This window comes from Cupriavidus campinensis, from assembly GCF_905397395.1.
GTDB lineage: Bacteria > Pseudomonadota > Gammaproteobacteria > Burkholderiales > Burkholderiaceae > Cupriavidus > Cupriavidus campinensis.
The window spans coordinates 56929-99209 of sequence record NZ_CAJPVH010000018.1 but is presented as its reverse complement, the minus strand read 5'-3'; the positions used below and the strand labels follow the sequence as shown (position 1 = coordinate 99209).

Genomic DNA, 42281 nt, shown 5'->3' with positions numbered 1-42281 from the left:
ACGGCGGCGCTTCTGCTGCTCGGCAACGGCCTGCTGTGGCCCGCGCCCGCCGCCACCCCCGGCGCGCCTGCGGCGTCGCAGCCGTCGGCATCGGCACCGACATCGACATCGACATCGACATTGGCACCGGCATCGGCGTCCGCACCGGCCGCCATCCCGCCAGCGCCAAATCCGCCGGCATTGGCGTGCCCGGTGCAGCCGGGCAGGGCGGCGCCGGAGGCGTGCCTGGGCGACCCCGATCCGCTCGGCTTCGAGAAAACCGCCGTCACCGCGCTGCCGGCCGCCACCGTGGATGTGCCGTACCGCTACCGCTTCCAGGCTGTTGGCGGCGAGCCGCCCTATGCCTTCAGCGAGGTCGGCTCGGGGTTGCCCGCGGGCCTGGCGCTGGACGCTAACGGCAACGTGCAGGGCACGGCCACGGTGCGTGGACGGCGCACCTTCACTGTGGAACTGCGCGACCGCTGGGGGCAGGGCGTGCGCCAGCAGTTCGCGCTCAACGTGGCCGGGCCGCGCAGCGCGGCGCCGAAACCCGCATCCGCGCCGGCGATCCAGACCGTGCCGATCGACGCGACGCAGGCGCCGCTGCGCAGCCCAACATCGGTCGACGCCTGGCGGCTCACCGACGCCGTGCTCGAAAAGATTGCCCCACCCGCGCCGCCCGATGTGGCCGAGGGCGACGCCGAGGCCGTCGCACCCCCACCGGTGCCGGACGCCGACGGCCTTGACGAACTGAGCGAGGCCGGGGCGGCGCAACTCGCGCTGCTACTCCAGCCGCTGCGCAATGTCGAGTATCCGACCCGGGGCCTGTTCGCCGCCGCGCTAGACGCGCGGGTCTGCGCCCACGCGGCGGCCCTGACCGACCGTGTGGCGCTGGAAACCCGCCAGACCGCGCCAAGCGCCGACCAGTGGCGCCAGCGCTGCGCCACGGCGTGGCAGGGGCCGCCCCCCAAGGTGCCGCCGCAGTTGGTGGAAGCGCCCGTGAAGTGGCAGGACCTGCCGGCTACGCTGATGCCGCCGCGCGTACGCGCCTGGCTGATCGAGCAGGCCATGCAGCGCCATGACGCCGCAGTGTCCACGGCACCGGGCTGGTCGGGCACCGGATGCAACTGCCTGATCGCGGCCACGAGCGGCAAGGTCTATGGCGTGGTGCCGCACTGGAGCGACCCCGCGCACGGCCCGAAACTCGATTTCAGCCTTTACGAGCGGTTGCTCGCCTATGCGCAGCCGTTCGACGACGACGGCAACGTCACGCCGCTGCGGCCTGACGCCGGGCAACTGGCGTTCCTGCGCGCCGTGCACCGCTACGGCAGCAAGCTGGACGTCACCGTCTACCGCAAGGACTGGCAGTTCCTCGCGCGGCTGCCGGAGGACCAGCGCCGGCGCGTGGCCGAGCAGGTGGCCCGGCAGGCCATGCGCATGATCGACGTGCCGCTGAGCCATTACGCACGACGCTGGGAAGACCGCATCCCGGGGCTGGCCGCCGATCCCTATCTGGGCGACGGCATCACGCTGTTCCTCGACGCCGTGCCGCTGCCCGGCGACAGCCGCTATGCCGCGTTCGACGACTTCCGCCAGCGGCTGATCCAGACGCTGATCGCCGAGATGCGCAAGGGCCGCCGCCCGTACACGCTGAACCTGATGCTGCAGGCCGGCGACCTTGTGCCCGCCTTGCGCACGGCCGACGACGTGGCCGCCTCGGCGCCGGCTGCGGCAGCGCAGGCCGCACCGGTCCGTGCCAAGGCGGCGGCGGTGCCGCCAGCCACGCCACCGGCGGGTGCCACGTGGACCTTCGACCAACTGCTCGACACCCTGGTGCAGGCCGAGGACCCGCGCTTCGAGGATGGCCGCATCGTAACTGGGAACGAGGGCTACGTCAGCCGCACCAATGTGACCGTGCGCTACGTGGTGGCGCTGCCCGAGCCGACCGTGCAGAGCAAGAAGACGCTGCGCGAGGCGGTGGAGACCACGCCGGAGCTGGTTGGCACCAATCGCGCCATCGTGGTGCGGCGCATCGTGCCGATGGTTTCCGCCGGCGGTGCCGAACCCCGGCAGATGAACGATGACCTGGCCTACTTCAACGACAACTTCGGCGGCATCGCGCTGTGGCCCCAGCCGGTGGCAGATGCCGCCACCGGCGCGCTGCTCGCCAATGGCATCCGCGAGACCATCCTCGCTGGCGAGACGCGCGAGGGTGCGCTGTGCAACGTGGTATGCGACTGGCGCTGGGCCATGCGGGCCGCATTCTGGGTGGGGCTGACGGTGGCCCTGGTCTCGCTCGCGCTGTTCGTGGCGTCGTGCCGCGTGCGGGCGCTGGGGCGGCCATACCAGTTGTACCTCGTGGTGGCCGGCATCGTGCCGGCGGTGATTGGCGGGCTGCTGCTGCGCTGCGACCCGGACCTGTCCGCCTCGCAGATCAGTGGCCGCCTGTTGGCGGCGGTGCTGGTGGCGGTGTTCGCGGCGATGCTGTTGCCGCTGCTGAAGCCGCGCGTGCCCAAACCGTGACCGGAGAAACCCAAGCGTGAAAGTCCGACAACCGAGCCGTGACGGCCCCGACGCGCCGGCCCGCGACACGCGCCAGCCCGGCGGCGCCCTGCAGCGGCGCGTGGACGCCAGCGCCCGCATGGCTGCGCAGTCTTCGCGCGTGAGCCAGCTCCACGCCGCGCCAGGCACGCAGACGTTGAAGCCGCTGCCGTCGCCGGGCGCCGCCATGCCGCTGCAGGCCAAATGGGAATACGTCGACGTGGGCGGCAGGGAGCGGCGGTACAACCTGCGCGACAACGGCGACGGCACGCATACCCACGGCGCAACGGGAGAGGTCTACCACCATGTGGGCAACCGCATGCACTCCCAGCAGCCCGGGGTGCGGGTGCTGACGCCCGTGAACGCGCCCGTGCCGGCATCGGGCCCGGTGACGGCGGTGGCCCCGACCACAGCTCACGATCCCAAGAACGTACTGTTCGAGATCCTCGAGTCCGGCAAGGTTAATTACCTTGCCAACACGGCGGCGCATCGGCAGCAGTACGCGGGCAAGTACATCGAGATGAAGCCGGAGATGTTCTCGACCTTCAAGAACGCCGGCAAGCGCTACGGCAGCAGCAAGGTCATGGACCCGGTGACGCTGGCGCGCTACAGCTACGACGATGTGAAGAAGCTGTTCCATGAGTGGGACCCGGCCAAGGGCGACCGGCGTGGCCAGGCGGTCAGCACCGTGGCGCCAACACCGGGGGGCGTGAGCGCCAACCAGGCCCTGCTAGACCGGCTGGCCAAGGGCGAGCTGGTGGACCGTCGCCGCGCCGACCGCACCGGCGAGAACCTCTCGCCGTTCGACGTGGGCTCGTATGCGACCAACGTGGCGCTGAAGTCGGATTCCGGGCATTCGCGCAACTACCAGAACCTCAAGAACACGCCCGCCTGGCTTGCCGGGTCGGCGGTCAACCGAGACCACGCGCCGTCCGGCGAATCGCAAAACGTGCGCGGCGACCCCAGCGCGTACAACCAGGCCTTTGCCATCACCATCCCCAACCCCGAAATGCACCAGGTGCACAGCCCCACGTTTGGCACCGACAACTCGCACAAGAACGGGCTCGAGGACGACATGGAGGGCACCACGGACAAGCGCGTCGAGCTCGACGCGAAATACCCGGCGCTGGCCTTCTACCGCGATGCCCACTTCATGCTGACGCAGACCGAGGGGCAGGATTACTCGGCTTCGGCCAGCCATGCGTGGCTCGATCTTTCCAAGCCCAGAAATCGCGTGCGGCAAGTGGGCGGATACCGCAACCTGCATCGCCGCAACACCCAGATCCACAAGCGGCTCGGGGCCAAGCGCGGCTTCGACCCCGCCAGTCCGGCCTATGAATTCGCGGTGCAACCGCGCATCCACAAGAAGAAGTCCAAGAAGCAGACCCAGCGCCTGGGCATCTACAAGTACAGCAAGGTGCCGAAGAAGACGCAGGGTGCGCTGGCCGTGGAGCGCTACATCGAGCACCTGATCAAGACCGGCGAGGCCAATATGATCTAGGAACTGAGCCCTTCGCGCATGGCATAGCGCGTGAGTTCGGCAATGCTGCGGATGCCGAGCTTGCGGAATGTGTTCTCCCGGTGGCTGGCGATGGTCTTGTCGCTCAGGTAAAGCATCCGCGCGATCGACTTGGTGCTGTGCCCTTCGGCGAACAACTGCGCGACCTGGCGTTCGCGCGGCGTGAGCTGCGGCAGCCGCAGCGCAAGGGACGCGGCCCCATCCGTGTGCCGTGGCGTGCCCGGCGAACGGTAGGCGTGCAGCAGGCCGCCGATCAGCTCGCCGCTGAGGTAGACCTGGTTCGCCATGACGCGCCGTATGGCACGCGAAAGTTCCTCGAACGAGTTCTCCTTGAGCACATATCCCGAAGCACCGGCATCGAGCGCCGCCATGACTTCCTGGTGGCGATTGTTGATCGACAGGCACAGCATCTTGCAGGGCACCGCCTCCGCGGTGACGCGCCGGATGGCCTCCACGCCGTTCAGGATCGGCATACCGATGTCCAGCACCGCCACGTCCGGGCGCAGCGAACGCACGAGCTGCAGCAGCTCGACACCGTTGCGCGCCTGCGCCAGGACCTCGATATCATCCTCGCGCTGGAGCAGGGCGGCCAGCCCTTCGCGGATCATTGCATGGTCGTCCGCCACCACTACGCGGATCGTCATTGCCGCACCGCCTTGCCCGCCCAGCGCACTTCGGCGCGTACGCCGGCCCCGGGGCGCGTGTGCAGGTGCAGCGTGGCGCCTACGCCGCGCAAGGCGTCGGGCAGGGTGTGCAGGCCGTAGTGGCCTGGGGCCGGCGCTTGCAGGCACGCAGCGTCGAAGCCGGGGCCGTCGTCACGCACCGTCAGGAGCAGGCCGTCGCCTTCGCTGCCGTCCTGGCGTAAGGTGAGTTGCACGCGAGCGCCGGGTGCATGCTTGCAGGCGTTGCCGAGCAGCTCGCGCGCGGCGCGCAGCAGTTCGGCACAAACGCGCTGCGGCGGCGCGGGCGTGACCGGCGCGCAATCGGCCTCGATCGGCTGGCGCGCCAGCGCGCCGATCTCGGCGGCCAGCAGCAGGCATTGCGCATCGAGTGTGGGTTCCACCGGCGGGGCCGCGTCCACCAGGCCGCCAATCACGTCGCGTGTGGTACGCAGGGCGTCCTTGATCAGGTCACGGCCATGGCGCAGGGACAATTCGCGGAAGGCCGCGGCGTCGGGCGCCGATGCCTGCGCCATGTCGATCTGGATCAGCGCGTAGGAAAGCAGTTGGGCGAGGTCGTCGTGCAGTGCGCGGGCCAGCGCATGGCAATCGCCGCAGGCATGGCGCCGATGGCGCGCGGCTGGCGCGTTCCGTGCTGGCTGCGCGCGCGCGCTGTGACCTTGCGATGCTTTCGCCTGCGATGTCCTGCTCATGATGTCCCTGCCCCGAAAGTCCACGGCCAAGCGCCGGCGTAGCTCTGACATCGGCCATTTCGGTGGCCTGCAGCCGGTCGCTCTCATATGTCTGCCTCGCCGGCGTGGCGCCGCGGGGCGGTACGGTCCGTACTATAACCGTGGCAGCGGCGATGCCAATGGGAACAATTAGCGGTTTTACGAGCTATGTTATTTCTTTTAATTTAAGCGAGATGTTAGTGGAATTTAAGCTCGCCGACATGACAAGGCCCGCGCGGGGCGGGCCAATTCAAAGGTGGGACGGCTTGCGCCGGGGTGACAACACCCCGGCCCCGGCTCAGAACGGCGCGCCGGTCGAGCCGGTAGCGCGGCAGCAGCCGACCACCGCCGCGGGCAAGGAGGCCGACATCGATTTTCTGTTGAATTTTTCTCCGACATGCCGAACACTCACGCCATTCCCGTGTGGCGGCGGGCCCCAGTCGGAACAAGGTCAGAAACATAGACCAAATCGATGTCAAACGCACGCGTTCAGCGGAACAATGCCGGGCAGTCCCCCCCAATGGGTGGGGCGCGTTTGATTTAGACAACAACAAAAACGCCGACAAGCATAAAAATGTGACAGCGGCCGGCGTTCTTGCTTTCAGGGGAATTCTCAGTGGATCCATATCTGGGGGAGGTCAGGCTCTGCGCCTTTGCCTTTGCCATTGCCTTTGCGCCGAAGGACTGGGCTTTTTTCAATGGCGCCATCATGCCGAACCATCCGCCCCGGCCGTAGGCGGGCCGCACAAGGACGTTACCCATGCGCGAATCCCGGAAACTGGAACAAGCCGGTGCGGCCCCTCTCCGTGATGACAGGGACGCCGTCACGCCAGTTGGCGGCCTCAAGGACGCCGCCGTTCACGGCAGCCCACGTGCGGTACAACTGCGCGCCCGGCTTGGGGCCATTGGCGCCACCGGCCCTGACGGTGCGGATGGCGCATCGGCCGCCGCGCGGCGCAGCCGCACGGGGCTGCCCGACGCGCTGAAGGCCGGCATCGAACAGCTTTCCGGCATGTCGATGGACGCGGTGCGCGTGCACTACAATTCCGCGCAGCCGGCACAGCTCAACGCCCATGCCTATGCCCAGGGCCATGACATCCACCTCGGCCCGGGCCAGGAGCGCCACCTGCCGCACGAGGCGTGGCACATCGTGCAGCAGGCCCAGGGCCGCGTGCGCGCGACCATGCAGACGCACGGCGGCGTGCCGGTGAACAACGACGGTGTGCTCGAACGCGAGGCTGATGCGATGGGCCAGCGCGCCTTGTCCCACATGTACGCGCAGCGGCACGGACCAATGGTGCAGCTGGCCGCCCGGCCGGAGGCGGGGTTGCCGGTGCAGTGCGTGGGAGGACCGAAGTTCGGCCTGCAGCCACTTGGCAATGCAGATGACGCCATCGTCAAGGCTGGGATTGCGACGCTCAAGCACGTGCTCGACGCGTACAAGGCCGAAGTGCGCGGCGCCAAGCACCTGGCCGCCACCGAATTCAATGCCGGCGACAAGGCAGACGAAGGGCGCCAGACCGCCTACACCCAAGCGCTGCGCAACGCCGAAATCACGCCGCAAGGCTTGCGGGGGCGGCTACCCGGCGACTTCACGATGCAGGGCAACCTGATCGTCTTCCAGGGCCGGCAGGTTGCGCAGCTGCTGCACGGACAGGCGGCGTACGCGCAGACCGCGCCCGCGCTCAGCGCGCAGCATTCGGCGATCTACAAGCGCCATACGCTCGACGGCCCGGCTGGCAAGGACTACGTCATGCTCGGCGGCAATGCGGTCCGGCGTTTCGCGTATCGCGGCATCACGCCGCCGGAGCGCGAACAGTACAAGGCCGGCCAGGCACTGACGCCGCTGAACCGGGGTGCGGAGACCGAGGGCAAGACGGGGTTCAAGTTCAAGAGCCACGGCGAGGCAAAGCCCCGCAAGCACGATCCGGCCAACAACAAGCAAACCGATCTGGAATGGCTGAACGCCCATGCGCGAACCGCGCAGGGCACGGTGAGGAACGACCCGCACCTGCTCGCATTCCTGCAGACGCGCAAGGGCGTCAACAAGGCTTTCTCGGCCACATCGACGCCGAAGCACATCACCTCCAACCATGGCGCGGGATTCACCGAATACGGCAATATCCGCATCGACCTGGCCCAGGTGCCTGCGGCCAACGTGATGCACCACTACAACGCGCAGGGCTTTACGCCGGCGAGCGTCGCCCATGCCATGGGCGTGCCGGCGGGGCACAATCACTCGCTAGCCTGGGAGACGGCGCGCGCCAACGACTCGATCGCGCGCAACCGTGAACTGGTGTTGTCCTCAATTCCCAATGCGGCCGTGGCCGAGTTGCAGGATGTGCCCGAGCGCACCGCGTACGAAGCGCGATTCCGTGCCCTGTTCGGGCCGGCCTTCCATGCATCCTTCCTCGAACAGCTCGGTGACGAGGAACTGCCGGCGGTGGCTGCGCCGGCCGTACCCCAGGCACTGCCGTTCAAGGAGCGGCACTACACCAGTGACCAGGCCGACCGGGACAAGTGGTGGATCGACGCACGGGCCAGGGAACATGCGACAGCCGCGGTGGCAGAGGTGAGGGCGTATTGCGACGGCTATATCGCGCAGTACCAGGCGGCCTGGTCCGAGGCGTACCTGAATACCGCCTACGACCTCGTTACGAGTGACGACTGGCAGGCCGAGAATGGCGCACCGGGTTTTGGTCATACGGTGCCGGAGCCGGTGCCGCCGGTGCTAACGTATCGTGACATCATGGCGCCCGGCAGCGGCCGTGCGGCCGGAGAGGCCGCAGGCAGACAGGCCGGCGAGGCGGCCGGCACGCAGGCCGGCGGCGGCTACGCCGTGCCGAAGCAGACGGCAGCGGCATCCGGGAAGAAGAAAAAAGGGCGGTAGTGCGGGCGCGTCTGCGCAGGCTGCGGGACGCGCCGGGTGATCGGTCGTGAAACGTGTTGCGATATAGAGCGGAGTTGATTAAGAAGGAACCCGGTATTGGCTTGCAGCCCCGTAGCACGCATTTAACATAATACGCATTATACGATCACCATGTGTAGAGGCTAAACCAGAATGTCCGCTTCCAGCCAGATTCAAATGTCCGAGTCTTGCAAGGTACCCTGTACGGCCTCAGTCTGCCTGGGAGCCGCCATGCGACCCGACACGATCACCATGACGATGCGCCAACTGGATCGCCTCAAGGTCTTGCAGGCCTTGGCAGATGGACGCCTCACGACAGGTATCGCGGCAACGCGGTTGGCCTGAGCCCACATATTTGATGCCAGCCGATCCTGAGGCGAAATTCGACCAGCTTCTGCTCAAAAAGCCGCAACCGGAGTCGAATTGTACGAATGTTCCTCGCATGGCGTTCTACAGTAGGTTCATGCCGCAGTCGGCCGAAGCCCATCTGGTTGGCCCACCGCAAGGAGGAGAGCGATGTCCCAATATGAAGCGTTACGCGATCGATTCTTCCAGGCATCGACGCAAGAGAAGGATCACAGGGCCTTACTGCAAGCGGTCGCCCGGACCACAGGCGAGAAGCTCGCTGCATATTTGCAAGCGCCTCTCGAGGTTATATCGATCAAGCCCACTGGAGACCCCGGACCGAAAAGCTACGGCTTCAAATTCGTGATCACCTTCGGCGCAGGGGATTCCGTTGTGCACAGCGCCGAGGTGCCCGTCTTGATGACGCTCACCCGTCACGGCTTGCACGCGAAGGTTGCAGACGGCCATGACCAACACGTTGGCGACCCTGCCCACCCGGATTGGCATGAAGTGTTTTACGACGTACTCACCATGCTGGAAAAGGATTGCCAGGCCACGGAGAGACAATCTCAGATCTGAACTGTCGACGGAGCTGTCGCTCCCGTACGGTCAGCGGTGCCAGCCGCGGCGAGCGGGAGCTAGCGTCGCAACTGGCCACCATCGCGAGCTGACCCGGAGCTTCAAATGAATGGATGTGTGCGCAAACCGTCTAGCTCTCGTCGCACCGAGCGAGCTTCGGTTCGCTGCCGCTCCAGCAAACACGCGACCGCTTGCGCTAACTGATCTTGTACGAATTGCACGGTCCTGCCGTGTACACGTCCTTTGCGAGAAGCAATATTTTGTCTCGATGGCGGTCAAACGTGTCAAGCAACACAATCGCTTCCGAGCAAGAGACCTTGCTGTCAAGGCGTATGAGGACATCGTCGGAGACCTGAAACGCTACTTCACGAGCGTTGTCATAGCCCCAGAAACACACACAATGCCGCGCAGCATCATAGCTGCGGCTGGGGTTGGGGAAATTTAGCGCCATGGAGAACTCCTTGTAACGCAACACATCGGGCGTTCGGCGGCCGAAAGCAATGACACCGCTAGCCACCTTGAGTATGCGCCTGTTTGCATCGCGCAGTAGCTTTGCTTTTCCTTCACGGGGCGACGAACAAGCAAGAATGCGCGAAATCGCTGCTGTGGTTGTCCGTGCCGCCACCCGGGGTATTTGCTTTCTTGAGCAAGGACGTGCACCAGCGCGCGTGCGTCCAAACCTGATGAAGCACGGCAGCGCGCAATACGTACGGCTTGATACGCCCTTCTGCCGCGTGCTTCCGCTTCCCGCTATTCGTCTTGCGAGTCTGTCTGCGTGGCGTGCCAAAGGGCACCATCCCGCAATCCGTGAAGCGCGGCGGCAATCAGGTCACTCGAGGTCGGCGAATCATGCAGCAGCGTCGCGTTGCTGTAGGTCAGTTCCAGAATCAGGCCACCGAGCATTAACGGTGTGATGCGCTCGCTACCCTCTGGCAGGATCCTCATGGCCAATTTTCCCACGGCAATCCACTGCTCATGAAAAAGTTGGCGGTGACGCTTTCCTACCGCTTCGTCAGACCGGGCTTTCCGTGCCAGCTCCAACAACAGTAACGGTACATTCGGGTCCCTGGTCTTCGCGCGCGCCCAGTCGCAAATCGCCTTGATCGCCGATTCCGGGTCGGAGACGGACTCAAGCGCCTGCGCGAGTGCGCGGGAATCTTCCTTGGCAACCTCCTCCAGGAGCTCGAAGAAGATCTCTTCCTTGCTTTCGAAGTTCGAGTAGAACGCTCCTTTGCTGAAGCCGGCTTCCTCAGCGATACGGTCGATCGACGCGCCGGCCATGCCCAGTCGCGCGAACACATTCCGTGCCGAAGCGATGAGCTTCTCACGCGTGAGCGCCTTGCTTTCTTCCCTCGACATTCGTGCTGCCATGCCCTTCTGCCCCCCCGTTACGTTCAGATGTGTTCAGGTCCACCATTATCCACATTGACCGTCGGGACCACGGACATTCCAACCTTCAGGCGGCCAGCGTCACGTTGACCGGCATCGAGCTTGATCTTCACCGTCAGCCTCTGCACGACCTTCGTAAAGTTTCCCGTTGCGTTACTGGGCGCGATGGGAGAGAAGCTGAGGCCGGTGGCTGGCGCCACGCTGTCGACATGCCCCGTCAAGCGCACGCCGGGCAGCGTGTCCACCTTGATGTCCACCTTTTGGCCGGCCTTGATTCGCGTCAACTGCGTCTCCCGGAAATGCGCCTCGATATAGGCAGACTGAAGGGGAACCAGTGCAAGCAGGGGCCTGGCTATGTTGACGTACTGCCCGATGCGAACGTCGCGTTGTCCGACTGTGCCGTCGATCGGCGCGATGATGCGGGTATAGGACAGCTGTAGCTCCGCAGCTTCCACCGCGGACTTGGCAGCGGCAGTCTCCGCCGCTGCCTGCTCGCGGCGTGCCGTAAGGACAGTGTGCTCGCGCCTGGCCGCGCCGAGCGCTGCCTCATCACGGACGACTGACGCTCCCTGTATTTGCAGTTGCGCCGTCGCAGTCTGGCGTTCCTGTATGGTCCCCGATCCATCCGCGGCAAGGTTTTCGTAGCGCCTTGCATTGGCTTGTGCGAGCTTGAGCGAAGCCTGGTCCGCATCGACCGTTGCCTTGGCCTGCTCGACCACCTTTTCATGCTGCCGGATTTGGGCATCCAGTACGCTTTGGGCGGCGGTTGCGGCGTCCAGGCGCGCGTTGGCTGCATGAAGCGCTACCCGATACTCGCGATCGTCGATGGTCGCCAACAGGTCTCCTGCACGAACTGACTGGTTGTCCTCGACCAGAATGGTCTGCACAACGCCCGCAACGCGTGGCGAAACCAGCGTGGAGTCGGCGGCGACATACGCATCATCGGTAATCTGACGCGTGGCGGCGCCTTCGTCGGCGTACAGATGGTAGCCGGCGGCAGCGATGGCGACCGCCACAACAGCCGCGCTGCCGACTTTAAGAGAAAGAGGAAGAGACATGACGACTAGTTTCGGTTGGTCTTTGGGGTCAGTAGTGGGGGCTGCATGTATTGCAGGTTCAACACCAACGGGATCAGGAGCAAGGCAAGCGCGCCGAGGATAAGATAACAATCCGCGATTCCCAGCACTGTCGCCTGTTGATTCACGAATTCGGCAAGTTCCGCCAGTCCATGTTCGATTGCGCCCTCGCCTCCCGCTATTCGATGCCTTGCGTCGGCGGTACCAGTCATCGCCCGGTCGAGCAACACGTTGCCATGGAAGTGCGCCCGCACTGCCAGCAGGTGTCCAACGAGCGCCGATCCGCCGAGGGTTCCCAGCGCGCGCAGCGTATTCACAATGCCGGAGACAAACGGCCCTTCCATAGGTTGAACGACGCTTGTCGAAAGGAACAACACGGAAACTACCGCCATCGGTTGCCCGAGTGCCTGTAGCACCTGGACGGCAACGAAATCCGCCGCATTCCAGTCTGCAGTTACGCGCCAGCCAAGCAGGCAGGAAATTGCGATGCAGGCCAGCCCCAACGCGAAGACGCACCTCGCATCGACCCACTGCTTATAGAGCAACATCGACACCATGGGGCCGAGCACAAGCTGAGGAAGCCCGAGGATCGCACCAATGACGTACAGGTTTTCCGGCCTAAAATGCCATCGTTCCAGCAGATAGTCCATGGGCAACAGGGAGCCCGACAGCATCACGATCAGCATGACGAAGAAAATGGTGAACCCTAATCCGAGATTTCGTCTGTAGAGAAGCTGGAAGCGCATGAATGGAGTTGGGTGAAACCATTCGCTACAGACAAACACCGTCAACATCGGGATGCCCGCACTCAGTAGGGAACGTATCAGTCCGCTGTCGAGCCAATCGAGTCGCTCCCCTTGCCCCAGTGCGATGGCGACCAGCGCAAGTCCGGCTGGTCCGGTAAGCAGCCCTATCACGTTCACTTCGCGCCAACGCTCGAGACGCACTGGATCCTGAGGGATTCCCCAGGCCACCGCAAGCATGGAAAAAGCGGCGAGGGGTAACACCTGGAGATACAACATGGAGACGATCGACAATTGATCTGTCCAGATTGCGGCCAGCCAGACAGCAAGGTTCGGCGAGAACGTTGCAGTCAGTGCGTACAGCGCCAGACCGTACAGGCGCAGTGGCAACGGAAAGAAGCGCAGCGCGCCGGCCATGAGAACCGGTATGAGAAGGCCTCCAAAGAACCCTTGTGCGCCGCGCAGGAATACCAGCAGGGGCAACGAATGAATGAACGGAAGCAGCAGCGCCAGCAGCGAAAAGACCGCGACTACTGCAATGTGGTAACGACGGAATGAGAACGTCACCGACAGCCATCCGGAGATCGGCATCGCGGCCAGCTCGCACGCGGCGTAGATCACCGTGATCCAGGAACCATCGTCAGACCCCGCCCCAAGTGGGGCGCGCACGTCCAGGAGCGCAACGGCAGCGACGCGCCCGTTAAGCCCCGACATGATGGCTGCGACAAGAACACCAAGCATTCCCACGAACAGACGCGGGCCGAATGGATGCGCAACAGGCGGAGAGGCCACGGGGGATGGATGCGAAGAAGCCATGGGAAACGCCGGGTTCAGAATCATTGGTTGAGAGAGATTTCGCGCCGTCACGATCCGCCCTGCCTGCGGGCCGCGAGTTCCCCTTCCCGCATCGCCGATTCCCGGCTGGAGGCCGTGCCGCGCGCTGCGCAGCCCAGCCCGTCATAGGTTTCTATCTCCCAGCACCACAGCAGGTTGAACTCGTCTTGCCACACACACAGTCGACGATGGTGCACACTGAACACCGCGCCGTCGAGATCGAGGATCCAGCATCTCACCGCGTCGTCGTGGACTTCACGCCAGCTGACGTCAGTCATGTGCCGTTACCCCCGCAGGCGGCCTTTCCACAGAAGTCACGCCGGCCTCGGCCTGAAGATCCCAGCCACCGCCTAGTGCCTTGTACAGCCCCACGACAGCAACCGCTGCGCTGCGCCTTGCCGCGATCAGGTCCTGCTGATTTTTCAACACATCACGCTGGGAAACGAGGACGGTAAGATAATCCGAGGCGCCCTGTTCATAGCGGCGCTGCGCCGTACGATAGGCAGTCTGGCTTTCGCTCACGGCAGTCTGGAGCGATTGCTGCTGCGCGTGACTGCTGCCGATCCAATCCAGTGCATCATCCACTTCGTGCCAGGCCTTGAGTACGGTCGCCTGAAACGCGATAGCGCTTTCCTGTTGTTGGGCCTCCGTCAGCGCCAATTGCCCCTTTAGTCGTCCGCCCTGGAATATCGGAAGGTTCAGCACCGGTCCGAGTACGAACTGGCGTGACCCCCAGTCCGCAATATTGCTGAAGTCGAGCGCTTGCATGCCGAAGCTGCCGGTCAGGCTGATCGACGGATAGAAGCTCGCCTTTGCAACGCCAATCTTTGCGGTAGCTGCGTGCAGTCGCGCTTCGGCCTCGAGAATATCCGGGCGGCGGTGCGCAAGGTCGCCCGGCCGGCCGACCGGCAGAACCGCCGGCGGTGCGGGGATGGCGAGCGGCGCTCCCAATTCCCTTTCCAGACTGCCCGGCTCCCGAGCTAGCAGGAGCGCGAGCGCATTCATCAACGTGCGTGCCTTTGTACGTAGCGGCGGGAGCGACGACGCTACGGCGGCCAACTGGGCGCCCGCGCTCGCCGCGTCGAACCGGGTTCCCACGCCATTGGACTCGCGGCTTTTGGCCAGTCGCAATGTGTGCTGCGCGAGCGTGCGGTTCTCTATCGCAACCGCGAGTTGCTGCTGCGCCTCGCGGAGATCCAGATACGTGCGCGCCACCTCTGCCGCGAGCGACACTTTCATCCCTTCGACCGCATATTGGTTGGCCTGCAACGAAGCCAGAGCGGCTTCCTTCGTTCGCCGCGCGCGCCCCCAAAGGTCGATTTCCCAGCTCGCCGTAAGCCCGTACTGCCACAAGTTATACGGAGCCGGTCCGCTGCCTTGTTCGAGCGAGGCAGTCCCGAAGGGATCCGTACCGCTCGCGGCTTCGGGCTTCGGCTCGGGCTCGCCTGTCAATCGCAGGATCCCGTTTGCGCTCGCCATTTCACGCAACCCCGACACGCCTGCCGCCGCCTGGGGCAGCGCGACAGATCCGGCAATGCCGACTTGCGCCCGGCTCTGTTCCACCCTCGCCGCCGCGGCTTTCAGGCTCAAATTCTGCGCAGCCGCCTCACGCTCCAGACGACTCAGGACCGGATCGCCGAAAAACGTCCACCAGTCTGGGGAAAACTCGTCCGCCGACACGGCGGGTTGGTCCGGGGCACCGCGCTGAACATGGATGGGAGGCGAAACCACTGGCGGCGCAAAGTCAGGGCCGACCGCGCATCCCCCAACGGTGATGCAGCACAGGGCGACGATGAGTCGCCTCGTGTTAATAAAGAAGCACATGGCAAGGATTCGAGCGAAACTTGCCGCAAAAATACCATGGGTATGCGGATACCACCGGTATCCATAAGGCGTATTGTCTACGTATTAGAGATAGTGCGACCGAGGAGCACGGGAGTCGAGTGCCCCCCGAATGCAAGGGCAGGATGCCCGTGGATGCCTATTTCGACACGATGGAAACCGCGCGGCATCGTGTCGTGAAGCGCGCCTAAGCGCGGGGCGATGAGCACGGATCGACCGGAGAAGCCGGCGTGCCGCGCGCTTCGATCGCCTTCCCTGCCAGCAGGCACAAGTCCTCCCGGAAATGGCTGGCGACGATCTGTACGCCGACAGGCACCGAGCCGACCAGGTTCGTGGAAACGACGAGTCCCGGCAGCCCCATTGCTGGCAGCGCCCGCATGGTCAGCTGCGCTTCCCAGACCCGCTGGAAGCCCGCCTTGCCCTGCATGTCGAGTCCGTCCGGGAACGGTAGCTCGCCCGAGACGGGCAGCAGCAGCACCGGGTATCTGGCAAGGAATGCGCGCCAATGACGCGTCAGCGTGGTGCGGCGCACCAAGGCGCTGTTGACAACGTCAGCCGGCATCGCACTCACCTTGGCACGCACGCCCTCGACCACGGCCCGCGCGCCGGGGTCGCCATCCCGGGTAACCGCGTCGACCAGCGCCGGGAATCCGTCGCCGAGCCACAGTCGCTCCTGAACTTCGGCCGCATCACGGATCAGCGACGTGTCGTCGATCTCCTCGACGGCCCAACCCGCGTCCACCAGCCGCCGCGCCGCATCAAGCAGCGCAGCTTCCACTTCCGGGGCGATCTCCATGCCACCGGGCCGTAGACAGAGCGCCGCCCGCAACGCCGTTTCGGGACCCCGCAGCGGCACAGGCACCCACCAGGGATCGCGCACATCGGGCGCGGACATGGCCGTCAGCGCAACCTCAAGATCCTCCACCGTACGTGCCATGGGCCCTGTTGCGGACATCAACTGGGCGCCGATCGGACGCTCCGGCAAGGAGGCATTGAAAGCCGGCACCCTGCCGAACGACGGCCGCAGCCCGTGGATGCCGCATGCGTACGCCGGGTAGCGGATAGAGCCGCCGATATCGGTGCCCAGGGCGATACACCCGATCCCCGCGGTCACCGCCGCCGCCCCGCCACCGCTCGATCCTCCCGGCGTGAGTGCAGGATTACGCGGATTGCGTGTATGACCATGGACCCGGTTGTCGGTAAACCAGCGCAGCGCAAACGTGGGCGAGTTGCTGCGGCCAAGCAGGACGGCGCCCGCGCGGGCAAGGTTGTCGACGGCCGGACTATTGTGCTGCGCAACCAGTCCCTCCTGCAGACGTGTGCCATTTGTCGTCGCGAAGCCCGCGTGATCGGTATTGATCTTTGTGGTGACGGGTACGCCCGCCAACGGTCCCGGGTCCTCACCGCGTGCCAGCGCCGCATCAACGGCATCCGCCTGCGCCAGGACCAACTCCGGGCGATGTGCGACCACTGCGTTGATCAGCGGGTTAACGGCGTCCAGACGCTCGAGCGCAGACGTTGCTGCCTCGCGGGCAGACACCTCGCGGCGCCGGATGCGCGAGGCCAGTTCAGTTGCCGACAGTCGCCATAGTTCAGTCACGATCCCTCCCTGCCATTCAAGGCGGAAAAAAGCAGACCAGCGCGGCTGGCGTTTTTGCCCGCGAAGTAATTCGCCATCACGTCGATGAACGCCCCCGGCGTCTCGGAGAACGGAAAGTGGCCCGCCTCATCGAACTCCACCAGCACCGCGCCCGGGATGCCGCGCGCAATGGCGCGGCTGGCGCGGGGCGGACACACCCAGTCGTACTTGCCGACCAGCACAAGGGTTCGGGCGGCCACCCCGCCCAGCAGAGGCCGCAAGTCGTAGGACGGCGCAATGACCGTCATGAAATGCCGCATCATGTCGACCGAAGCGATGCTGAGCGCGGTGAGCGCCGGGGGCACGTCCATGTGCGCTGGCGCCGCATAATAGGGGCCCACCTCGCGAAAGAATGCCTCGACGCTTTCGGCGGTAATGTCGCCGGAAAACACGCGGGCCGCCACCGCCATGGTTTCGGGCCCGGCGCGCGAGGCCAGCGTTGGCGCTGGTTCTTCGCTGTCGTCCATGATCGGCTGCACGGTTGGCGAACTGCCGCAAAGCACCAGCCCCCGTACCAGCGCCGGATGGCGCAGCGCCAAATGCATGGCGACGAAGCCGCCGGCCGAATGGCCAAACACGTGCACCCGCCCCACGCCGAGATACGCGCACAACGCCGCGACATCATCGGCCATCTGTTCGAGCGTGCAGGTCTCCAGCGGCGGGCGCCCCGAACGCCCTTGCCCACGGAGATCGACATAGATCAGTTGCGCTTGATCGCGCAGCGCGGACAATCCCGGCTTCAGGTAGCCATGGTCGAAGCCAAGGCCGCCGTGGATTACCACCAGCACCGGCTTTTCCACCAGTGCGCCCTGCTCCGGGCGAAACCCCTCGCCATCCACATCAAAAAAGAGCTCGGTGCCGTTAAGCGTGGCCTGCATGTGCATCCTTACAGTCGTTGCTGATAGACGTACACAGCTTGACGATTATCGACACATCATCTTGTCGGGATAGACCGAATTATTTGCAATTGCATCGAGATGCTATGCCGGCAGCGTGACGCCGGCCAGCAAACAGAAAATCGCTTCCAGCTGCCTGGCCAGGTCCTCCGGTTCCGCTTCGGTCAGCCCTGCCATCTCTACCACCTGACAAGAGATCGCCGCAGCAGTCGCCTATCTGTGCAGCCGTTATGCCGACTACGTCAGCGGCGCCACGATCCGGGTCGACGGCGGCACGATCCGCTCGGTATCGTGAGACTCCCCTAACCGCCTCCCCTAAGCGCCCTTCGGCAGCGCAGATCCCTTCCGCCGCCGGGATGGCTTTGGCTCCACGCCCACGCGCGCATCCCGCTCCAGCACGCGTGCCACCAGCCAGTCGGCGGTCTCCTCGAACGCCGGATCGGCCTGGGGCACATAGAGCCATTTGCCGAGTACCGGGTGCGGCCGCAACGCCGGCATGTCCGCGATCAGGGCGGCGTGGTGTTCCTGCGAGGTGCACACCAGCAGCCCGTTCCATGGGTCGTCGCGGTCCGCTGCGATCAGGCACAGGTTCCCGTCGAGATAGGCGGCATCGCTGCCGAACATCCGTTTGCGGATGTAGCTGGGGTCCCGCTCGAAGGCATCGAAAATCCAGACAAGCGAGTTGCGGACGGCAGTTGGCATTGGCGTGGGATGTGGGATCTGAGGCGGGCAGGTTTGCCCCGCATAGGCTACCTGAGAATCACCGGGCGGTGATCAGGCTCCCCGTCGCGGGGAGCCCTGCTACGCGTGCGTCTTCAGCGGACGATCAACGGACGATCAACGGACGATCAACGGACGATCAACGGAGGTTCGTCAGCACCTGCGTGTACGTCGTCATGTACGTCGGATTCGAGAAGCCGGCCGCGTACGAATAGTTCGACTGCCACTTGACGATGCGGCCCAGCTCCGGCGCCCACCAGCCCAGGATGGTCTCCTTGTAGGTGGCGTTGCCGGTGTTGCCATTGGGCAGCTGGATATCGTTCGAGTTGGTGTACGTCACCGTGAAGGCGATGCGCAGCGCGTTGAACGTGCCGGCAGGCGTCGTGACGCTTTCATACGCCTGCACATTGCCGACCACCGCGCCCTTTTCGGTGTAACCCATCTGGCAGGCGTAGTTCCACGACCCGGTCCAGCTCTTGCCCACATACAGCGGCATGTCGTAGAGCGCGCGCTTGGGCGAATACGTGCACACATTGCCGTTGGTGTACGTGCGCGACAGGCGGTTGCGATCCAGGTCCTGCACGTAGCTGGTGTCCGGGGCGCTTGTGTCCGCGTTGGCGCTGGTAATGGTCGCCAGCCCGTTGTTCACGGCCGCCACGGTGTAGGCGAGGTTCTCGACGGTCGAGGTGCCATTAAAGCGGACTTGCGTCTCCGCGAACGTCGCCACCTGGCCCACCGTGTACGGCCCGGCGTTGTAGCGCTGCGGCGCCACGGCGATCTTCAGCGTGAACACCTTGGACGGATCGCTGACCTGCGTCGCCGTCAGGTTGATGGAATCGCCCGTAGGGCTGACCAGATTGCCGGACCACTGGGTCTCGGTCAGCACCTGGTTGGTGACCGTCGTCTTGTCGCTCGTGATCACCGCCTGCCAGCGCACCGGCTGGCTGGTTTGCAGACGGATAAAGTCGCTCGATTGCACGCTCAGCGTCGTACTTCCCCCAGCGCCGACGCTGGTGCCCTGTGTGGCGCTGCCGGTGGCGCTCACGTTCAGCGTGCTGCCGCCATCGTCACCGCCACCACAGGCGGCCAGAACCCCGGCCAGCATGACGCAGGCCGCCAGATTTCCCATCCTCTTCATGGATTTCCCCAAAAATTGCTTTGATTTTTCGACTTCTTGGACCCCCGGCATTCCTATGCTGGAATGCGCGGCGGCAGGGATTCTAACGCCGCATGTCCGATTTATGTCTTTTACGACACATCCCTCCGAAGGAGGATTGCCGGCGTCATTCCAAAGGAAGCCCCTGCCGCCAATTCCCATCGACGGAGCGGCAAGGCCCAGGCAGGGCTGCGCCAGCCTACTGGCGCAAACCCGCGTCCAGCCGGTGAAGCAGTGCGTGAAACTGGCCTCTGCCGCGCGCGCGGCTATGGCGCAGGTCGTCATGGTCCAGCAGCGGCGGACCGGGCGCGTTATCCATAGATTTTCGTACTTGTTCGAGTACCTGTCGGATGGACGCGCGAGTATGGCACAGCGGCCACGCCATGCCGGGGCGCCAGACTCTCGTCCGGCGCCCTTCCCGCCTGACTGCCTTACTTCTTCAGGTCGAACCGGTCCAGGTTCATCACCTTGACCCACGCCGCCACGAAGTCCTTGGCGAACTTCTCCTTGCCGTCCTCGCTGGCGTAGACCTCGGCCAGCGCCCGCAGCTGCGAGTGCGAGCCGAACACCAGATCCACGCGCGTGCCGGTCCAGCGGACCTTGCCGGACTTGTCGCTGCCCTCGAACACATTGCGTGACACCGGCTTCCACTGCACGCCCATATCCAGCAGGTTGCGGAAGAAGTCGTTGGTCAGCGTTTCCGGGCGATCGGTCAACACGCCGTGGGCATCCTTGCCGCTCTGCACCTTCAACACGCGCAGCCCGCCGATCAGCGCCGTCATTTCCGGGGCGGTCAGGGTCAGCAGCTGCGCCTTGTCGATCAGCATGGCTTCCGCCGGCGCCTGCACCTTCGCGTCGAGGTAGTTGCGGAAGCCATCGGCCTTCGGCTCCAGGGCGCCCACCGACTCGACGTCGGTCTTGTCCTGCGACGCATCCATGCGGCCCGGCGTGAACGGCACGGTCAGTTTCTGGCCGCCCGCCTCCGCCGCCTTCTCGATGCCGGCGCTGCCCGCCAGCACGATCAGGTCCGCCATCGAGATCTTCTTGCCGCCCGACTGCGCACCGTTGAACTCGCCCTGGATGCCTTCCAGCGTCTTCAGCACCTTGCCGAGCTGATCCGGGTTGTTGGCCGGCCAGTCCTTCTGCGGCGCCAGGCGGATACGCGCCCCGTTGGCGCCGCCGCGCTTGTCCGAGCCGCGGAAGGTAGACGCCGACGCCCAGGCCGTGGACACCAGTTCCGAGACCGACAGCCCCGAAGCCAGGATCTTCTGCTTGAGCCCCGCCACATCCTGGTCATTGACCAGCGGATGGTCCACCGGCGGGATCGGGTCCTGCCAGAGCAGTTCCTCGGCCGGAACTTCCGGGCCGAGATAGCGCGCGCGCGGGCCCATGTCCCGATGGGTCAGCTTGAACCACGCACGGGCGAAGGCATCGGCAAACGCCTGCGGGTCGTCCTTGAAACGCCGCGAGATCTTCTCGTAGATGGGATCGAAGCGCAGCGACAGATCCGTGGTCAGCATCGTCGGCTTGAGCTTCCTGGCCGGATCGTAGGCGTGCGGCACCGTCTCCGGCGCATCCTTGGCGATCCACTGGTTGGCGCCGGCCGGGCTCTTGGTCAGTTCGTACTCGAAGTTGAACAGGTTCTCGAAGAAACTGTTCCCCCACTTCGTCGGCGTATTCGACCAGGTGACTTCCAGGCCGCTGGTGATGGTGTCCGGGCCGCAACCAGTGCCGAACTTGTTGCGCCAGCCCAAACCCTGCAGTTCCAGTTCGGCAGACTCCGGTTCGTCGCCCACGTTCTCGGGGTGCGCGGCGCCGTGGGTCTTGCCGAAGCTGTGGCCGCCGGCGATCAGCGCCACGGTTTCCTCGTCATCCATGGCCATCCGGCCAAAGGTGTCGCGGATGTCGTACGCGGCGGCGATCGGGTCCGGATTGCCGTCCGGCCCTTCCGGATTGACATAGATCAGGCCCATCTGCACCGCGCCAAGCGGATTCTCCAGGTAGCGGCCGGGGTCGGTCCGGCTGACTTCCTGGCCGTGCTTCTGCACGTCAGCCACCAGCACGCCGCCATCGTCATCCTTGCCTGCCGCGCCCTTGCCGTAGCGGACATCGCCGCCCAGCCAGGTCTTTTCATTCCCCCAATACACGTCCTGGTCCGGTTCCCAGGTATCTTCGCGGCCCCCGGCGAAGCCGAAGGTCTTGAATCCCATGCTTTCCAGGGCCACGTTGCCCGCCAGGATCATCAGGTCCGCCCAGGAAATCTTCTGCCCGTATTTCTGCTTGATCGGCCAGAGCAGCCGGCGCGCCTTGTCCAGGCTCACGTTGTCCGGCCAGCTGTTGAGCGGGGCGAACCGTTGCTGGCCACGCCCGCCGCCCCCCCGGCCATCGCCGATGCGGTAGGTGCCGGCGCTGTGCCAGGCCATGCGGATGAACAACCCGCCGTAGTGGCCGAAGTCCGCGGGCCACCAGTCCTGCGAGTCGGTCATGAGTGCCGTCAGGTCTTGCTTGACCGCGGCGAGATCGAGGCTCTTGAACGCCTCGGCATAGTTGAAGCTCTTGTCCAGTGGATTGGACTTGTCCGAGTGCTGGCTGAGCAGATCCAGCCGCAACTGCTGGGGCCACCAGTCCTTGTTGGTGGTGCCGCCTCCGGCGGCATGGTTGAAGGGACACTTTTCGTAAGACATGCGATCTCCTTTGGGGGGTACCCAACGCTAGTTCTAGTCTTTCCGCGTCTACGCTTCCACGTGGGCCTGCCTCGGCAAGCCTGCCGCACACAAAATATAGTTGAGACCCGCCGCCAACCAAATGTGACGATTGCAATCGCTGCGATAGCGGCATGCTATGGGTCACCCCCGCCCACCCCGCCATGCTCGGGTTAGCCCCAACCAAGTGCCGTCCAACGCTTGTCCTATAGTTCCCGTACTCCAGACAACTGTAGCGATCCACGCTCGGAGGTTGCCCTCATGACCATGTCCACCGCCCTGGCAAGGTGCCTGAGCAAGACACAGAGCCGGTACGAGACCGTGCACCGGCACGGCAGCCCCGATGGCACGGCGCCCGCCAGGCCGCTATCGATTCCCGGCGACCGGCTGGCCCGCACGGTGCTGCTGGAGGACAGCCGGGGCTACCTCGCCGTCGTGATCCCCGCCACCCATCACCTGAAACTCTCGGAAATCTGCGAGCAGACCGGCCGCCAGCTGGCCCGGGCGCGCGCGGAAGGCGTGCACGAGGTGTTCCGGGACTGCGACCCCGGCGCGCTGCCCCCGGTAGGCATGGTCTACGGCACGCAGACCTGGCTCGATGACAGCCTGATGACCCATCCCGACGTCTACTTCGAGGCCGGGGACCGCGAGGCCGTGGTGCACATGAGCACCGAGCAGTTCGCCACCCTGATGGCCGGGGCCCGGCGCGGGCATTTCGCCCATCGACGGCTCTAGGGGAGCCCCGGTTTCTGCATCCGCGTGTCAGTCAGGCGTCGCCATATACACAGCGATACAAAAACCGTGCATTCCGACACATGGCACTTGCCATGGCCTCATAGACTTCGTGTCAGTTTCATCACTGACCCGAGGAGAGAGGAACAATATGTCGGAAAAAATCGATTTGCCCCGTCGCGGTTTCCTGGGCGCCGCCGCCGCAACGCTGGCCGCCGCGCAACTGACGCTATCGCAAGCCGCTCAGGCGCAGTCCGCCATCACCAAGGCGGCCGCGCTGCCGGCCTCCAAGCCGGGCAGCCATACCAGCTTCGCCCCGCTCAAGCAGATCCAGGCCGGCGTGCTCAACGTCGGCTACGCCGAAGCCGGCCCGGCCAATGGCCCCGTAGCCCTGCTGCTGCACGGCTGGCCGTACGACATCTACGCCTTTGTCGATGTGGCCCCGCTGCTGGCTTCGCGCGGCTACCGGGTGATCATGCCCTACCTGCGCGGCAATGGCACGACCACCTTCCTCTCGCCGGACACCATGCGCAACGGCCAGCCGTCGGCGATTGCCGCCGACATGATTGCGCTGATGGACGCCCTCAAGATCCAGAACGCCGTGGTCGCCGGCTTCGACTGGGGCGCGCGCACCGCCGACATCATGGCCGCGCTGTGGCCGGACCGTTGCCGGGGCCTGGTCTCCGTGAGCGGCTACCTGATCGGTAGCCAGGCGGCGGGCAAGGTGCCGCTGCCGCCCGAAGCCGAGCTGCAATGGTGGTACCAGTTCTACTTCGCCACGGACCGTGGCGCCGCCGGCTACCAGAAGTACACGCACGACTTCGCCAAGCTGATCTGGAAGCTGGCCTCGCCGAAGTGGGATTTCGACGACGCCACCTTCAACCGCAGCGCCACCGCCTTCAACAACCCCGACCACGTGGCCATCACCATCCACAACTACCGCTGGCGGCAGGACCTGGTCAAGGGCGAGCCGAAGTTCGACGATCTCGAGAAGCGCCTGGCCACGGCGCCGACCATCAGCATCCCGACCATCACCATGGAAGGCGACGCCAACGGCGCCCCCCATCCCAAGCCCAGCGCCTATGCCAGCAAGTTCACGGGCCGCTACGAGCACCGCGACCTGACCGGCGGCATCGGCCACAACCTGCCGCAGGAAGCGCCGGTGGCCTTCGCCCAGGCTGTGCTGGACGTGGACAAGCGCTAACAGCGCTAAGAATCACTGCAGTTCCCTCCCTAAGCGCGCGTCCGGCTCCCCGCCGGCGCGCGTTTTTTTTGCCGTCCACCCCCCCGTCCTCCTGACTTGTTCCCGCCGCGCAAAACTGTTGATGTGGGCGATGCCTTCTTCGTTGGGGCCGGCTCTACTAGATTTGAGCCCAAGGCAAACACGCCTAACCCCTACCAGGAGAATCTGAAATGTCCTCGCAAAAAGTTGTCATCGTGACTGGCGCATCCCAAGGCATCGGCGCCGAATTGGTCAAGGCCTACCGTGAGCGCGGCTACCGCGTGGTGGCCACGGCGCGCAATATCAAGCCGACCGACGATCCCGATATCGCCATCGTCCCCGGCGACATCGGCGACCCCGACACCGCCCGCCGCGTGGTGGCCAAGGCGCTGGAAGCCTTCGGCCGCATCGACTCGCTGGTCAACAACGCCGGCATCTTCGTGGCCAAGCCGTTCACGCAGTACACCGCGCAGGACTACGCCGCCGTGACCAACGTGAACCTGTCCGGCTTCTTCCACATCACCCAGCTGGCCATCGCCGAGATGGAAAAGCAGCGCAGCGGCCACGTGGTCAGCATCACCACCAGCCTGGTCGATCACGCCATCGCCGGCGTGCCGTCGGTGCTGGCTTCGCTGACCAAGGGTGGCATCAACGCCGCCACCAAGTCCCTGGCCATCGAGTACGCCAAGACCGGCATCCGCGTGAACGCCGTGTCGCCCGGCATCATCAAGTCCCCGATGCATGCGCCGGAAACCCATGACGCACTCGGCGCCCTCCACCCCGTGGGCCATATGGGCGAAATGGCCGATATCGCCAACGCCGTGCTGTTCCTGGAGACCGCCCCGTTTGTGACGGGCGAGATCCTGCACGTCGATGGTGGCCAGAGCGCTGGCCACTAAGGGGCTGGTTACCCCAAGTCATTCCCTTGACTTGACGTTCTTCATTCACGATACTTCATTCGTTTTCATTCTTGTTTGAAGAACGTAAATCGTGGAACTGGCAGAACTGGAGATCTTCCGGGCGGTGGCGCGTGAGCAAAGCATCACACGCGCCGCCAAGCGGCTAGACCGGGTGCAGTCGAATGTGACCACCCGCGTGAAGCAGCTCGAAGAGAGCCTCGGCGTCAGCCTGTTCCAGCGCGACAGCAAGAAGATGTTGCTCACCCCGGAAGGACTCCGCCTGCTCGACTATGCCGACCGCCTGCTGGCGCTGGCCGACGAGGCGCGGCAGTCGATGCGCAGCGATGCGCCAAGCGGCCCGCTGCGGCTTGGTTCGATGGAAAGCTCGGCGGCCACGCTGCTGCCCCGCCCGCTGGGCAGCTTCCACGCCCGCTGGCCGGATGTGGAACTGAAGCTGACCACGGGCACCTCGCAGGCGCTGGTCGATGCAGTACTTGGCCATCGGCTCGACTGCGCCGTGGTGGCGCATCCGGGTAAGGGCGCGCCGGACGACATCGACCTGAAGGACATGGGCGACGGCCTCGACGGCACCTACCTGCAAACCGAGGAACTGGTGCTGGTGCTGCCCGCCACCCACCCGCCGGTGCGCCGGCCGCAGGACGTCACGCTGCACCAGCTGGCTGCCTTCGCGCGCGGCTGCACCTACCGCCAATGCGCCGAAGACTGGCTGGAGCAGGCTGGCGACGACATGCGCCGCCGCCTCTCGGTGATCGACCTGCCGTCCTATCACGCCATCCTGGCCTATGTGGCGGCGGGCTCGGCGGTGGGCATCGTGCCGCGCTCGTTGCTGGCGGTGCACCGCGAAATGGCCCATCTCCAGACCGTGCCGGTCCGCACCGTCCACACTTTCCTGGTGAAGCGCGCCGGCTTCGCCACCTCGGCCTGCACGGCGTTCCTGCGGGAATTGCGGGAAACGCAGCAAGGCCAGTCCCCGTCATCGTCCACCTAACCTGAAGCCCAGCCATGAACTCCGCCGCCCGCAACCTGGTTTCCCTTCTCAACCTCGCCACGCCGATCATCCAGGCGCCGATGGCTGGTGTCAGCACGCCGGCCATGGCCGCCGCCGTGTCCGAAGCCGGCGGCCTGGGCTCCCTCGGGGTCGGGGCGATGGACGCCGAAGGGGCCCGCAAGGCCATCCGCGAGACCCGCGCGCTGACCGCCAAGCCGTTCCATATCAACCTGTTCTGCCACGCCCCGGCCCAGGCCGATGCGGCGCGGGAGGCCGCCTGGCTGCAATACCTGACGCCGCAGTTCGCCGAGTTCGGCGCCACGCCGCCTGCCGGCCTGCGCGAGATCTACAAGAGCTTCGTGGCCGACGAGGCGATGTATCAGATGCTGCTGGAAGAAAAGCCGGCGGTCGTCAGCTTCCATTTCGGGCTGCCGGCGCAGGAGAAGATCGACGCGCTGCGGGCCGCCGGCATCGTCCTGCTGGCCAGCGCCACCTCGCTGCGGGAGGCACGCCAGATCGAAGCGGCGGGCATCGACGGCATCATCGCGCAGGGCATCGAGGCCGGCGGGCACCGTGGCGTGTTCGATCCGGAGGGCGACGACGAAGGGCTGGGCACGCTGGCACTGGTGCGCGTGCTGGTGGCGCGCACCGGCCTGCCAGTGATCGCGGCCGGCGGCATCATGGACGGCGCCGGCATTGCCGCCGCGCTGGCGCTGGGCGCGCAGGCCGCGCAACTGGGCACCGCCTTCGTGGCGTGCGACGAGTCATCGGCAGACGCCGCCTACCGCGCCGCCCTGACCGCCGCCGAACCGCGATCCACCACGCTGACCCGGGCGATTTCCGGCCGCGCCGCGCGGGGCTTCACCAGCCGCTTCACCGCCCTCGGCGTGGCGCCGGGCGCCCCCGCGATTCCCGACTACCCCGTCACCTATGACGCTGGCAAGGCGCTCCACGCCGCCGCCAAGGCCAAGGGCGTCAGCGAGTTCGCCGCGCAATGGGCCGGCCAGGCCGTGCCGCTCGCCCGGGCCCTGCCCGCCGGCGCGCTGGTCGCCCAACTCACCGCCGAACTGCGCCTGGCGCTGGACCGCTTGAGCAGCCTGCGGGCATCGATCGAGTAGTCAAGCAAGCCTGATCAGGTTCCAAACTCGCTGAACTTCGAGCCCAGGAACTCCACGAACAGTCGGATGCGCGACGACAACTGGTGCCGTTGCTGGTAGACGGCATAGATGTTCGCCTCGGGGGTGGCGTAGTGCGGCAACACCTGCACCAGCCGCCCGCTGCGCAGGTAGCGCTCGATATCCCATTCGGCGCGCATCACGATGCCATGGCCCTCCAGCGCCCACTGCACGGCGATTTCGCCGTCATTGGTCGTCAAATTGCCACGTACATGAATCGCCTCGGTGCGCTGCTTTGCGCCCTTGCCCGAGGTCAGCCGCCACACCCCGTAGGCATCGCTGCCCTGCCGGATGCCGATGCAGTTATGCCGCGCCAGATCCCCCGGCGTGGCCGGCACGCCGTGCTCGCGCAGGTATTTGGGCGAGGCGCACAGCAGGCGCCGGTTCGGGGCCAGGAACTTGGCGATGATCCGCGCGTCCGGCGGCTCCCCGAACCGCACGCAGACATCGAAGGCATCCTCCGTCAGCGGCGGCGGATCCGCCGATAGCTGGAGTTGCACATCGACATCGGGGTAGGTCCGGCTGTACTCGGCGATGACCGGCGCCACGTGCATGCGGCCGAAGCCCAGCGTGGCGTTCACGCGCAGCAGGCCGCTCGGCCGCCCCTTGGCGCTGGTCAGCAACTGGCTCAGGTCGTCGATCTCCCCCAGGATGCGCCGCGCATGCTCCAGGAACACCTCCCCCTCGGGCGTCAGCCCCATCCGGCGCGTGGTCCGCGTCAGCAGCGGCATGCCGATGCGCGCCTCCATCTGGGCCAGCCGCTTGCTGACCGCCGCCGTCGAGATTCCCAGATCCCGCGCCGCCGCGCTCAGGCTGCCCGCCGTGGCCACCGCCGCGAAAAAGCCCAGTTCGGACGGTTGGATGCCGCTCGTCGCGCTCATGGCATTGTTAATGTCAGGTTAAAGATGGTTTAACTTTAGCGTCGATCCAACACCGCGTCCACGGTCAAGAATCCGTCCCACGCACTACAGCGATGATTCTGACCAGGAGACACAAGATGAAGACGTACAAGATCGCCACGATCCCCGGTGACGGCATTGGCAAGGAAGTGGTTCCCGCCGGCCGTGAAGTGATGGAAGCGCTGGCCGCCGGTGGCGCCGGCTTCCAGTTCGAATTCGAGAACTTCGACTGGGGCGGCGATTACTACCGCCAGCACGGCGTGATGATGCCCGCCGACGGCCTGGAGGCGCTGCGCGGCAAGGATGCCATCCTGTTCGGCTCGGCCGGCGACAACCAGATTCCCGACCACATCACGCTGTGGGGCCTGCGCCTGAAGATCTGCCAGGGCTTCGACCAGTACGCCAATGTGCGCCCGACGCGCATCCTGCCCGGCATCGACGGCCCGCTCAAGCGCTGCGCCCCGGAAGACCTGAACTGGGTGATCGTGCGTGAGAACTCGGAAGGCGAGTATTCGGGCGTGGGCGGCCGCGTGCACCAGGGCCACCCGATCGAGGCAGCCACCGATGTGTCGATGATGACCCGCGTGGGCGTGGAGCGCATCCTGCGCTACGCCTTCAAGCTGGCGCAATCTCGTCCGCGCAAGCTGCTGACCGTGATCACCAAGTCCAACGCCCAGCGCCACGCCATGGTGATGTGGGACGAGGTGGCCGTGGAAGTCGCAAAGGACTTCCCGGACGTGACCTGGGACAAGGAACTGGTCGATGCCGCCACCGCGCGCATGGTCAACCGCCCGAAGACGCTGGACACCATCGTCGCCACCAACCTCCACGCGGACATCCTGAGCGACCTCGCCGCCGCGCTGGCCGGCAGCCTCGGCATCGCGCCCACCGGCAATATCGACCCGGAACGCCGCTACCCGTCGATGTTCGAGCCGATCCACGGTTCCGCCTTCGACATCATGGGCAAGGGCCTCGCCAACCCGGTGGGCACCTTCTGGTCCGTGGTGATGCTGCTCGAACACCTGGGCGAAGACGCCGCCGCCAAGCGCGTGATGGCCGCCATCGAGGCCGTGACCGCCAACCCGTCCCTCCACACCGGCGACCTCGGCGGCAAGGCCACCACGGTCCAGGTGACCAAGGCGGTCTGCGACTACCTGGCCGCCAACAAGCAGGCCAAGGCGGCTTAACCCTCCCGCTTCTGCCCCCGCCGCCCTGCCACTGGCCGGGCGGCCGATCCCCCCGAATTGAGCCCCCCGAGCCCCGCCATGGACACCCCCCAGGCCCGCCAACTGCTCCGCGAGATGTTCGAGGCGGCCATCCACGCCGCCCAGCCCGCGCGCACGCTGGCCGCCCACCTGCCCCCGCCGCCTCCGTCTCCTGGCCGGACCATCGTGATCGGGGCCGGCAAGGCGTCGGCGGCCATGGCCCGCGCGCTGGAAGATGCCTGGCCCCATCCGCTGGAGGGACCGAAGGGGCTGGAAGGGCTGGTGGTCACGCGCTACGGCTACGCGGTGGAGTGCGCGCGCATCGAGATCGTCGAGGCCGCCCATCCGGTGCCGGACGCCGCCGGCTTCCACGCCGCGCAGCGCACGCTGGAACGGGTGTCCGGGCTGACCGAGGACGACCTCGTCATCTGCCTGGTCTCGGGCGGCGGCTCCGCGCTGCTGCCCCTGCCGCTGGCTGGCATGTCGCTCGCGGACAAGCAGGCGGTCAACCAGTCGCTGCTGAAGTCCGGCGCGACCATCACCGAGATGAACACCGTGCGCCGGCATCTGTCGGCGATCAAGGGCGGGCGGCTGGCAGCGGCCTGCCATCCGGCGCGGGTCTGCAACCTGCTGCTGTCCGATGTGCCCGGCGACGACCCCATCGACATCGCCTCCGGCCCCACCGTGCCGGACCCGACCACCCGGGCCGACGCGCTGGCCATCGTCCGGCGCTACGGCATCGACGTGCCGCCGCATGTGCTGGCCGTGCTCGATTCGGACGCGTCCGAGTCCATCAAACCCGGCGATGCCCGCCTGCCGCCCATCGACACCACGCTGATCGCCACGCCCCGGCTGGCGCTGGAAGCTGCCGCCGCCGTGGCACGCCGCGCCGGCCTGCGCGCCTACCTGCTGGGCGATGCCATCGAGGGCGAGGCGCGCGATGTCGGCAAGGTCATGGGCGGTCTGGCGCTGGAAGTGGCGCGGCACGGCCAGCCGTTCACGGCGCCCTGCGTGCTGCTCTCGGGCGGCGAGACCACCGTCACCGTGCGCGGCAACGGGCGCGGCGGGCGGAACGTGGAATACCTGCTCTCGCTGGCGCTGACGCTGCGCGGCGAACCCGGCGTGTACGCCATCGCGGGCGATACCGATGGCGTGGACGGCCAGGAGGAGATTGCCGGCGCGCTGGCCGGCCCGGACACGCTGGCGCGCGCCTGGCAGCTTGGTATCCGCCCGCAGGATGCACTTTCGGCCAACGATGGCCACGGTTTCTTCGAGGCGCTCGGCGATGCGGTTGTCACCGGGCCGACCTTGACCAATGTCAATGACTTCCGCGCCATCCTGATCGCGCGGTGAAGGGAGTAACAAGATGAGACGTACCCGCAATGCCAAGATCGTGGCCACACTGGGCCCCGCGAGCACGTCGCCGGAAGTCATCGACGCGCTGTTCGAGGCCGGCGCCGACGTATTCCGGCTCAACTTCAGCCACGGCAGCCACGCCGACCACAAGCAGCGGCTGGACACCATCCGCGCCGTGGAACGGGACCGTGGCCGCCCAATCGGCGTGCTGCTGGACCTGCAAGGCCCCAAGCTGCGCATCGGCACGTTCGCCGATGGCCCGATCCAGCTGGCCGCCGAGGCCAGCTTCCGGCTCGACCTCGACGCCAGCGTGGCCGGCACCGCCAGCCGGGTCAGCCTGCCCCACCCGGAAATCTTCGCGGCCTTGCAGGAAGGCACCGAACTGCTGCTCGATGACGGCAAGATCCGCCTGCGCGTGGAGCGCTGCGGCAAGGACTTCGCCGAGACCACCGTGGTCAACGGCGGGACGCTGTCCGACCGCAAGGGCGTCAACGTGCCCGGCGTGGTGCTGCCGCTGTCGGCCATGACCGAGAAGGACCGGCGCGACCTGGACTTCGGCCTGACGCTGGGTGTGGACTGGATCGCCCTGTCCTTCGTGCAGCGGCCCGAGGACATCCTGGAGATCAAGGACATCGTCAAGGACCGCGCCGGCATCGTCGCCAAGCTGGAGAAGCCGGCCGCGATCCAGAGCCTGGAGGCCATCGTCGCCGAAGCGGATGCCGTGATGGTGGCGCGCGGCGACCTCGGCGTGGAGATGCCGGCGGAACTGGTGCCCTCGCTGCAGAAGCAGATCCTGCGGGCCTGCCGCAAGGCCGGCAAGCCGGTGATCGTGGCCACGCAGATGCTGGAATCGATGATCGCCTCGCCGGTGCCGACCCGCGCGGAAGCCTCGGACGTGGCTACGGCCGTGTACGACGGCGCCGACGCGGTGATGCTGTCCGCCGAATCGGCCTCGGGCCAGTATCCGGTGGAGGCGGTGCGGATGATGAACAGCATCATCTCGCGCACCGAGTCGGACCCGCTCTATCACGATGCCATCCAGGCCTCCCACACCCCGCCGCGCGCAGAGGCCGCCGACGCCATCGGGCTGGCGGTGCGCCATGTGGCCGGGCTGCTGAAGTCCCCGGCGACGGTGGCCTACACCAGTTCCGGCTACTCGGCGCTGCGCATGGCGCGCGAGCGCCCCGAGGTGCCCATTCTCGGCATGACCCCGCGCATGGCCACCGCGCGCCGGCTGGCGCTGGCGTGGGGCGTGCACGCGGTGCTGTGCCACGAGGTGGTCGATGTGGTCGAGATGACCGAATTGGCCAGCCAGACCGTGCGCAAGGAGGGCTTCGGCGCGGCCGGCGACTCGATCGTGATTTCCGCCGGGCTGCCCTTCGCGGTAGCCGGCACCACCAATCTGCTGCGAATCGCGCAGGTCCAGTAAGTTGCTATTTCGTTAGGAACCCCCATGCCCATCATCCAGGACATTCGCGGCTACGAGATCCTCGACTCGCGCGGCAACCCCACCGTGGCGGCGCAGGTGCGGCTGTCGGACGGCGCGCAAGGCTTTGCGGCGGCGCCGTCGGGCGCTTCCACCGGCGCCCGCGAAGCGCTGGAACTGCGCGACGGCGACAGCGACGGCAAACCCCGGCGCTACTTCGGCAAGGGCGTGCGCAAGGCCGTGGCCCATATCGACGTCGATATCGCCCGCACGCTGGCCGGCATGCCGGCGGCAGACCAGGCGGCGGTGGACGACTGCCTGATCCGGCTCGACGGCACGCCGGAGAAGTCCCGGCTCGGCGCCAACGCGCTGCTGGCGGTGTCGCTGGCCACCGCGAAGGCGGCGGCGGCTTCGGCCGACTTGCCGCTTTATCGGACCATCGGAGGCCAGCGCCGCGACGCCCGCCTGCCGCTGCCGATGATGAACATCATCAATGGCGGCGCCCATGCCGACAACAGCGTGGACATGCAGGAGTTCATGATCCTGCCGGTGGGCGCGCCGTCGTTCTCCGAGTCCCTGCGCTGGGGCGCGGAGATCTTCCACACGCTCAAGGCGGTACTCAAGGCGCAGGGGCTTTCCACCGCCGTGGGCGACGAAGGCGGCTTCGCGCCGGACCTCGCCTCGAACGAGCACGCGCTGGAGATTATCCTGCGCGCCATCGAACAGGCCGGGTTCCAGGCTGGGCGGGACATCGCGCTGGGGCTGGACGTCGCCAGTTCGGAGTTCCATCGCGACGGGCGGTACGAGTTGCAGTCCGAAGGCCGGTCCTACACGGCGGACGGTTTTGTCGACCTGCTGGCCAAGTGGGTCGATCAGTACCCCATCGTCACCATCGAGGACGGCATGGCCGAGGGCGACTGGGCCGGCTGGCAGTTGCTGACCGAGCGGCTGGGCCAGCGCGTGCAGTTGGTGGGCGACGACCTCTTCGTCACCAACACGGCGATCCTGCGGCAGGGCATCGACTGCGGCGCCGCCAACGCGATCCTGATCAAGCCCAACCAGATCGGCACGCTGACCGAGACGCTGAACGCCATCGACATGGCGGAGGCGGCCGGCTACGCCTCGGTCATCTCGCATCGCTCCGGCGAGACCGAGGACACGACCATTGCCGACCTCAGCGTCTGCACGGCGGCCACCCAGATCAAGACCGGCTCGCTGTGCCGCTCCGACCGCGTGGCCAAGTACAACCGCCTGCTCTATATCGAGGCGGAACTGGGCTGCGCGGCCACCTTCGCGGGACGCGCCGCGCTGCGCGTACCGGGTTTGCAGGTGTTGCAGTCAGCGACTGACCTCGCTATAAGCGCTTAATACATCACAAAGTAAAAATACAGGAGACAGACCATGCGTACTACCAAAACCCTTCCCCGCTTCTTTCCCCGCTTCTTTCCCCGCTTCCTCCGTACCGCACTGCTGATGCTGGGCGCCGGGGCCTCCGCCCTGTGCGTGGCGCAGGAGTGGCCGGCCAAGCCGATCAGCCTGATCGTGCCGTTCCCCTCCGGTGGCACCACCGACGTACTCGCCCGCGCCATCGGCGACCAGCTTTCCAAGCGGCTGGGCCAGCCCGTGATCGTGGAGAACCGGCCCGGCGCCGGCGCCACGCTGGGCGCGGACTACGTGGCCAAGGCCAAGCCGGACGGCTACACGCTGCTGATGGGTGCCGTCCACCACACCATCGCCACCAGCGTCTACAAGAAGCTGCCGTACAACTTCCAGAAAGACCTGGCGCCGATCGCCACCGTGGCGATGGTGCCCAATGTGCTGGTGATCAATCCCGCCAAGACCCCGGCCAAGACCGTGGCCGAACTGGTGGCGCTGGCCAGGAAGTCGCCCACCGAGTTTGCCTACGGTTCCAACGGCAACGGCACCGCGCAGCACCTGATCGGCACCCAGTTCCAGACCGCCTCGGGCGCGCCGCTGCTGCACGTGCCCTATAAAGGCAGCGGCCCGCTGACCACCGACCTGCTGGGCGGACAGGTGACCATGTCCTTCGACACGCTCACCCCCGTACTGCCGCACATCAAGGCCGGCAAGCTGCGCGCGCTGGCCGTGACCACGGCCAAGCGCTCCAGCGTGCTGCCGGACGTGCCGACCATGGAGGAAGCGGGCCTGAAGGGCTTCGATATCGGCACGTGGTTCGGCATCCTGGCGCCGGCGGCCACGCCCAAGCCCATCGTCGCCCAGCTCAGCGCGAAGATCGTGGAAATCGTCAATTCGCCGGACTTCCAGCAGCGCATGCTGGCCGCCGGCGCCGAGCCGATGCCCAGCGATTCGGCAGCGTTCGCCAAGCGCATCGACGACGAGACCGCCAAGTTCGCCAAGCTGGTCAAGGATGGCAAGGTGACGATCGAGTAAGGCCCGGGCCTTGGCGCGTTATTCGACCTCCACCACCGGCTGGCCCTCGGTCACGGCGTCGCCGGGCTGGACCAGGATGGCCTTGACCACGCCATCCGCCTCGGCTTCCAGCGGGATTTCCATCTTCATCGATTCGATGATCATCAGGACGTCCCCGGCGGAGATGGTGGCGCCGGCTTCGATGGCGATGGAAGACACATGGCCGCTGACTGCGGCGTCGATCTGGGGCATCAGGCTGCTCTTTCGGTAAGGGTTTCGGTTTGCTTCGGCGCAGGCGTCGACGTCAAGGCCGGCGTGGCCAGCACGCGCTGGGTCAGGGCGGTGTCGATGCGGGCATCGGCGAAGTCGGGGTGGGCCAGCACGCGCAGCAGGAACGGCAGGTTGGTCTTGACCCCGGCGATCTGGAACGCCTCCAGCGCGGCACGCAGGCGCCGGATGGCGTCGGCGCGGTCGCTGCCGGTGGCGATCACCTTGGCGATCATCGGGTCGTAGTACGGCGTCACGCGCTGGCCCTGCGCGTAGCCGGTCTCCACGCGGATGCCGGGCGCCTGCGGCGGCACGAAGGTGTCCAGCGGCCCCGGCGACGGGAAGAAGCGCACCGGGTCTTCGGCATAGACGCGGGCCTCGATGGCATGGCCCTGCTGGGGCGTGGGGGCCGGCAGCACGGCGTCGATGCGCTCGCCGCAGGCCAGCCGGACCTGCGCGGCCACGATGTCGATGCCGGTCACCTGCTCGGTCACCGCGTGCTCCACCTGGAGCCGCGTGTTCATCTCCAGGAAGACAAAGCCGGTCTCGGAGGTATGCAGCATCTCCACGGTGCCGATCACGTCGTAGCCGACGTGGCCCAGCAGCGTGGCCAGCCGCTCGCGCATGGCGGCCACCGCCTCAGGCGGCAAGTTTGGCGCAGGCGCTTCTTCGAGCACTTTTTGATGACGGCGCTGCACCGAGCAGTCCCGCTCGCCGACGATGCGCACGCCGCCGTAACGGTCCGCCAGGACCTGGAATTCGATGTGGCGCGGCTGCTCCATCAGCTTTTCCAGATACAGCTCTGCCTGCCCGAAGCTGCGCTGCGCCACCGAGCGCGCCTGCTGCCATGCGGCGGCCAGCCCTTGCGCATCGCGCACCGGCAGCATGCCGATGCCCCCGCCACCGCCGGCCGGCTTGATCAGCACCGGGTAGCCGATCTGCCCGGCGGCGGCAGCCACGACGGCCATGTCGTCCGGCAGCACGCCGGAACTCGGCGCCATCGGCATGCCGTGGCCGGCCATGAAGTCGCGCGCCTCGGTCTTGTGGCCCAGACGGCGAATCCAGGCGGGCGACGGGCCGATAAAGCAGAGCCCGGCCGCCTCCACCCGTTCGGCAAAGTCGGCGTTTTCCGACAGGAAGCCATAGCCGGGATGCACGCCGTCCGCGCCGGTCTCCCGGGCCACGTCGAGCAGCTTTTCCTGATGCAGATAGCTGTCCAGCGGCGCCGCCTCGCCGATGCGCACGGCCACATCGGCCTCGCGCAGGTAGGGCAGGCCCGCGTCGGCGTCCGAGTAGACCGCCACCGAGGCGATGCCGAGCTGGCGCAGCGCGCGGATGACCCGAGCCGCCACGGCGCCCCGGTTGGCCACCAGCACGCAGCGCAGCGTGCGGACCTTGCTGGTTGGGTTCATGCCGTCTCTCCTGCGCGGATCACCACCGCATCGACCAGCACCGGCGCCACCGCCCCACGGGCGACGATCACCGGGTTGGCATCGACCGAATGCACCGTGCCGCCCGCCGCCACCATCCAGTCGCCCAGACGGACCAGCATGCCGGCCAGTTGGTCGAGGTCCACCGCTTCCATGCCGCGCAGTGCGGCGAACGCCGGGGCGATGCGCAGCCGGCCGATGGCCTCCCGCGCCTGACTGGCCGTGAACGGCGCGACGAGGAACTGCACGTCCTGCAGCGCCTCCACCAGCACGCCGCCCTGCCCCACCATCACCACCGGGCCGTAGGCCGGGTCGATATGGGCGCCCACGGCCAACTCGAACGCGCCGCGTTGCTGGCGCGCCAGCAGCACGCCGCCGTGGCGGACTTCCATCCGGCGCAGGATCTGGTCGATCTCGTCGAAGGCGGCCACGGCGGCAGCCTCGCCGGACAGGTTCAGCTTCACCAGCCCGTGCTCGGACTTGTGCGTGATGTCCGGGGACACGCCCTTGGCCACCACCGGCGCGCCCAGTTCGGCCACGGCACGGCGTACGTCATCGGCGCTGTGGCAGAGCCGGTGCGCCACCACGGGCAGGCCCGCCGCCGCGAGTTCGGCCAGGCTGCGGACTTCATCGAGGGCATGGGCGGAGGCCGCGTGCGTCGGCACTCCTGCCGGCACGCCAGCCGGCAAGGGCGCGGCCTGCGCCGCCTCGCGGCGTTCGCCATATTCGGCCAGCAGCGCCAGCGCCTGCATGGCGGACCGCTCGCTGTCGAACACCGGCACGCCCTGCGCGCGGAACGCCTGCGCCACCCACTCCTGATTGGCGCTGACCGCCACCGGCACGCCGCTGGCCGAGGCGAACCGCCCGGTCTGGGCGGAGAAATCGTCGAAGTCGTAGCCTTCGCCGCCAATCGGAAAGCCGACGAAGATCAGGTCGGCCTGCCGCTGGGCCGCCACGGCGTCGAGCGTCTGGCCATAGATCTGCGGCTGGCCGAGCAGCGCGGTGGTCATGTCGATGGGATTGCGCGCCGAGACATAGCCGGGCAGCACGGCGCGCAGCGCGGCGGTGCCGGGTTCGTCGAACTGGCACAGGTCCAGCCCGTGGGACTCCGCCGCATCCGCCGCCAGCACGCAGGTGGCGCCCGAGTTGCTGATCGCCACCACCTTGCGGCCACGCGGCCGCTGGCCGCCCGCGAAGATCTGCGCGAACTCGGACAATTCCCGGAAATCGTTCACGCGCAGGATGCCGTGCTGGCGCAGGAAGGCATCGGCCAGCGCGTCCTCGCCGGCCAGCGCCCCGGTGTGGGAGCTGGCGGTCAGTTGCCCGGCGCGGGTGCGGCCGGCCTTGACGGCGAGGATCGGCACATCGCGCGCATGGGCGATCCGTGCGGCCTGCGCCAGCACGTCCGGGTCGCGCAGGGATTCCACGTACAGCAGCATCACGCGTACGGCGTCGTCCTCGGCAATCGCGCGCAGCGTTTCGGCGGCGGTCACGTCGGCCTCGTTGCCCGTGGCCACCATGTAGCGCACGCCGATACCCTTGCGGCGCAGCCCGCCATAGACGATGGACGAGCCCGCGCCGCTCTGGCTGACGATGGCCACGGGGCCGTCCTGCGGCGCTTCCTCGTTGATCATGGTCGAGAAATGCAGCACCGCGCCGGTGGCGAAATTGGCCACGCCCTGTGTGTTCGGCCCGAACAGCCGCAGGCCGCCGGCACGGGCCCGCGCCACCAGCCGCTGCTGCTGCGCCGCGCCGGCCTCGCCCAGTTCGGCAAAGCCCGACGAATAGATCACCGCGCCCTTCGCCCCCACGGCAATGCACTGCTCGATGGCCTGCTCGGCCTCGGTGCCGGCCACGCTGATGATGACCACCTCGGGCGAGTCTGGCAGCGCGGCCAGATCGGGGTAGGCGGCCAGGCCCTGAATTTCTGCCCGTTTACTCTGGGCCCGCTTGGGGTTGACCGGGTAGATGCGCCCGCCGTAGCCGTGGCGCTGCATATAGTCAATGGGCCGCCCGCCGGCCTTGATCGGGTTGTCTGACGCGCCCAGCACCGCCACCGAGCGCGGCGCCAGCAATGACAACAACGAAGCTTGCTCCTTGGTATCCGCCATCGCTCAGTCCACCTTGACCTTGGCCTCGGTGGCCACGCGCTTCCATTTGTCGAGTTCGGCCTGCACGAAGCTGCCGAACTGCTCGGCGTTGAGCGCGCCGGGGCTGGTGCCGTTCTGGGTCAGGTAGGTCTTGGCTTCGGCGCTGTTCATGCTCTTGACCGCTTCGCGGTTCAGCTTTTCCACCAGCGGGCGCGGCAGGTTGGCGGGGCCGTAGAAGCCGATCCACGTGGTGGCCTCGTAGCCGGGCACGCCCTGTTCGGCAATCGTCGGCACGTTGGGCAGCGCCTCGCTGCGCCTGGCCGAGGTCACGCCGATGGCCTTGACCTTGCCGTCCTTCACGTACGGCGCCATGGTCATCACGTCATGGAACAGCGCGGGGATCTGGCCGCCCAGCAGGTCGGCCAGCGCCGGGGACGCACCCTTGTACGGAATGTGCGTCATCGGCACCTTGGCCATCAGGCGCAGCAGCTCTCCGGACATGTGCGTGGCGCCGCCAATGCTCGACGAGCCGTAGGACAGCCCCTCGCTCTGCTTCCGGGCATAGGCCAGGAATTCGGGGAGATTGCTGGCCGGCACGCTGTTGTTGACCACCAGCACGTTGGGCGTGGTGGCCAGCAGCGCGATGTTCGTGAAATCCTTCGACGCGTTGTACGGCAGCTTGGGCCGGATGGCCGGGTTGATCACGTGGTGCGTGGCCGAGACCAGCAGCGTGTAGCCGTCCGGGTTGGCGCGCGCCACCATCTCGGTGCCGATCTGCCCGCTGGCGCCGGCGCGGTTGTCCACCACGAAGGGCTGCTTCAGCTCGGCCTGCATGTCACGGGCGATGCGGCGCGCCAGCAGGTCGGTCATGCCGCCCGCCGGGAACGGCACGACGATGGTGACGGGCTTGGCGGGCCAGTGCTCCTGCGCGAAGGCCGGCGCGGCGATCGTGGCGGCGATCGTGGTGGCCATCGTGGTGGCCGTGAGGCCGAGACACAGCGAAGGTAGGGATCTGCGTTGCATGCGGTTTGTCTCCTGAATCTTCTTGTAGTGTGTGGACGAGTGCCGTCCGAACAGCCTCAAGGCCGGATGCCGAACTTGCGCACGCCCGCCTCGCGCAGCGGCGCGGCGAGGTTGGCGAACTCGCACAGCAGCGCCCGCGTGTCGCGCGGGTCGATGATGTCCTCGATCACGAAGGCTTCCGCGCTGCGGAACGGCGAGGTCAGGCTGCGCACGCGCTGCTCGATCTCGGCCCGCTTCTGCACCGGGTCGTCGGCGCCCTCGATCTCCGCCTTGTAGGCCACCTCCAGCCCGCCCTCGATCGGCAGCGACCCCCAGTTGGCGGACGGCCACGCGTAGCGGAAGTTGAACCGGCCCATGTGCTGGTGCCCCGCCGCCGCCACACCATAGGCGCGGCGCACGATCACCGAGCACCACGGCACGGTGGCCTGATAGACCGCCGCCAGCGCGCGCACGCCGTAGCGCATGATCCCGGCCTTCTCGGCCTCCAGCCCGATCTGGAACCCGGCGATATCGACGAGGTTGACCACGGGCAGGTGGAAGGCTTCGGCCATGTCCAGGAAGCGGGTGAATTTCTCCGCCGTGGGGCCGTCCCAGCCGCCGCCGTAGTAGTACGGGTCGCTGGCGACCACGGCCACGGGCCAGCCGTCCAGCCGGGCCAGCCCGGTGACGATGGCGCGGCCCCAGATTTTGCCGATCTCGAAGAAGGAGTCCTGATCGACCAGCGCCTGCACGATCGGCCGGATCTTGTAGACCTGACGGCTTTCACGGGGGATGGCGGAGAGCAGCCATTCGTCGCGGCGGCGCGTGTCGTCGGCCGGCGCGCCGCGCGGCGGCAGCTCGTACACGGACGGCGGCAGGTAGGACAGGAAGCGGCGGGCCCGGCCGAAGGCTTCCTCCTCGCTCGCCACCTCGTCATCGACCACGCCGTTGCGGGTGTGGATCTGGCTGCCCCCGAGTTCGTTCTTCTCCAGGATCTGGCCGATGCGCGCCACCACCGGCGGCCCGGCGTTGAACAGTTGCGCGGTGCCCTTGACCATCACCGAGTAATGGCTGGCCGCCACGCGCGCCGCGCCCATGCCGGCCACCGAACCCAGCGCCAGCGACACCACCGGCACCACCGACATGTTCTCCACCACGTGCTGCCACACCTTCATGGTCGGGATGTTGGTGTAGCCACGGTTCTCGATATTGCGCACCGAGCCGCCACCGCCCGTGCCATCGACCAGCCGCACCATCGGCAGGCGCAGGTCGTGGGCCATCTTCTCGGCGTGGATCAGCTTGTCGCCCACCGCGCCGTCGTTGGCGCCGCCGCGCACGGTGAAGTCATCCCCCACCAGCACGGCGGGTCGGCCATCCAGATGTGCGCGACCCATCACCAGATTGGCCGGGGTCAGGCCCACCAGCCGGCCATTGCTGTCGTACTGGCCGCTACCGGTGAGCGCACCCACCTCGCGGAAGCTGCCGGGGTCCGCGATGGCCTCGATGCGCTCGCGCACGGTGAGCTTGCCCGCGTCCTTGTGGCGCTTGACCTTGTCGGGTCCGCCAAGCTCGGCGGCCAGTCGCTTGCGATAGGCCAGTTCGTCGATTTCCGGCTGCCAGGACATGTGTCTCCTCTGTGTCTTCGGGCTTTTGGGTATGGGTGTTATCCGAGAGCTAACGCACTACCCGTGCCAGCCATGAAGCACATTGATTTCATTGCGATTTTTTCGGCTGGCCGGTAGAGTGTCCGGTACGAGGACACCCAGATGTCCCGCATGGAGACACAATCGATGTCGTCAGTGAAGACACAATGCCTGGGCGCGCTGGTGCTCGGGGCCGGCGGGGAGACCCTTGCCGCCTCGGGCACAGCACGCCATCCGGCCATCGCCCGGGCCGCGCAGGCCGCCGTGGCGGCACTGCCCCCCGCCGAGGACCACCACGCCGGCCGCATCTTCGAGTTCGAGGTCGATGGCGAGCGCCACATCGGGCTGGCCTTGCTCGATGCCAGCCAACAGACCCTCCTGCTGCGCCGCGCGGCCGCCGGGGCGGCGCTGTTCGATTTCCTCGGCGCGGTGCCGTTTGCGGACGCCATCCTTGAGCACTTCCTGACCAATCCCTATCAGGCGATCACGGTGGTGGACCACACGGGGCATATCCGCTTCATCAGTCCGGTCCATGAGGCGTTTTTCGGCCTGCGCACTGGCGAAGGCACCGGGCGCCCCGCCGAGCAGGTCATCCCGAATTCACGGCTGGGTCATGTGGTGGCCACCGGCAAGGCCGAGATCGGCCAGCTTCAGCGGATGAATGGCGTGACGCGCGTAGTGAACCGGGTGCCCATCGTCGCCGATGGCAAGACGGTCGGCGCGATCGGACAAGTCCTATTCAAAGAGCCGGAGGCCATCGGCCGGATGCACAAGGAGGTGGAGGAACTGCGCTCGCAACTGGCGCACTACCGGCGCGAACTGCACGGGCTGCGCCAGCGCGATGCCGGCGCAGGGGGTGTGGGACTGCTGATCGGCGAGAGCGCGCCGATGCAGCGGCTGCGCCGGGAGATCGAGACCGTGGCGCGGCTCGACGTGCCCGTGCTGGTGCTGGGCGAGTCCGGCACGGGCAAGGAACTCGTCGCGCGGGCCATCCACAGCGCCGGCCGGGGCGCCCTCAGCACGCAAGGCGATGACGAGGGGACGCAGGCCGCGCCGCTGGTCAGCCTGAACCTGGCAGCGTTCCCGGCCACGCTGATCGAGGCCGAACTGTTCGGCCATGCGGCGGGCGCTTTCACGGGCAGCCATCGACATGGCCAGCCCGGCAAGCTCGAACAGGCAGCCGGCGGCACGCTGTTCCTGGACGAAGTCGCCGATATTCCGATGGAGATGCAGGTCAAGCTGCTGCGCGTGCTGGAAGACCGCATGGTCGAGCGGCT

36 protein-coding genes (1 of these 36 running past the window's edge) are annotated in these 42281 nt (G+C 66.8%); 16 read left to right on the top strand and 20 right to left on the bottom strand.

Annotated features, from left to right (window positions below; all coding sequences use genetic code 11):
- The coding region (locus tag KHO18_RS13060) for an Ig domain-containing protein (protein WP_244844767.1) at positions 1-2502 on the top strand (2502 nt) is incomplete at its 5' end.
- Between the two features lie 16 nt (positions 2503-2518).
- Positions 2519-4021: an SURF1 family protein gene (locus tag KHO18_RS13055; protein ID WP_211943327.1), complete on the top strand. Its 1503-nt coding sequence runs from the start codon at positions 2519-2521 to the stop codon at positions 4019-4021.
- Here the strand turns inward: KHO18_RS13055 and KHO18_RS13050 are convergent.
- The 3 genes from KHO18_RS13050 to KHO18_RS13040 form a co-directional block, all read right to left on the bottom strand.
- Positions 4018-4683 (bottom strand): response regulator transcription factor, encoded by a 666-nt coding sequence (locus KHO18_RS13050; protein ID WP_144195287.1) that lies wholly within the window; start codon positions 4681-4683, stop codon positions 4018-4020. The genes KHO18_RS13055 and KHO18_RS13050 overlap by 4 nt on opposite strands.
- Positions 4680-5411, bottom strand: a complete 732-nt coding sequence (locus KHO18_RS13045) for a sensor histidine kinase (RefSeq protein ID WP_186296733.1) — start codon at positions 5409-5411, stop codon at positions 4680-4682. The genes KHO18_RS13050 and KHO18_RS13045 overlap by 4 nt, the downstream gene beginning before the upstream one ends.
- 558 nt (positions 5412-5969) lie before the next feature.
- A complete protein-coding gene (locus tag KHO18_RS13040; protein WP_186296734.1) occupies positions 5970-6191 on the bottom strand; it encodes a hypothetical protein in 222 nt (73 codons plus the stop codon).
- On the opposite strand from KHO18_RS13040, the gene KHO18_RS13035 reads away from it, so the two are divergent.
- Together KHO18_RS13035 and KHO18_RS13030 are read left to right on the top strand one after the other, a co-directional pair.
- Positions 6190-8319: an eCIS core domain-containing protein gene (locus KHO18_RS13035; RefSeq protein ID WP_144195291.1), complete on the top strand. Its 2130-nt coding sequence runs from the start codon at positions 6190-6192 to the stop codon at positions 8317-8319. The two genes, KHO18_RS13040 and KHO18_RS13035, sit on opposite strands and share 2 nt — an antisense overlap.
- A 534-nt stretch (positions 8320-8853) precedes the next feature.
- Entirely contained in the window at positions 8854-9261 is a 408-nt protein-coding gene (locus KHO18_RS13030; RefSeq protein ID WP_144195293.1) for a hypothetical protein, read from the top strand.
- Positions 9262-9457: 196 nt separating this feature from the next.
- On the opposite strand, the gene KHO18_RS13025 is transcribed toward KHO18_RS13030, so the two are convergent.
- The 8 genes from KHO18_RS13025 to KHO18_RS12990 all read right to left on the bottom strand — a co-directional run bounded on the left by KHO18_RS13025 (position 9458) and on the right by KHO18_RS12990 (position 17662).
- Positions 9458-9712, bottom strand: a complete 255-nt coding sequence (locus tag KHO18_RS13025; RefSeq protein WP_144196230.1) for a DUF1488 family protein — start codon at positions 9710-9712, stop codon at positions 9458-9460.
- 299 nt (positions 9713-10011) lie between these two features.
- Positions 10012-10632, bottom strand: coding sequence for a TetR/AcrR family transcriptional regulator (locus tag KHO18_RS13020; protein ID WP_211943326.1), 621 nt, complete (start codon positions 10630-10632; stop codon positions 10012-10014).
- 23 nt (positions 10633-10655) lie between these two features.
- A complete protein-coding gene (locus KHO18_RS13015) occupies positions 10656-11708 on the bottom strand; it encodes an HlyD family secretion protein (RefSeq protein ID WP_211943325.1) in 1053 nt (350 codons plus the stop codon).
- Between the two features lie 5 nt (positions 11709-11713).
- Positions 11714-13285: an MFS transporter gene (locus KHO18_RS13010; RefSeq protein ID WP_211943324.1), complete on the bottom strand. Its 1572-nt coding sequence runs from the start codon at positions 13283-13285 to the stop codon at positions 11714-11716.
- A 47-nt stretch (positions 13286-13332) separates the two neighbouring features.
- Entirely contained in the window at positions 13333-13581 is a 249-nt protein-coding gene (locus KHO18_RS13005; protein WP_144195301.1) for a hypothetical protein, read from the bottom strand.
- A complete protein-coding gene (locus KHO18_RS13000) occupies positions 13574-15127 on the bottom strand; it encodes an efflux transporter outer membrane subunit (RefSeq protein WP_211943323.1) in 1554 nt (517 codons plus the stop codon). Before KHO18_RS13000 ends, KHO18_RS13005 begins: the two co-directional genes overlap by 8 nt.
- Before the next feature lie 205 nt (positions 15128-15332).
- On the bottom strand, positions 15333-16745 hold the full coding sequence (locus tag KHO18_RS12995; RefSeq protein ID WP_144195305.1) for an amidase family protein: 1413 nt from the start codon (positions 16743-16745) through the stop codon (positions 15333-15335).
- Positions 16742-17662 (bottom strand): alpha/beta fold hydrolase, encoded by a 921-nt coding sequence (locus tag KHO18_RS12990; protein ID WP_186296736.1) that lies wholly within the window; start codon positions 17660-17662, stop codon positions 16742-16744. The genes KHO18_RS12995 and KHO18_RS12990 overlap by 4 nt, the downstream gene beginning before the upstream one ends.
- A 214-nt stretch (positions 17663-17876) precedes the next feature.
- On the opposite strand from KHO18_RS12990, the gene KHO18_RS28680 reads away from it, so the two are divergent.
- Positions 17877-17975: a hypothetical protein gene (locus KHO18_RS28680; protein ID WP_322791030.1), complete on the top strand. Its 99-nt coding sequence runs from the start codon at positions 17877-17879 to the stop codon at positions 17973-17975.
- A 20-nt stretch (positions 17976-17995) separates the two neighbouring features.
- Here the strand turns inward: KHO18_RS28680 and KHO18_RS12985 are convergent, their stop codons facing one another.
- From KHO18_RS12985 to katG, 3 genes are all read right to left on the bottom strand, one after another.
- A complete protein-coding gene (locus KHO18_RS12985) occupies positions 17996-18382 on the bottom strand; it encodes a hypothetical protein (RefSeq protein WP_144195308.1) in 387 nt (128 codons plus the stop codon).
- A 157-nt stretch (positions 18383-18539) separates the two neighbouring features.
- The gene (locus KHO18_RS12980; protein WP_144195309.1) at positions 18540-19538 is read right to left on the bottom strand and encodes a hypothetical protein; all 999 of its coding nucleotides are present in this window, start codon (positions 19536-19538) and stop codon (positions 18540-18542) included.
- Positions 19539-19987: 449 nt separating this feature from the next.
- Positions 19988-22240 (bottom strand): catalase/peroxidase HPI, encoded by a 2253-nt coding sequence (gene katG, locus KHO18_RS12975; protein WP_144195310.1) that lies wholly within the window; start codon positions 22238-22240, stop codon positions 19988-19990.
- 279 nt (positions 22241-22519) lie between these two features.
- On the opposite strand from katG, the gene KHO18_RS12970 reads away from it, so the two are divergent.
- The 5 genes from KHO18_RS12970 to KHO18_RS12950 all read left to right on the top strand — a co-directional run bounded on the left by KHO18_RS12970 (position 22520) and on the right by KHO18_RS12950 (position 27238).
- Positions 22520-22993 (top strand): aminoacyl-tRNA deacylase, encoded by a 474-nt coding sequence (locus tag KHO18_RS12970; RefSeq protein ID WP_211943322.1) that lies wholly within the window; start codon positions 22520-22522, stop codon positions 22991-22993.
- Between the two features lie 148 nt (positions 22994-23141).
- A complete protein-coding gene (locus tag KHO18_RS12965; protein WP_144195312.1) occupies positions 23142-24194 on the top strand; it encodes an alpha/beta fold hydrolase in 1053 nt (350 codons plus the stop codon).
- Between the two features lie 209 nt (positions 24195-24403).
- Positions 24404-25111 carry an SDR family NAD(P)-dependent oxidoreductase gene (locus KHO18_RS12960; protein ID WP_144195313.1) on the top strand — a complete coding sequence of 236 codons (708 nt, stop codon included), beginning with the start codon at positions 24404-24406 and terminating at the stop codon, positions 25109-25111.
- A 91-nt stretch (positions 25112-25202) separates the two neighbouring features.
- Positions 25203-26120 carry a LysR substrate-binding domain-containing protein gene (locus KHO18_RS12955; protein ID WP_144195314.1) on the top strand — a complete coding sequence of 306 codons (918 nt, stop codon included), beginning with the start codon at positions 25203-25205 and terminating at the stop codon, positions 26118-26120.
- A 14-nt stretch (positions 26121-26134) separates the two neighbouring features.
- Positions 26135-27238, top strand: coding sequence for an NAD(P)H-dependent flavin oxidoreductase (locus tag KHO18_RS12950; protein ID WP_144195316.1), 1104 nt, complete (start codon positions 26135-26137; stop codon positions 27236-27238).
- Between the two features lie 14 nt (positions 27239-27252).
- On the opposite strand, the gene KHO18_RS12945 is transcribed toward KHO18_RS12950, so the two are convergent.
- Positions 27253-28176: a LysR family transcriptional regulator gene (locus KHO18_RS12945; RefSeq protein WP_144195318.1), complete on the bottom strand. Its 924-nt coding sequence runs from the start codon at positions 28174-28176 to the stop codon at positions 27253-27255.
- Positions 28177-28292: 116 nt separating this feature from the next.
- Between KHO18_RS12945 and KHO18_RS12940 the strand changes: the two genes are divergently transcribed.
- The 5 genes from KHO18_RS12940 to KHO18_RS12920 all read left to right on the top strand — a co-directional run bounded on the left by KHO18_RS12940 (position 28293) and on the right by KHO18_RS12920 (position 34593).
- A complete protein-coding gene (locus KHO18_RS12940; RefSeq protein WP_211943321.1) occupies positions 28293-29381 on the top strand; it encodes a tartrate dehydrogenase in 1089 nt (362 codons plus the stop codon).
- A gap of 78 nt (positions 29382-29459) precedes the next feature.
- Complete coding sequence (locus KHO18_RS12935) at positions 29460-30752, top strand: glycerate kinase type-2 family protein (protein ID WP_244844765.1); 1293 nt, start codon at positions 29460-29462, stop codon at positions 30750-30752.
- 13 nt (positions 30753-30765) lie between these two features.
- Positions 30766-32184 (top strand): pyruvate kinase, encoded by a 1419-nt coding sequence (gene pyk / locus KHO18_RS12930; RefSeq protein ID WP_144195322.1) that lies wholly within the window; start codon positions 30766-30768, stop codon positions 32182-32184.
- 24 nt (positions 32185-32208) lie between these two features.
- Positions 32209-33549 (top strand): phosphopyruvate hydratase, encoded by a 1341-nt coding sequence (gene eno / locus KHO18_RS12925; protein WP_144195324.1) that lies wholly within the window; start codon positions 32209-32211, stop codon positions 33547-33549.
- Positions 33550-33654: 105 nt separating this feature from the next.
- A complete protein-coding gene (locus KHO18_RS12920) occupies positions 33655-34593 on the top strand; it encodes a tripartite tricarboxylate transporter substrate binding protein (protein WP_211943332.1) in 939 nt (312 codons plus the stop codon).
- An 18-nt stretch (positions 34594-34611) separates the two neighbouring features.
- Here KHO18_RS12920 and KHO18_RS12915 read toward each other — a convergent pair whose 3' ends face one another.
- From KHO18_RS12915 to KHO18_RS12895, 5 genes are read right to left on the bottom strand one after another with little or no spacing between them, the layout of a single operon-like run.
- Positions 34612-34824 carry an acyl-CoA carboxylase biotin carboxyl carrier protein subunit gene (locus tag KHO18_RS12915; protein WP_092301205.1) on the bottom strand — a complete coding sequence of 71 codons (213 nt, stop codon included), beginning with the start codon at positions 34822-34824 and terminating at the stop codon, positions 34612-34614.
- The gene (locus KHO18_RS12910) at positions 34824-36251 is read right to left on the bottom strand and encodes an acetyl-CoA carboxylase biotin carboxylase subunit (RefSeq protein WP_211943320.1); all 1428 of its coding nucleotides are present in this window, start codon (positions 36249-36251) and stop codon (positions 34824-34826) included. Before KHO18_RS12910 ends, KHO18_RS12915 begins: the two co-directional genes overlap by 1 nt.
- The gene (locus tag KHO18_RS12905; RefSeq protein WP_211943319.1) at positions 36248-38380 is read right to left on the bottom strand and encodes an acetate--CoA ligase family protein; all 2133 of its coding nucleotides are present in this window, start codon (positions 38378-38380) and stop codon (positions 36248-36250) included. Before KHO18_RS12905 ends, KHO18_RS12910 begins: the two co-directional genes overlap by 4 nt.
- A 3-nt stretch (positions 38381-38383) precedes the next feature.
- Positions 38384-39382 (bottom strand): tripartite tricarboxylate transporter substrate binding protein, encoded by a 999-nt coding sequence (locus tag KHO18_RS12900; protein ID WP_211943318.1) that lies wholly within the window; start codon positions 39380-39382, stop codon positions 38384-38386.
- Positions 39383-39438: 56 nt separating this feature from the next.
- A complete protein-coding gene (locus KHO18_RS12895) occupies positions 39439-40986 on the bottom strand; it encodes an acyl-CoA carboxylase subunit beta (RefSeq protein WP_211943317.1) in 1548 nt (515 codons plus the stop codon).
- Between the two features lie 165 nt (positions 40987-41151).
- Between KHO18_RS12895 and KHO18_RS12890 the strand changes: the two genes are divergently transcribed.
- Positions 41152-42281: the 5' portion of a sigma-54 interaction domain-containing protein gene (locus tag KHO18_RS12890; protein WP_211943331.1), read on the top strand. Its footprint extends 604 nt past the window's final position; the window shows 1130 of its 1734 coding nt (coding positions 1-1130); the start codon lies at positions 41152-41154; the stop codon falls past the right edge of the window.

What these genes read in the sequence shown, in the direction of transcription:
- KHO18_RS13050 (WP_144195287.1), bottom strand. Translation starts at nt 4,683, where the DNA reads ATGACGATCCGCGTAGTGGTGGCGGACGACCATGCAATGATCCGCGAA.
- KHO18_RS13045 (WP_186296733.1), bottom strand. Translation starts at nt 5,411, where the DNA reads ATGAGCAGGACATCGCAGGCGAAAGCATCGCAAGGTCACAGCGCGCGC.
- KHO18_RS13035 (WP_144195291.1), top strand. Translation starts at nt 6,190, where the DNA reads ATGCGCGAATCCCGGAAACTGGAACAAGCCGGTGCGGCCCCTCTCCGT.
- KHO18_RS13040 (WP_186296734.1), bottom strand. Translation starts at nt 6,191, where the DNA reads ATGGGTAACGTCCTTGTGCGGCCCGCCTACGGCCGGGGCGGATGGTTC.
- KHO18_RS13030 (WP_144195293.1), top strand. Translation starts at nt 8,854, where the DNA reads ATGTCCCAATATGAAGCGTTACGCGATCGATTCTTCCAGGCATCGACG.
- KHO18_RS13025 (WP_144196230.1), bottom strand. Translation starts at nt 9,712, where the DNA reads ATGGCGCTAAATTTCCCCAACCCCAGCCGCAGCTATGATGCTGCGCGG.
- KHO18_RS13020 (WP_211943326.1), bottom strand. Translation starts at nt 10,632, where the DNA reads ATGGCAGCACGAATGTCGAGGGAAGAAAGCAAGGCGCTCACGCGTGAG.
- KHO18_RS13015 (WP_211943325.1), bottom strand. Translation starts at nt 11,708, where the DNA reads ATGTCTCTTCCTCTTTCTCTTAAAGTCGGCAGCGCGGCTGTTGTGGCG.
- KHO18_RS13010 (WP_211943324.1), bottom strand. Translation starts at nt 13,285, where the DNA reads ATGGCTTCTTCGCATCCATCCCCCGTGGCCTCTCCGCCTGTTGCGCAT.
- KHO18_RS13005 (WP_144195301.1), bottom strand. Translation starts at nt 13,581, where the DNA reads ATGACTGACGTCAGCTGGCGTGAAGTCCACGACGACGCGGTGAGATGC.
- KHO18_RS13000 (WP_211943323.1), bottom strand. Translation starts at nt 15,127, where the DNA reads ATGTGCTTCTTTATTAACACGAGGCGACTCATCGTCGCCCTGTGCTGC.
- KHO18_RS12990 (WP_186296736.1), bottom strand. Translation starts at nt 17,662, where the DNA reads ATGCAGGCCACGCTTAACGGCACCGAGCTCTTTTTTGATGTGGATGGC.
- KHO18_RS12985 (WP_144195308.1), bottom strand. Translation starts at nt 18,382, where the DNA reads ATGCCAACTGCCGTCCGCAACTCGCTTGTCTGGATTTTCGATGCCTTC.
- KHO18_RS12980 (WP_144195309.1), bottom strand. Translation starts at nt 19,538, where the DNA reads ATGAAGAGGATGGGAAATCTGGCGGCCTGCGTCATGCTGGCCGGGGTT.
- katG (WP_144195310.1), bottom strand. Translation starts at nt 22,240, where the DNA reads ATGTCTTACGAAAAGTGTCCCTTCAACCATGCCGCCGGAGGCGGCACC.
- KHO18_RS12970 (WP_211943322.1), top strand. Translation starts at nt 22,520, where the DNA reads ATGACCATGTCCACCGCCCTGGCAAGGTGCCTGAGCAAGACACAGAGC.
- KHO18_RS12965 (WP_144195312.1), top strand. Translation starts at nt 23,142, where the DNA reads ATGTCGGAAAAAATCGATTTGCCCCGTCGCGGTTTCCTGGGCGCCGCC.
- KHO18_RS12960 (WP_144195313.1), top strand. Translation starts at nt 24,404, where the DNA reads ATGTCCTCGCAAAAAGTTGTCATCGTGACTGGCGCATCCCAAGGCATC.
- KHO18_RS12950 (WP_144195316.1), top strand. Translation starts at nt 26,135, where the DNA reads ATGAACTCCGCCGCCCGCAACCTGGTTTCCCTTCTCAACCTCGCCACG.
- KHO18_RS12945 (WP_144195318.1), bottom strand. Translation starts at nt 28,176, where the DNA reads ATGAGCGCGACGAGCGGCATCCAACCGTCCGAACTGGGCTTTTTCGCG.
- KHO18_RS12940 (WP_211943321.1), top strand. Translation starts at nt 28,293, where the DNA reads ATGAAGACGTACAAGATCGCCACGATCCCCGGTGACGGCATTGGCAAG.
- KHO18_RS12935 (WP_244844765.1), top strand. Translation starts at nt 29,460, where the DNA reads ATGGACACCCCCCAGGCCCGCCAACTGCTCCGCGAGATGTTCGAGGCG.
- pyk (WP_144195322.1), top strand. Translation starts at nt 30,766, where the DNA reads ATGAGACGTACCCGCAATGCCAAGATCGTGGCCACACTGGGCCCCGCG.
- eno (WP_144195324.1), top strand. Translation starts at nt 32,209, where the DNA reads ATGCCCATCATCCAGGACATTCGCGGCTACGAGATCCTCGACTCGCGC.
- KHO18_RS12920 (WP_211943332.1), top strand. Translation starts at nt 33,655, where the DNA reads ATGCTGGGCGCCGGGGCCTCCGCCCTGTGCGTGGCGCAGGAGTGGCCG.
- KHO18_RS12915 (WP_092301205.1), bottom strand. Translation starts at nt 34,824, where the DNA reads ATGCCCCAGATCGACGCCGCAGTCAGCGGCCATGTGTCTTCCATCGCC.
- KHO18_RS12910 (WP_211943320.1), bottom strand. Translation starts at nt 36,251, where the DNA reads ATGAACCCAACCAGCAAGGTCCGCACGCTGCGCTGCGTGCTGGTGGCC.
- KHO18_RS12905 (WP_211943319.1), bottom strand. Translation starts at nt 38,380, where the DNA reads ATGGCGGATACCAAGGAGCAAGCTTCGTTGTTGTCATTGCTGGCGCCG.
- KHO18_RS12900 (WP_211943318.1), bottom strand. Translation starts at nt 39,382, where the DNA reads ATGCAACGCAGATCCCTACCTTCGCTGTGTCTCGGCCTCACGGCCACC.
- KHO18_RS12895 (WP_211943317.1), bottom strand. Translation starts at nt 40,986, where the DNA reads ATGTCCTGGCAGCCGGAAATCGACGAACTGGCCTATCGCAAGCGACTG.